Origin of the sequence: Ruegeria sediminis, from assembly GCF_005938215.1 — a bacterium.
GTDB lineage: Bacteria > Pseudomonadota > Alphaproteobacteria > Rhodobacterales > Rhodobacteraceae > Ruegeria > Ruegeria sediminis.
This window is the reverse complement of the sequence record NZ_VCPD01000003.1, coordinates 229,351-284,543: the sequence shown is the minus strand read 5'-3', so window position 1 is coordinate 284,543 and position 55,193 is coordinate 229,351. Positions and strand designations below refer to the sequence as shown.

At 63.4% G+C, this 55,193-nt stretch carries 55 protein-coding genes (2 of these 55 only partly in view); 25 read left to right on the top strand and 30 right to left on the bottom strand.

The features are described 5' to 3' along the window. Positions 1-839: the 5' portion of a LysR family transcriptional regulator gene (locus FGK63_RS09860; RefSeq protein WP_138841685.1), read on the bottom strand. The gene continues 67 nt to the left of window position 1, outside the view; the window shows 839 of its 906 coding nt (coding positions 1-839); it begins with the start codon at positions 837-839; its stop codon lies beyond the left edge, outside the window. Between the two features lie 97 nt (positions 840-936). Between FGK63_RS09860 and metF the strand changes: the two genes are divergently transcribed. Both metF and FGK63_RS09850 read left to right on the top strand, forming a co-directional pair. Next, positions 937-1,803, top strand: a complete 867-nt coding sequence (metF, locus tag FGK63_RS09855) for a methylenetetrahydrofolate reductase [NAD(P)H] (RefSeq protein WP_138841683.1) — start codon at positions 937-939, stop codon at positions 1,801-1,803. A gap of 60 nt (positions 1,804-1,863) precedes the next feature. Then, on the top strand, positions 1,864-2,349 hold the full coding sequence (locus tag FGK63_RS09850) for a PaaI family thioesterase (RefSeq protein WP_138841681.1): 486 nt from the start codon (positions 1,864-1,866) through the stop codon (positions 2,347-2,349). A gap of 4 nt (positions 2,350-2,353) precedes the next feature. Here FGK63_RS09850 and FGK63_RS09845 read toward each other — a convergent pair whose 3' ends face one another. Next, the gene (locus tag FGK63_RS09845) at positions 2,354-3,430 is read right to left on the bottom strand and encodes a DUF2235 domain-containing protein (protein WP_138841679.1); all 1,077 of its coding nucleotides are present in this window, start codon (positions 3,428-3,430) and stop codon (positions 2,354-2,356) included. 645 nt (positions 3,431-4,075) lie between these two features. Here FGK63_RS09845 and FGK63_RS09835 point away from each other — a divergent pair. Together FGK63_RS09835 and FGK63_RS09830 are read left to right on the top strand one after the other, a co-directional pair. Then, on the top strand, positions 4,076-7,165 hold the full coding sequence (locus FGK63_RS09835; RefSeq protein ID WP_138841675.1) for a valine--tRNA ligase: 3,090 nt from the start codon (positions 4,076-4,078) through the stop codon (positions 7,163-7,165). A gap of 73 nt (positions 7,166-7,238) precedes the next feature. Further along, complete coding sequence (locus FGK63_RS09830) at positions 7,239-8,492, top strand: benzoate/H(+) symporter BenE family transporter (RefSeq protein ID WP_342777324.1); 1,254 nt, start codon at positions 7,239-7,241, stop codon at positions 8,490-8,492. On the opposite strand, the gene FGK63_RS09825 is transcribed toward FGK63_RS09830, so the two are convergent. Both FGK63_RS09825 and FGK63_RS09820 read right to left on the bottom strand, forming a co-directional pair. Beyond that, positions 8,493-9,275 (bottom strand): crotonase/enoyl-CoA hydratase family protein, encoded by a 783-nt coding sequence (locus FGK63_RS09825; protein ID WP_138841671.1) that lies wholly within the window; start codon positions 9,273-9,275, stop codon positions 8,493-8,495. 73 nt (positions 9,276-9,348) lie between these two features. Beyond that, a complete protein-coding gene (locus FGK63_RS09820) occupies positions 9,349-10,419 on the bottom strand; it encodes an SMP-30/gluconolactonase/LRE family protein (RefSeq protein WP_138841669.1) in 1,071 nt (356 codons plus the stop codon). Positions 10,420-10,511: 92 nt separating this feature from the next. Between FGK63_RS09820 and FGK63_RS09815 the strand changes: the two genes are divergently transcribed. Together FGK63_RS09815 and FGK63_RS09810 are read left to right on the top strand one after the other, a co-directional pair. Continuing rightward, on the top strand, positions 10,512-11,618 hold the full coding sequence (locus FGK63_RS09815) for a pyridoxal phosphate-dependent aminotransferase (protein ID WP_138841667.1): 1,107 nt from the start codon (positions 10,512-10,514) through the stop codon (positions 11,616-11,618). A 73-nt stretch (positions 11,619-11,691) separates the two neighbouring features. Continuing rightward, a complete protein-coding gene (locus FGK63_RS09810) occupies positions 11,692-11,871 on the top strand; it encodes a hypothetical protein (protein ID WP_138841665.1) in 180 nt (59 codons plus the stop codon). A gap of 15 nt (positions 11,872-11,886) precedes the next feature. On the opposite strand, the gene FGK63_RS09805 is transcribed toward FGK63_RS09810, so the two are convergent. Then, positions 11,887-13,098, bottom strand: a complete 1,212-nt coding sequence (locus tag FGK63_RS09805) for a pyridoxal-phosphate-dependent aminotransferase family protein (protein WP_138841663.1) — start codon at positions 13,096-13,098, stop codon at positions 11,887-11,889. A gap of 289 nt (positions 13,099-13,387) precedes the next feature. Here FGK63_RS09805 and FGK63_RS09800 point away from each other — a divergent pair, with 289 nt between their 5' ends. Then, positions 13,388-15,253 carry an ABC transporter ATP-binding protein gene (locus FGK63_RS09800; RefSeq protein WP_171052614.1) on the top strand — a complete coding sequence of 622 codons (1,866 nt, stop codon included), beginning with the start codon at positions 13,388-13,390 and terminating at the stop codon, positions 15,251-15,253. 6 nt (positions 15,254-15,259) lie between these two features. Here FGK63_RS09800 and FGK63_RS09795 read toward each other — a convergent pair whose 3' ends face one another. The 5 genes from FGK63_RS09795 to FGK63_RS09775 all read right to left on the bottom strand — a co-directional run bounded on the left by FGK63_RS09795 (position 15,260) and on the right by FGK63_RS09775 (position 22,844). After that, positions 15,260-15,895: a bifunctional 4-hydroxy-2-oxoglutarate aldolase/2-dehydro-3-deoxy-phosphogluconate aldolase gene (locus tag FGK63_RS09795; RefSeq protein WP_138841661.1), complete on the bottom strand. Its 636-nt coding sequence runs from the start codon at positions 15,893-15,895 to the stop codon at positions 15,260-15,262. Between the two features lie 3 nt (positions 15,896-15,898). Continuing rightward, positions 15,899-17,704 (bottom strand): phosphogluconate dehydratase, encoded by a 1,806-nt coding sequence (gene edd, locus FGK63_RS09790; protein ID WP_138841659.1) that lies wholly within the window; start codon positions 17,702-17,704, stop codon positions 15,899-15,901. 1 nt (position 17,705) lies between these two features. After that, positions 17,706-19,151 carry a glucose-6-phosphate dehydrogenase gene (zwf, locus tag FGK63_RS09785; RefSeq protein WP_138841657.1) on the bottom strand — a complete coding sequence of 482 codons (1,446 nt, stop codon included), beginning with the start codon at positions 19,149-19,151 and terminating at the stop codon, positions 17,706-17,708. 164 nt (positions 19,152-19,315) lie between these two features. Next, entirely contained in the window at positions 19,316-21,559 is a 2,244-nt protein-coding gene (gene ptsP, locus FGK63_RS09780) for a phosphoenolpyruvate--protein phosphotransferase (protein ID WP_138841655.1), read from the bottom strand. Between the two features lie 49 nt (positions 21,560-21,608). Then, positions 21,609-22,844, bottom strand: coding sequence for an aspartate kinase (locus FGK63_RS09775; RefSeq protein ID WP_138841653.1), 1,236 nt, complete (start codon positions 22,842-22,844; stop codon positions 21,609-21,611). A 167-nt stretch (positions 22,845-23,011) separates the two neighbouring features. Here FGK63_RS09775 and FGK63_RS09770 point away from each other — a divergent pair, with 167 nt between their 5' ends. Further along, positions 23,012-23,368: a hypothetical protein gene (locus FGK63_RS09770; protein ID WP_138841651.1), complete on the top strand. Its 357-nt coding sequence runs from the start codon at positions 23,012-23,014 to the stop codon at positions 23,366-23,368. On the opposite strand, the gene FGK63_RS09765 is transcribed toward FGK63_RS09770, so the two are convergent. From FGK63_RS09765 to FGK63_RS09745, 5 genes are all read right to left on the bottom strand, one after another. Beyond that, on the bottom strand, positions 23,362-24,000 hold the full coding sequence (locus tag FGK63_RS09765; protein ID WP_138841649.1) for an SDR family oxidoreductase: 639 nt from the start codon (positions 23,998-24,000) through the stop codon (positions 23,362-23,364). The two genes, FGK63_RS09770 and FGK63_RS09765, sit on opposite strands and share 7 nt — an antisense overlap. A 3-nt stretch (positions 24,001-24,003) precedes the next feature. Further along, entirely contained in the window at positions 24,004-24,459 is a 456-nt protein-coding gene (locus FGK63_RS09760) for a DUF1178 family protein (RefSeq protein ID WP_138841647.1), read from the bottom strand. Between the two features lie 70 nt (positions 24,460-24,529). After that, on the bottom strand, positions 24,530-24,994 hold the full coding sequence (locus FGK63_RS09755; protein WP_138841646.1) for an NUDIX hydrolase: 465 nt from the start codon (positions 24,992-24,994) through the stop codon (positions 24,530-24,532). A 132-nt stretch (positions 24,995-25,126) separates the two neighbouring features. Beyond that, positions 25,127-25,885, bottom strand: a complete 759-nt coding sequence (locus FGK63_RS09750; protein WP_138842307.1) for an EcsC family protein — start codon at positions 25,883-25,885, stop codon at positions 25,127-25,129. A gap of 55 nt (positions 25,886-25,940) precedes the next feature. Continuing rightward, the gene (locus FGK63_RS09745) at positions 25,941-26,435 is read right to left on the bottom strand and encodes a GNAT family N-acetyltransferase (RefSeq protein ID WP_138841644.1); all 495 of its coding nucleotides are present in this window, start codon (positions 26,433-26,435) and stop codon (positions 25,941-25,943) included. A 73-nt stretch (positions 26,436-26,508) separates the two neighbouring features. Here FGK63_RS09745 and FGK63_RS09740 point away from each other — a divergent pair, with 73 nt between their 5' ends. Beyond that, complete coding sequence (locus tag FGK63_RS09740; protein WP_138841642.1) at positions 26,509-27,114, top strand: flavin reductase family protein; 606 nt, start codon at positions 26,509-26,511, stop codon at positions 27,112-27,114. Further along, positions 27,114-27,770 (top strand): CatB-related O-acetyltransferase, encoded by a 657-nt coding sequence (locus tag FGK63_RS09735; protein WP_138841640.1) that lies wholly within the window; start codon positions 27,114-27,116, stop codon positions 27,768-27,770. Before FGK63_RS09740 ends, FGK63_RS09735 begins: the two co-directional genes overlap by 1 nt. A 10-nt stretch (positions 27,771-27,780) precedes the next feature. Here FGK63_RS09735 and FGK63_RS09730 read toward each other — a convergent pair whose 3' ends face one another. Next, the gene (locus FGK63_RS09730) at positions 27,781-29,409 is read right to left on the bottom strand and encodes a SulP family inorganic anion transporter (RefSeq protein ID WP_138841638.1); all 1,629 of its coding nucleotides are present in this window, start codon (positions 29,407-29,409) and stop codon (positions 27,781-27,783) included. A gap of 170 nt (positions 29,410-29,579) precedes the next feature. On the opposite strand from FGK63_RS09730, the gene FGK63_RS09725 reads away from it, so the two are divergent. The 3 genes from FGK63_RS09725 to FGK63_RS09715 all read left to right on the top strand — a co-directional run bounded on the left by FGK63_RS09725 (position 29,580) and on the right by FGK63_RS09715 (position 31,789). Continuing rightward, positions 29,580-30,140 carry an invasion associated locus B family protein gene (locus tag FGK63_RS09725; RefSeq protein ID WP_138841636.1) on the top strand — a complete coding sequence of 187 codons (561 nt, stop codon included), beginning with the start codon at positions 29,580-29,582 and terminating at the stop codon, positions 30,138-30,140. Positions 30,141-30,214: 74 nt separating this feature from the next. Beyond that, complete coding sequence (locus FGK63_RS09720) at positions 30,215-31,087, top strand: S-methyl-5'-thioadenosine phosphorylase (RefSeq protein WP_138841634.1); 873 nt, start codon at positions 30,215-30,217, stop codon at positions 31,085-31,087. A 72-nt stretch (positions 31,088-31,159) separates the two neighbouring features. Continuing rightward, positions 31,160-31,789, top strand: coding sequence for a LysE family translocator (locus tag FGK63_RS09715; protein WP_138841632.1), 630 nt, complete (start codon positions 31,160-31,162; stop codon positions 31,787-31,789). Positions 31,790-31,796: 7 nt separating this feature from the next. Here FGK63_RS09715 and FGK63_RS21120 read toward each other — a convergent pair whose 3' ends face one another. After that, a complete protein-coding gene (locus FGK63_RS21120; RefSeq protein ID WP_281282113.1) occupies positions 31,797-31,919 on the bottom strand; it encodes a hypothetical protein in 123 nt (40 codons plus the stop codon). Between the two features lie 127 nt (positions 31,920-32,046). Between FGK63_RS21120 and FGK63_RS20965 the strand changes: the two genes are divergently transcribed. Together FGK63_RS20965 and FGK63_RS09705 are read left to right on the top strand one after the other, a co-directional pair. Continuing rightward, on the top strand, positions 32,047-32,211 hold the full coding sequence (locus FGK63_RS20965; RefSeq protein ID WP_218961127.1) for a hypothetical protein: 165 nt from the start codon (positions 32,047-32,049) through the stop codon (positions 32,209-32,211). Positions 32,212-32,281: 70 nt separating this feature from the next. Next, positions 32,282-32,821 carry an adenine phosphoribosyltransferase gene (locus tag FGK63_RS09705; protein ID WP_138841628.1) on the top strand — a complete coding sequence of 180 codons (540 nt, stop codon included), beginning with the start codon at positions 32,282-32,284 and terminating at the stop codon, positions 32,819-32,821. 22 nt (positions 32,822-32,843) lie between these two features. Here FGK63_RS09705 and FGK63_RS09700 read toward each other — a convergent pair whose 3' ends face one another. From FGK63_RS09700 to coxB, 11 genes are all read right to left on the bottom strand, one after another. Then, a complete protein-coding gene (locus FGK63_RS09700) occupies positions 32,844-34,268 on the bottom strand; it encodes an FAD-binding oxidoreductase (protein WP_138841626.1) in 1,425 nt (474 codons plus the stop codon). A 37-nt stretch (positions 34,269-34,305) separates the two neighbouring features. Next, entirely contained in the window at positions 34,306-35,124 is an 819-nt protein-coding gene (locus tag FGK63_RS09695) for an MBL fold metallo-hydrolase (protein WP_138841624.1), read from the bottom strand. 105 nt (positions 35,125-35,229) lie between these two features. Next, a complete protein-coding gene (locus FGK63_RS09690) occupies positions 35,230-35,814 on the bottom strand; it encodes a GNAT family N-acetyltransferase (protein ID WP_138842304.1) in 585 nt (194 codons plus the stop codon). Continuing rightward, complete coding sequence (locus tag FGK63_RS09685) at positions 35,814-37,076, bottom strand: M16 family metallopeptidase (protein WP_138841622.1); 1,263 nt, start codon at positions 37,074-37,076, stop codon at positions 35,814-35,816. The genes FGK63_RS09690 and FGK63_RS09685 overlap by 1 nt, the downstream gene beginning before the upstream one ends. Then, positions 37,073-38,461, bottom strand: a complete 1,389-nt coding sequence (gene thrC, locus FGK63_RS09680) for a threonine synthase (RefSeq protein ID WP_138841620.1) — start codon at positions 38,459-38,461, stop codon at positions 37,073-37,075. Before thrC ends, FGK63_RS09685 begins: the two co-directional genes overlap by 4 nt. Further along, entirely contained in the window at positions 38,458-39,135 is a 678-nt protein-coding gene (locus FGK63_RS09675; RefSeq protein WP_138841619.1) for an SURF1 family protein, read from the bottom strand. The genes thrC and FGK63_RS09675 overlap by 4 nt, the downstream gene beginning before the upstream one ends. A gap of 199 nt (positions 39,136-39,334) precedes the next feature. After that, entirely contained in the window at positions 39,335-40,153 is an 819-nt protein-coding gene (locus FGK63_RS09670) for a cytochrome c oxidase subunit 3 (RefSeq protein WP_138841617.1), read from the bottom strand. Positions 40,154-40,175: 22 nt separating this feature from the next. Beyond that, positions 40,176-40,751: a cytochrome c oxidase assembly protein gene (locus tag FGK63_RS09665; protein ID WP_138841616.1), complete on the bottom strand. Its 576-nt coding sequence runs from the start codon at positions 40,749-40,751 to the stop codon at positions 40,176-40,178. Continuing rightward, positions 40,751-40,912 (bottom strand): hypothetical protein, encoded by a 162-nt coding sequence (locus tag FGK63_RS20715; RefSeq protein WP_171052613.1) that lies wholly within the window; start codon positions 40,910-40,912, stop codon positions 40,751-40,753. Before FGK63_RS20715 ends, FGK63_RS09665 begins: the two co-directional genes overlap by 1 nt. Then, complete coding sequence (gene cyoE, locus FGK63_RS09660; protein ID WP_138841614.1) at positions 40,909-41,853, bottom strand: heme o synthase; 945 nt, start codon at positions 41,851-41,853, stop codon at positions 40,909-40,911. The genes FGK63_RS20715 and cyoE overlap by 4 nt, the downstream gene beginning before the upstream one ends. Before the next feature lie 93 nt (positions 41,854-41,946). Next, entirely contained in the window at positions 41,947-42,783 is an 837-nt protein-coding gene (coxB, locus tag FGK63_RS09655) for a cytochrome c oxidase subunit II (RefSeq protein WP_138841612.1), read from the bottom strand. Positions 42,784-42,959: 176 nt separating this feature from the next. Between coxB and tldD the strand changes: the two genes are divergently transcribed. The 3 genes from tldD to topA all read left to right on the top strand — a co-directional run bounded on the left by tldD (position 42,960) and on the right by topA (position 48,612). Then, on the top strand, positions 42,960-44,381 hold the full coding sequence (tldD, locus tag FGK63_RS09650; RefSeq protein WP_138841610.1) for a metalloprotease TldD: 1,422 nt from the start codon (positions 42,960-42,962) through the stop codon (positions 44,379-44,381). A 243-nt stretch (positions 44,382-44,624) separates the two neighbouring features. Continuing rightward, positions 44,625-45,779, top strand: a complete 1,155-nt coding sequence (gene dprA / locus FGK63_RS09645) for a DNA-processing protein DprA (RefSeq protein ID WP_138841608.1) — start codon at positions 44,625-44,627, stop codon at positions 45,777-45,779. A gap of 244 nt (positions 45,780-46,023) precedes the next feature. Continuing rightward, a complete protein-coding gene (topA, locus tag FGK63_RS09640) occupies positions 46,024-48,612 on the top strand; it encodes a type I DNA topoisomerase (protein ID WP_138841606.1) in 2,589 nt (862 codons plus the stop codon). Here the strand turns inward: topA and FGK63_RS09635 are convergent. Then, positions 48,609-49,142: a TetR/AcrR family transcriptional regulator gene (locus FGK63_RS09635; RefSeq protein WP_246043996.1), complete on the bottom strand. Its 534-nt coding sequence runs from the start codon at positions 49,140-49,142 to the stop codon at positions 48,609-48,611. The genes topA and FGK63_RS09635 overlap by 4 nt on opposite strands. Before the next feature lie 113 nt (positions 49,143-49,255). On the opposite strand from FGK63_RS09635, the gene FGK63_RS09630 reads away from it, so the two are divergent. The 3 genes from FGK63_RS09630 (at position 49,256) to FGK63_RS09620 (ending at position 51,142) form a co-directional block, all read left to right on the top strand. Then, entirely contained in the window at positions 49,256-49,681 is a 426-nt protein-coding gene (locus FGK63_RS09630; RefSeq protein ID WP_138841602.1) for a VOC family protein, read from the top strand. Positions 49,682-49,807: 126 nt separating this feature from the next. Further along, positions 49,808-50,512 carry a CoA transferase subunit A gene (locus FGK63_RS09625; protein WP_138841600.1) on the top strand — a complete coding sequence of 235 codons (705 nt, stop codon included), beginning with the start codon at positions 49,808-49,810 and terminating at the stop codon, positions 50,510-50,512. A 3-nt stretch (positions 50,513-50,515) separates the two neighbouring features. Beyond that, positions 50,516-51,142, top strand: coding sequence for a 3-oxoacid CoA-transferase subunit B (locus tag FGK63_RS09620; RefSeq protein WP_138841599.1), 627 nt, complete (start codon positions 50,516-50,518; stop codon positions 51,140-51,142). 48 nt (positions 51,143-51,190) lie between these two features. On the opposite strand, the gene FGK63_RS09615 is transcribed toward FGK63_RS09620, so the two are convergent. Continuing rightward, positions 51,191-52,057 (bottom strand): lytic transglycosylase domain-containing protein, encoded by an 867-nt coding sequence (locus tag FGK63_RS09615; RefSeq protein ID WP_138841597.1) that lies wholly within the window; start codon positions 52,055-52,057, stop codon positions 51,191-51,193. Between the two features lie 348 nt (positions 52,058-52,405). Here FGK63_RS09615 and FGK63_RS09610 point away from each other — a divergent pair, with 348 nt between their 5' ends. The 4 genes from FGK63_RS09610 to FGK63_RS09595 all read left to right on the top strand — a co-directional run. Continuing rightward, positions 52,406-52,624: a Flp family type IVb pilin gene (locus FGK63_RS09610; RefSeq protein ID WP_138841595.1), complete on the top strand. Its 219-nt coding sequence runs from the start codon at positions 52,406-52,408 to the stop codon at positions 52,622-52,624. A gap of 106 nt (positions 52,625-52,730) precedes the next feature. After that, positions 52,731-52,928: a hypothetical protein gene (locus tag FGK63_RS09605; protein WP_138841593.1), complete on the top strand. Its 198-nt coding sequence runs from the start codon at positions 52,731-52,733 to the stop codon at positions 52,926-52,928. Between the two features lie 160 nt (positions 52,929-53,088). Beyond that, the gene (gene cpaB / locus FGK63_RS09600) at positions 53,089-53,946 is read left to right on the top strand and encodes a Flp pilus assembly protein CpaB (RefSeq protein ID WP_138841591.1); all 858 of its coding nucleotides are present in this window, start codon (positions 53,089-53,091) and stop codon (positions 53,944-53,946) included. A gap of 195 nt (positions 53,947-54,141) precedes the next feature. Then, positions 54,142-55,193: the 5' portion of a type II and III secretion system protein family protein gene (locus FGK63_RS09595; RefSeq protein ID WP_138841589.1), read on the top strand. The gene runs 355 nt beyond the window's last position; the window shows 1,052 of its 1,407 coding nt (coding positions 1-1,052); the start codon lies at positions 54,142-54,144; its stop codon lies beyond the right edge, outside the window.

The window sequence follows — 55,193 nt, the reverse complement described above, 5'->3', positions numbered from 1 at the left end:
TCCAGATCCTCGGCCCGCACCGCGGCGTAGAGCCGCCGGGTGATCCCTTCTTTCGTCAATGGCCGCGTCACGTAGTCCGAGTTGTACTTGACCTCGCGCACGACCCAGTCCGGCAGCACCGACACCCCCCGGTTCGACGCGACCAGCAGCAGGATCACCGCCGTCAACTCCACTTGCCGGATCGCCGCCGGCTCCACCCGGGCCGGGATCAGCAACTGGCTGAACACGTCCAGCCGCGTGCGTTCGACCGGATAGGTGATCAGGGTCTGGCCCCGGAAATCCTCGGCCTCGACATAGGGCTTTTCCGCCAGCGGATGCGTCGCGGCGGCCACGAAGACGGGGTTGTAGTCGAACAGTTCCACGAACTCGACGCCCGGCAGGTCCTCGGGGTCCGACGACACCACCAGGTCCACCTCCTCCTTCTGCAGCGCCGGCAGCGCGTCGAAGGCCAGCCCGGGGCGGATATCGACATCCACATCCGGCCAGGACTTGCGGAACGCCTCAAGCACCGGGAACAGCCACTCGAAACAGGCGTGGCACTCGATGGCGATATGCATCCGACCCGCCCGCCCGTCGCGCAGCGACGAGAACTCGGCCTGCATCGCCTCGACCTGCGGCAGGATCTGCTCGGCCAGCCGCAGCAGGCGCAGGCCCGCCGCCGACAGTTTCATCGGCTTCGACCGGCGCAGGAACAGCTCGACCCCGGCCTGATCCTCCAACCCCTTGATCTGATGGCTCAAAGCCGACTGGGTGATGTTCAGCTGATCCGCCGCGCGGGCCAGACCGCCGCAATCATGGATCGCCTTGATCGTGCGAAGATGACGAAATTCGATGTGCATCCCTAAGTGTAACTCATGTTGTTGTTGAGCAATATGAGTTTGTCTCACAACTTGGATTGTGCGACAAGAGATCAAATCCAACGAGGTGAGAGACAAAATGACCGCGCCCGAAATTTCCTTCGAGTTCTTTCCGCCTCAGTCGCTCGAGGCTTCGTTCCGCCTGTGGGACACGGTGCACGCCCTCGCGCCGCTGGGCCCGCGGTTCGTCTCGGTCACCTACGGCGCCGGCGGCACCACCCGCGAACTGACGCGCGAGGCGGTGGCCACCCTGCACAAGCATTCCGGCCTCAACGTGGCGGCGCACCTGACCTGCGTGCGCGCCACCAGGGAAGAAACCCTCGACATCGCGGACCAGTTCGCCGAGGCCGGCGTCACCGACATCGTCGCCCTGCGCGGCGACCCGCCCAAGGGCGAAGGCCGGTTCCAGCAGCATCCCGGCGGTTTCGCCAATTCCGTCGAACTGATCGAGGCGCTGGCCGGTACCGGCAAGTTCACCATCCGCGTCGCCGCCTATCCCGACATCCACCCCGAGGCGTCCAGCTTCGCCGCCGACGTGGACTGGCTCAAGGCCAAGCTCGACGCGGGCGCGGACGAGGCGCTGACGCAGTTCTTCTTCGAGGCCGAGACCTTCTTCCGGTTCCGCGACGCCTGCGCCAAGGCGGGGATCGACAAGCCGATCACCCCCGGCATCCTGCCGATCGAGAACTGGAAAGGCGCCCGCAACTTCGCCCGGCGCTGCGGCACGCGCATTCCGGCCTGGGTGGAACATGCCTTCGAACGGGCCGCCCGCGACGGCCGCGAAGACCTGCTGGCGACCGTTCTGTGCACCGAGCTGTGCACCGACCTGATCGAGGGCGGCGTGGACAAGCTGCATTTCTACACGCTCAACCGCCCCGAACTGACCCGCGACGTGTGCCACGCCTTGGGCGTCGCGCCGAAAGTCGCGCTGCAGAACGTCGCGTAAAACTTGCCCGGAAATTCCCGGCTGATAGCGTTCCCCGAAAAATCACGGGGAACGCGCCTGATGCATTACGCCAAGGGAATCGACGAACTTTTGGGCCCGGCCGACTTGGCCAGCATGTCGGGGCTCGAGTTCATGCAGGGCATTCTGGACGGGCGCGTGCCCGCGCCGCCGATCTCCGAAACCCTGGGCTACCACCTGCACTCGGTGGAAGAAGGGCGGGTGGCGTTCCGCGGCAGCCCGACCTTTTCGGTCTGCAACCCCCTCGGGGCGGTGCATGGCGGCTGGTACGGCACGCTGCTGGACAGCGCGATGGCCTGCGCGGTCCAGACCCGCGTGCCCAGCGGCGCCGCCTACACGACGCTGGAATACAAGATCAACATCATCCGCGGCATCCCGCTGGGAACCGAAATCGAATGCGTGGGCGAGGCCGATCACGTCGGCCGCTCGACCGGCGTGGCGCATGGCGAGATCCGCGGGGTCGAGGACGGGCGCCTCTACGCCACCGGATCCACGACCTGCATCGTCCTGAACCTGCCGCGCGGCTGACCCCTCACTGGGCCGGGTGCGATTGCGGCTCCGGCGCCGGCACCCATTCCGGCAGCGTCTCGGGCGTCACGGATTCGTGCAGCCGCTCCGAGCGGTCGCGCCCGACATGGCGGTGCCCCCTTAGCAGAAAGATCTTGCCCCAGCCCCGCCAGGTGCCGACGGAGGGCGCGGCCGGATCGACCGGGAACCTGCCGCGCCAGTCGGCCGGCAGCGGCAGCCCCAGCCGTTCCGCCTGATCCAGCATCCAGACCAGCGACACGTTGGCCAGCGGGCGGGCCTCTTCGTACCCGCAAAGCTGGCCGCCCACATCGCCATGCGTGCCGCGGAACCAGACCTGTTCGATATGGCCGTTGAACTCCGGCGCGCAGTCCCACAGCACCGGCGAGAACACCTCGCGCGTCTCGTCCAGCGCCAGCGCGTGATAGCCGTGGCGGACGCTGGGACCAAGCTGGTGGTTGTGAAAGGCGTGGCGCTGCTCGGCCAGGCGCCACAGCAGCGGCAGCCGCAGGCCCAGCGCCTTGACGGTGTCCCACACGCCCACCATCTCGATCGGCACCTCGTCGTGGCAGAACTGCTTGCGGAACTCGGCGGCATGTTCGCCGTCCGGATTGCATTCGTAATGCCGGTAGGCCTGCTTGATGTTGCGCTCGGTGGCATGTTCGGCCTTCAGCAACCCGACCATGTCGATGACTCCGGCCAGGCTGCGCACCCCGAACGCGCCGCGCGAATAGCCGATCAGGAAGATCCTGTCGCCGGGCTTGTAGCGCGAGGCGAGATAGCCGTAGGCCCGGCGGATCTGGCGGTTGATCCCCCGCCCCATGATAACGTCCGGCGTGGTCCGCCAGTCCTTCCACTGGACCCCGGCCTCGTAGAACACCGACGCCTGCGCGCCCATCTCGCAGAGCAGCCGGTAGGTCCGGCCCGCATGGGTCTCGAACCCGGGTTCGAGCGTGGACATCGTCCCGTCCAGGATGATCACATGCGACAGCGGCTCGCGGTGCCTGGATTCCGCGGAATGCTCGGACCGCAACGGCCGCCCAAGCCATCCCAGAATTTTCCTACTCAGCCTCGACAGTACCATTTTTCAGCCTTCAGACCCTTCGGGACATGCAGGACCAACCGGCCATTGCACCCCGTACTCACATCTCGTCCCCGGACACCATCCCGCGCCGCGACCGCAGCCGCGATGCCGGCACCGAGGTTACATGAATCATGTGTACGCCCGCGTCGCCGCGCAAGATCACCGCCCCAAACATCGGCGTGATCAGGCATCCATCCCCGTCCTGCATCACCCGCCGGGTCGATCCGCGCCCCGCGCCGCGCGCGCCCTGAATTCCCTTGTCCCTCGGTTGAGACCGGGCTGCCCAGAATACCAAAACCACCGCTTTTTGTATAGCCGCCGCGACGGCCCGAGCGGGCGCCGAACCGCATCACGAATCCGGCATCCGGGTCCGGCGCCGGGCGATCCCGGCCCGGCGGCGACGGCGCGCGGCCCCGCCGCGGCGCGCGAAAAGTCTCGTGGTCAAAGCTCACGTCGCTCTCCTCGACACCCATCCTACCAGCAAGATATGGCGTGAATGCGGCGGCCATGCCGCCCGGCGCCGCCGCGGGCCGAACCGGGCGTTGCGGACGCGATCCCCAAGAAAACGCGCAAAGCCTTCCCCTTCGCGCGCCCTTTCGCTATTGCAGGCCTCGACTTCGAAAACGAACACGCAGGATTAGCCTCATGGCGATGGAAAAGACGTTCAACGCGGCCGAAGCCGAAGCCCGCATCTACAAGGCCTGGGAAGAGGCCGGAGCCTTCAAGGCGGGCGCGAACAAATCGCGCGACGAAACCTTCACCATCATGATCCCGCCGCCGAACGTGACCGGGGCGCTGCATGTGGGCCACGCCTTCAACAACACCCTGCAGGACATCCTGATCCGCTGGCACCGGATGCGCGGCTTCGACACGCTCTGGCAGCCCGGCCAGGACCATGCCGGCATCGCCACCCAGCTGCAGGTCGAAAAGATGCTGGCCGCGACCCAGCAGCCCGGCCGCCGCGAGCTGGGCCGCGAGGCGTTCCTGGAAAAGGTGTGGGAATGGAAAGGCCAGTACGGCGGCACCATCATCGAACAGCTCAAGCGCCTCGGCGCGTCCTGCGACTGGTCGCGCAACGCCTTCACCATGGCGGGCGCGCCCGGCGACCCGCGCACAGGGCATGAAAACAGCCCCAACTTCCACGACGCCGTCATCAGGGTCTTCGTGGACATGTACGAAAAGGGCTACATCTACCGCGGCAAGCGGCTGGTGAACTGGGACCCGCATTTTGAAACCGCCATCTCGGATCTCGAGGTCGAGAATATCGAGGTCGCGGGCCACATGTGGCACTTCAAGTACCCGCTGGCCGGGGGCGAGACCTATACCTATGTCGAAAAGGACGAAGACGGGAACGTCATCCTCGAAGAGGAACGCGACTACATCTCCATCGCCACCACCCGCCCCGAGACCATGCTGGGCGACGGCGCGGTGGCGGTGCATCCCTCGGACGAGCGCTATGCGCCGATCGTCGGCAAGCTCTGCGAAATCCCGGTCGGGCCGAAGGAACACCGCCGCCTGATCCCGATCATCACCGACGACTACCCGGACCCGGATTTCGGCTCGGGCGCGGTCAAGATCACCGGCGCGCATGATTTCAACGACTATGCCGTCGCCAAGCGCGGCAACATCCCCTGCTACCGCCTGATGGACACGCGCGGCCACATGCGCGACGACGGCGCGCCCTATGCGGCCGAGGCCGCCAAGGCGCAGGATCTGGTGGGCCGCACCGACTTCACCGAAGGCCAGGTTGACGCGATCAACCTGGTCCCGGACGAATACCGCGGCATGGGCCGTTTCGAATGCCGCAAGAAGGTCGTCGCCGACATCGACGCCGAGGGCCTGATGATCGAGGTCGAGGACAAGCCGATCATGCAGCCCTTCGGAGACCGTTCCAAGGTGGTGATCGAACCGATGCTGACCGACCAGTGGTTCGTCGATGCCGAACAGGTCGTCGGCCCCGCGCTCGCGGCCGTGCGCTCGGGCGAGGTCAGGATCATCCCCGAGTCGGGCGAAAAGACCTATTACCACTGGCTGGAAAACATCGAGCCCTGGTGCATCTCGCGCCAGCTCTGGTGGGGGCACCAGATCCCGGTCTGGTACGGGCTCGACCTGTCCGCCGACGAGTTCCGCGACGACGAGAACGACGGCGACCTGGACCTGGTCGAACTGGGCCGCCTGCTGAACGAGGGCGGCATGTTGCATCGCGGCCACGTGCTGCATTGCGCCGCGTCCTTCGACGAGGTCGTCGAGCGGTTCATGGACGACAACGCCGACATCCCCAGCCCCCTCAGCCACGCCACCGTCATCGAGGTGGCGGACAAGCACGAGGCCATCCACCAGTTCGCCGAAAGCCTCGCCCATTACGCGGTCGATCAGGACCCGACCAAACTGGTCTACCCGGTCTGGCGCGACCCCGACGTGCTCGACACCTGGTTCTCGTCGGGCCTCTGGCCGATCGGCACGCTGGGCTGGCCGGACCAGACCGAAGAGCTTGAGAAATACTTCCCCACCGATGTCCTGGTCACCGGCTTCGACATCCTGTTCTTCTGGGTCGCCCGGATGATGATGATGCAGCTTGCGGTCGTGAACGACATCCCGTTCCACACCGTCTACCTGCACCAGCTCGTCCGCGACGAGAAGGGCAAGAAGATGTCCAAGACCACCGGCAACGTCATCGACCCGCTGGAAATCGTGGACGAGTTCGGCGCCGACGCGCTGCGCTTCACCAACGCATCGATGGCGGCGATCGGCGGCGTGCTGAAACTGTCGAAGGAGCGCATCACCGGCTACCGCAACTTCGGCACCAAGCTTTGGAACGCGGTCCGTTTTGCCGAAATGAACGGCGTCTACGATGGTACAAACCGGACACCGGCCGATCTGGAACATGTACAAAACGCACAAAACGCCGTGAATCGCTGGATCATCGGCGAAACCGCCCGCGTCCGCGAAGAGGTGGACGCGGCACTAGAAAGCTACCGCTTCAACGACGCCGCCAACGCGTTGTACGCCTTCGTCTGGGGCAAGGTCTGCGACTGGTACGTGGAGCTATCGAAGCCGCTCCTGCAGGGTGAAGACGTTGATTCCAAAGACGAAACTCAGGCCACCATGCGCTGGGTGATGGACCAGTGCCTGGTCCTGCTGCACCCATTCATGCCGTTTGTCACCGAGGAACTCTGGGGCCTGACCGGCGACCGCGCCAAGATGCTGGTCCACGCCGACTGGCCCGGCTACAAGGCCGCCGACCTGATCGATTCCGAGGCCGACCGCGAGATGAACTGGGTCATTTCGGTGATCGAAAACACCCGCTCGGCGCGTGCCCAGATGCGGGTGCCCGCCGGCCTCTATGTGCCTATGATCGTTACGGAAATCGACGCTCACGGCCAGGCCGCGTGGGACCGGAACGAGGCGCTGATCAAGCGTCTGGCGCGGATCGACAGCCTGTCCAAGGCCGCGTCCCTGCCCAAGGGCACCATCTCGATTTCAGCGCCTGGAGCCGCCTTCGGCCTGCCGCTGGCGGACATCATCGACATCGGCGCCGAGAAGGACCGCCTTGAAAAGGCCAAGGGCAAGCTGGCCAAGGAACTCGGCGGCCTGCGCGGACGTCTCAACAATCCCAAATTCGTGGAATCCGCACCGGAGGACGTGGTCGAAGAAGCCAAGGCCAACCTCGCCGCCCGCGAGGAGGAAGAAGCGCGGATCGACGAGGCGCTCGCCCGTCTGGCCGAGATCGCCTGATCCGCTCTCGCGCTCTCTAAAACTCGAAACCCCGCCGGGCGACCGGCGGGGTTTTCCGTTTTATTGCAGATGCTTGCCCCAATCCTCTGTTCCTCGCCCGCCCCGCTTGATAGCTTGCGCACAGACCGCAAGCGAGGACCTGATGAGCCGCCTTCTTCCGCCCATGCAAACCGTTTCAACCGGCTTGGTCGTCGCCGTCGTCGGCTTTTTCAGCTCCTTCCCGATCGTCCTTCAGGGACTTGCCGGCATCGGCGCGTCCGCTGACGAAGCCGCGTCCGGGCTGATGGCGGCGGCAGTTTCGATGGGGATCACCGGCGTTCTTCTCAGCCTTTGGTACCGCGCGCCGATCAGCGTTGCATGGTCAACTCCGGGCGCTGCCTTGCTGGCCGTCTCCGCCACCCCCGCCGAGGGGTTCTCGGGCGCCATCGGGGCCTTCCTTTGCGCCGGCGCCTTGACCGTTCTCGCCGGCCTGTGGAAGCCCTTGGCCCGGCTGGCTGCCTCGATTCCGACGTCGCTGGCCCAGGCCATGCTGGCAGGCGTCCTGCTGCCCTTGTGCATCACGCCTTTCCGGGCCGCTGCCGAACTGCCGCTGCAGACCCTGCCCGTCATCCTGACCTGGTTCATCGCGGGGCGGATCAGCCGGGCTTTCGCTGTGCCCGCCGCGGTGCTGGCCGCGATGTTGATGGTCATCCTGAATGCGGGCGGCCAGTCGGTGATCCCCGATCAGATCCTGACCAAGCCGGTGCTGACCGCGCCGAGTTTTTCGCTTGCCACGGCCATAGGCATCGGAATTCCATTGTTCATCGTCACGATGGCGACCCAGAACATCCCCGGAATCGCGGTCCTGCGCAGCTATGGCTATACTCCGCCGGCCGGCCCGCTGTTGTCGTCGGCCGGAGGAGCCAGCCTGCTTTTCGCGCCTTTCGGGGCGCCCGCAACCTGCCTTGCCGCCATTACCGCCGCTATGTGCTCGAACGAGGACAGCCATCCCGATCCGACGCTACGCTACTGGTCGGCGGTGATGGCGGGGGTGTTCTATTGCCTTTTCGGGGTCTTCGCTGCCGCGATCACGGGTTTTGCGGCGCACGCGCATCCGCTGCTGATGGGCACGCTGACCGGCATCGCCCTGATCGGTGTATTCGCCAACGCGACCTTCGCTGCACTTGAAGTTCAGGCCGAGCGAGAAGCGGCGATCCTGACCTTCGCCATCACGGCCTCGGGCGTTACCGTCTTCGGCATCGGTGCCGCCGTCTGGGGTCTGCTGGCAGGCAGCGCGGCCTTCTGGATCACGCGGCGGACGAGGCCAGAGAACATTGCACGGCGCTGATCACTTGAACGCAGGCTTGCGGCCCTGCATCTGCGCCGCAACGACCTCCATCTGGTCCGGCTTGCCGATCAGTTGCACCTGTTCGCTGGATTCCGCCATCAACACTTCTTCGCGGTCCTTGCTTTCGGCGACTTCGATCAGCCGTTTGGCGGCCCGGATGCCCGAAGGGCTCTTGCCCGCGATTTCCTCGGCCAGCGCGATCGCCTCGTTCAGCGGATCCTCCGCAACCTGCGTCACAAGCCCCCATTCGGCCGCCTGATGCGCATTGATGGGCCGCGCCGTGTAGGTGAGCAGGCGCAGCACGTCCGAGCGCACCAGTTTCGGCAACAGCACCATGCCGCCCAGATCGGGCACGATGCCCCATTTCATCTCCATCACCGACCATTTGGAGTCCGGGTGCGCGATGCGGATATCCGCGCCCAGCGCCAGCTGCAGACCGCCGCCATAGGCCACGCCCTGAACCGCGCAGATGACCGGCACCGGCACGCGGCGCCAGATCATCACCAGTTCCTGCATTTCATTGGTGTCCCCATGGGACCGCGACAGCAGCCAGTCGCTGGGGTCGATCTGACCCATCTTCGCGAAACTGGCCAGGTCCAGCCCGGCGCAAAAGCTCTTGCCCTCGCCCGACAGCACCACTGCGCGCGCATCCGAAGCGGCGACCTCCTGACCCGCGGCGATGATCGCCTTGACCATCGCGTCATCCAGCGCGTTCAACTTGTCCCCACGGGTCAATGTGACGTGTGCGATGTGATCCTTGTATTCGACAGATACGCGCGCCATGCGGGCCTCCCAGCTTCGTTTCGGCGATTTTGCCCGGAACGCCCGCGAGCTTCCACCACAACGTGGGGGCAGTTCACTGCAGATCCGAAACCGGCATCCTGCCGAACCAGGGCGAGTCGAGCGTCATGACGTAGAACCGGTCGCCGACGATCTTGCCGCCGGTCGTGATGCCCAGCCGCCCGTCGGGGTCCTGCAGCGTGCGCAGAATGCGACCTTCACCGTCGAAATGCACCATCATGCCGCGATGGATCGGGGCGGGGCGCACCAACGGTCCCAACCGCCAGACCACCTTTCGCAGGAACGGATAGGGCATCAGCTTTTCCGCCGGCACGCGCGGGCTGGCGAACGCCATCCAGTAGGTTCCGTTGCCCTGCGCCTCGAGATTGTCGGGATAGCCGGGCAGATTGTCGAGGAACACCTCCATTTCGCCGGTATTTTCGCCTTTCAGCCACAGCCGGTGGACACGTGCCCGGCCCGTCTCGGCGATCAGCAGGAAATCCTCGTCCGGCGAAAGCGCCACACCGTTGGTGTAGACGAACCCCTCGACCAGCTTTTCGACCGTACCGTCGGGATTGCGGCGAGCGACATAGCCGCTGTCCGACTGCTCCCATATCGTCAGGACCGATGTCGGCTTGGTCCCGCCCATCGTTTCCGGATCGAACCGGTCCGAGGAATTGGAGAAATAGACGGTTCCGTCGCGCGCCACGTCCAGTTGGTTGGCGTAGATCACCGGGGCTCCGTCGATCTCGGAAACCAGCGTCTCCAGCGTTCCCGGCCCGTCCCACCGCATCAGCCCGCGGTAACTGTCCGCGATGTAGAGCGCGCCATCCGGCCCGGCCTTGAGGCCCAGCGGACGCCCGCCCAGCCGGTCCACTTCGACGGGCTGGTCCTCGTCAATCCGGTAGAGCACACCCGACAGGCTCGTCGTGTAAACCGTCCCGTCGGGCATCACTGCCAGATCCTCGGGGCCGGTATCTTCGCCCGGCAGCGAGATCAGCGCCGCCTTGTCGAGGCCCCGGTTCTCGGCAAAGTCGCCGGAAAAGCCCAGCGAGACTGGCGGATGATAGGCCACAGGCTCGACCGGCACGGGCCAGAACAGAAGGTAGCCAGTCCCGGCCAGCAACAGGATCAGTAGAAAGCGCATGCAGTCCTCCGGCAACACAAGGCGCACCCTGCGTTCGTTCCCCGCATTACGCAAGCCTTGCCGAGGCCGGCGTCATTCGCTTATCTGCCGGCATGAGTGCTCCGCGATACACCCCGCTTGTCCAGTCCCTGCCCGCCACCGTGCCCTTCGTTGGCCCGGAAACGCACGAGCGTCAGCGCGGCGCGCCTTTCGTAGCGCGGTTGGGCGCCAACGAAAGCGTGTTCGGCCCCTCGCCGCGCGCGGCCGAGGCGATGGCCAAGGCGTCCGGCGAGATCTGGAAATACGGCGACGCGGAAAGCCATGACCTGAGACACGCTCTGGCCGAACACCACGGCGTGCAGCCCGAGAATATCATCGTCGGCGAGGGCATAGACGGGTTGCTGGGCTATCTCGTGCGCCTGATGGTTGGGCCCGGAGATACGGTTGTCACCTCGGAGGGCGCCTATCCGACGTTCAATTACCACGTGGCGGGATACGGGGGCGCGATTCACAAGGTGCCCTATTCCGACGACCGAGAGGATCCTGCGGCACTGTTCGCAAAGGCGGCCGAAGTGGATGCCAAGCTGGTCTACCTTGCCAACCCGGACAACCCGATGGGAAGCTGGCACAGGGGGGCCGAGGTCGTCGCCGCGATGGACGGGCTTCCCGAAGGAACGCTTCTGGTTCTGGACGAGGCTTATGTGGAATGCGCCCCCGAAGGAACCTCTGCGCCCGTCAGCGCCGATGATCCGCGCGTGATCCGGATGCGGACCTTTTCCAAGGTCTATGGCATGGCCGGCGCAAGGGTCGGATATGCCATCGGCGCGCCGGGTCTGATCGCGGCCTTCAACAAGGTCCGAAACCATTTCGGCATGAACCGCGCTGCCCAGGCCGGGGCGCTCGCCGCCTTGCAGGACAAGGACTGGTTGACCGAGGTGCAGACCCGGATCAAGGACGCGCGCCACCGGATCGGCGAAATCGCGGCGGAAAACGGGCTGATCCCGCTGCCCTCTGCGACCAACTTCGTCGCGATCGATTGCGGCCGGGATGGCGCCTTTGCCAAGGCGGTGCTCGATTCTCTGGTCGAACAGGGCGTTTTCGTTCGCATGCCTTTCGTCGCGCCCCAGAACCGTTGCATCCGGGTGAGTTGCGGTACCGAAGCGGATTTGAACGCATTCGCCAGGGCGCTGCCCCTGGCCCTGGCGGCGGCCCGCGGCTGATCGCGGCGGATTTACCTGACAAACGGGTAAAAGGCGCTAGGATGACTCCTGTCAGACAGGTCGGGAGGCAATCATGCGTGACCGAAATATTGGAAGGGCGCCGGATTACACGGTTGCCGCTCTGACAATGCTGGGCGTGAATCTTCTGTGGATCTTCTTCACGGTTTGGGCGCTCTGGGGGTTTCTGGCGGCGCTCGCACTGGCCTGGGCGTTGAACTATGGCATCACCCTGCTCTCGCGGCGCCCGCGCTGACGCAGGCTTCGCGCCTTATGCCTGACCGGATATCACGGCGGCCGCGGCCTCCAAGGCGCCTTCTCCACGCGGAACGTTCAGCGCGCGCAGGCCCGCATCGATACCGCCCAACACTCCCATGACCATGTGGCCGTTGAGGTGCCCCATGTGACCCAACCGGAAATAGTCGTCGCGGCCGGTCCCATCCGGTGCGGCCATGCCCAGGCCGATGCCAAGGGTCAGGCCGAGATTGGCCTCGGTCCACGTGCGCAATGCGGTCGCCTTCCCCTCGGGCAGCCGCAGCGCCGTCACCGCATGACTTCGGCAGACCCGGTCGGCGACGTTCAACTGCAATGCGCCGCCGCGCGACCAGATTTCGCAAGCCGTCCAGATCGCCTGTGCCAGCCGTTCATGCCGCGCCCAGACGTTCTCGATCCCTTCTTCGTGGATCATGCCCAACGCAGTCCGAAGCCCAAAAAGGTGATGTGTCGGCGCGGTGCCTCCGAAATACTCGTAGAAGAATTCCGGATTTGCGCGCGGCGCCCAATCCCAATATTTCGACACGCGCGGCATCGCGGCCCGTTTGGCCTGCGCCCTGTCGTTGAAGAACACGAAGCCCATGCCCGGCGGCACCATCAGCCCCTTCTGGCTGGCAGTGACGGTGACGTCGACGCCCCAGGTGTCCATCTCGAACCGGTCGCATCCCAGCGAGGCGATGCAATCGGCCATCAGCAGGGCCGGATGGTCCAGTTCGTCCAGCAGGGCCCGAAGCGCCGGAATGTCGTTGCGGATCGAACTGGACGTATCCACATGCACCGCCAGAACCGCCTTGATCCGGCGGGCGGTGTCCGCGCGAAGAGCCTCGGCGATCCGGTCCATGTCCCACGGCGAGGACTTGCCGAAATCGATCACTTCGGCCTCGGCTCCGATCCCGCGTGCCATCTCGGCCCACCCGTGAGTAAAACGTCCCGAGGCGGGTGCCAGCACGGATTCACCGGGGGCGATCACGTTCGACAGCGCGGCTTCCCAGGCCCCGTGCCCGTTCGCGATGTAGATGGCGACGTCGTGGCTGGTCCGCGCCACGCGGCGCAGGTCCTGGGTCAGCGCGGGCATCATGTCGACCAACTCGCCTGCATAGATGTTTGGCGCCGCGCGATGCATGGCCTGAAGCACCGCTTCCGGCATGACCGACGGCCCGGGTATCGCCAGATAGCCGCGCCCCTGAGCGAGAGAGAGTTTGTTCTTCATGACGCCTGCCTGAGTTTTGGCTCACACTAGCGGCGGCGCGGGTCCCGTCAATCCGCCATTGCCGCCGTAATACAAAGCAGACCATATCCCGCGACCGTCTGAAACTGCTCCGTTTCGTCCTGGCTACCCCATCTTCCTGATCCGTCCGCCTTCGCCACCCGGACGAGATGCCCGCAATGATCAAGCCGGTTCAACGGGCGCCCAAGCTTGCGCCGACCGGATGGCGCGCTTAAATGTGGCGGTCATGACCAGCGGCCAACAGCAATTCCCTGACAGGAAAGAAAAAACGATGCGCGCCAAACCGATGTCATCGGCCGAGTTGCTCGGTTGGCTCTGGACCGACTACCTGCGCAGCCGAATGTGGCTGCTGGGGGTCGCGATGATCTTCATGATCCTCGAAGGTTCGATGGTCGGCGCGCTCAGCTACATGATGCAGCCGATGTTCGACGAGATCTTCGTCAACGGCAATTCCGGGGCGCTCGGCTGGGTCAGCGCGGTGTTTTTCCTCATCTTCGTTGTCCGGGGCCTGTCGGGGGTCGTCCAGAAGACCCTTCTGACGCAGATTTCGCTGCAGACCGGAGCGCATATCCGGACGGACATGCTGAACCGTCTGATCCGGCAGGACACGTCGTTTCACCAGACCCATCCCCCCGGATACCTGATGCAGCGGGTCAATGCGGACGTGGGCGCCATCAACATGGTGTGGCGGGCGATCATCACCGGGGCAGGCAAGGACATGGTATCGCTCGTCGTGCTGCTTGGCGTCGCCATCAACGTCGATCTTGTCTGGACCGCCATCATGATGGTTGGCATTCCGCTGGTCCTGCTGCCGATTGCCGTCGCGCAAAGGTATGTGCGCAAGAAAGCCGCCAGCGCCCGCGACCTTGGGGCAGTGCTTTCGACCCGCCTGGACGAGATCTTTCACGGCATCGTGCCCATCAAGCTCAACATTCTGGAGGAATACCAGGTCCATCGCTACACCTCGCAGCAAAAGGGCTTCGTTCGCTCGGAAACTCGGGCGGCTCTGGGAACCGCCTCGATCACCGGGCTCATCGACATCATGGCGGGCCTGGGTTTCATGGGCGTCCTTCTCTACGGCGGCTCCGAGATCATCGCCGGCGAAAAGACCGTCGGCCAGTTCATGAGCTTCTTCACCGCCATCGGACTTGCCTTTGATCCGATGCGGCGGCTGGCCTCGGTCTCGGGCACCTGGCAGACGGCGGCGGCCTCGATGGAGAGGGTCAAGGAGTTGCTCGACGCGCCGATCCTGCTGCTGTCGCCAAAGAACCCGGTCGCAGCACCGACCGGGTTGCCGGACATCCGAGTTCGGGACGTGAAACTCAGTTACGGCAGCGCGCAGATCCTGCGCGGCCTGAGCCTGACGGCAGAGGCCGGCAAGACGACGGCGCTCATCGGCGCGTCTGGTGCGGGCAAATCGACCGTCTTCAACCTGCTGACACGGCTCGTAGACCCTCAGGCGGGAACGATCGAGGTCGGAGGCGTGGCCGTGAACCGGATGGCCCTGAACGACCTGAGAAACCTCTATTCGGTGGTCACGCAGGACGCGCTGCTGTTCGACGACACGCTGCGGGAAAACATTGTCCTGGGGCGCACGGATGTCTCCGCCGAGGAGTTGCAAGGCGTTCTGGATGCAGCCCATGTCTCGGACTTCCTGCCCAAACTCGAGAACGGGCTCGACACGCTCGTAGGCTTGCGGGGATCCGCACTGTCAGGCGGGCAGAGGCAACGCGTGGTGATCGCCCGCGCACTGTTGCGGAACACACCGATCCTGCTCTTGGACGAGGCCACCTCGGCGCTTGACGCCCAGTCGGAAAAGGTGGTTCAGGCGGCGCTGGATCAACTGTCCGAAGGGCGCACGACCATCGTCATTGCCCACCGCCTTTCCACCATTCGCAACGCCGACAAGATCGTCGTCATGGATCGCGGTCAGGTCGTCGATGAGGGCACGCATGAAGAACTGCTGGCGCGCGGCGGCCTCTATGCCGATCTCTACCGGCTGCAATTCGAGGACGGTCTGACCGTGGTCGACCCTGACGGAGTGGCGGCTCTGCGCCCGACAGCGGCGGAAAACGAGGCGCCGCCGCAAAACTGGCTGCAGAAATTCGTTTCGCGCATGTTGGGAAACAATTCCTGACGCAATTCAGCGGGCAAGCGCCGAGGCCTCTTTCGCCAACGCCTCGATACCGGCCCAATCGCCGGCTTGGACCATGTGCTTGGGCGCGACCCAGCTGCCGCCAGCGCACACGACGTTCGGCAGGGACAGATATTGCGCCGCGTTCGAGGGCGACACGCCGCCGGTGGGACAGAACCTGATCTGCGGCAAGGGCGCGCCGATGGCGCCGAGCGCCGAGGCACCGCCCGATGCTTCGGCCGGAAAGAACTTCAGCATGTCGTAACCGCGCTCAAGCAGGCGCATTGCCTCGGACGCCGTGGCCGCACCCGGCAGGAGCGGCAGGCCCTCGGCCTCGCAGGCTGCGATCAGCGTGTCGGTCGCCCCGGGCGAGACACCGAACTGCGCGCCGGCCGCCTTGGCGGCGCGCACGTCCTCGGGCGTCACAAGTGTTCCGGCCCCGACGACACCGCCCGGCACTTTGGCCATCGCCCGGATCGCGTCCAGCGCCGCCGGGGTGCGCAGCGTGACCTCCAGCGCAGGCAGACCGCCGGCGACGAGGGCCTCGGCCAAAGGTCCGGCCTGCGCCGCGTCCTCGACCACCAGGACCGGCACGATCGGCGCGAGTGAGCAGATTTCAAAGGTACGGGACGACTTCGACGACATGTGTCAACCTCCAAACACGCTTGCACCGGCATCCGCCGATCCGACCGCCGACCTGAAATTGGCGAAAAGTTCGCGCCCGACGCCGAAGTGATTTGCCGTCAGGTCCGCGCGGGCGGGCGCCCGGTCCATAACGCCATCGGTGAGTATCATCAATTCCCCGGCCACCGCATCGACGCGGACAAGATCACCGTCGCGCAGATAGGCGATGGGTCCGCGATCCAGCGCCTCGGGGCAGACGTGGATCGCCGCCGGCACCTTGCCGGACGCGCCGGACATGCGCCCGTCAGTGACCAGCGCCACCTTCTGCCTGCGACCTTGCAGGATGGACAGGATCGGGGTCAGCGAGTGCAATTCGGGCATTCCGTTCGCCTTGGGACCCTGGAACCGGACGACGACGACCATGTCCCCGGTCAGTTCACCGGCCTTGAACGCTTCTTTCACCGCGTCCTGATCGTGGAACACCCGGACCGGTGCTTCGACGACGTGATGCTCCGGCGCGACCGCCGAGACCTTCATGACCGCCGTTCCCAGAGTGCCGGTCAGCCGCGACAGACCGCCGGTCGGCTGGAACGGGTCAGAGGCAGGGCGAAGAATCTTGTCGTTGAGACTGTGTTCCGTACCGTTTTGCCAGACCAGCTCACCGCCGATCAGCTTGGGCTCCTGCGTGTAGCGGTGCAGCCCCTGTCCCGCCACGGTCAGAGTGTCCGGATGCAGCAGCCCCTCTTGCAGCAACGTGGCGATGGTGAAGCCCAGCCCTCCTGCCGCGTGGTAGTGGTTCACATCGGCAAGGCCGTTGGGATAGACCCGGGCGACGAGCGGCACCACGGCCGATACGTCGGAAAAATCCTGCCAATCCAACAAGATGCCGCCGGCGCGGGCCATGGCGATCAGATGGATCAGCAGATTGGTGGAGCCCCCTGTCGCCATCAGCCCCACGATTCCGTTGACAAAGGCGCGCTCGTCCAGGATCTGGCACACCGGCGTGTAGTTGTTGCCCAGCGCACTGAGCGACAGGGCCCGTCGGGCGCCTTCTGCAGTCAGAGCGTCGCGCAGGGGGGTGTTCGGATTGATGAAGCTTGCCCCCGGCAGGTGCAGACCCATGAACTCCATCAGCATCTGGTTGGTATTGGCGGTGCCGTAGAAGGTGCAGGTTCCCGGCCCGTGATAGGCCGCCATCTCGGCGGCCATCAACTCGTCCCGACCACATTCCCCGGCGGCGAATTTCTGACGGACCTTGGCCTTTTCGTCGTTCGGCAGACCGCTGGTCATCGGGCCGGCCGGAATGAAAACCGCGGGCAGATGCCCAAAGGCCTGCGCGGCGATCACCAGCCCGGGCACGATCTTGTCGCAAACTCCCAGGAACACGGCAGCGTCGAAGGTGTTGTGGCTGAGCGCCACCGCCGAGGCCAGCGCGATCACGTCGCGCGAGAACAGCGACAATTCCATTCCCGCCGCGCCTTGCGTGACGCCGTCGCACATCGCGGGAACTCCGCCCGCGACCTGAGCGGTTCCCCCGGCGGACCGCACCGCCTGCCGGATCAGTTCCGGGTACCGCTCGAAGGGCTGATGCGCCGAGAGCATGTCATTGTAACTGGTCACGATTCCCAGGTTTCCGGCCTGGCCGGTGGCCAGGGACTGCTGGTCCGGACCGGCCCCCGCATAGGCATGGGCCTGTCCGCTGCAGGACAGATGCGCCCGCGCGGGGCCTGCCGAACGCGCCTGTTCCATGCGCTCCAGGTGAGGACCACGCAGCGGTGCGCTGCGGTCGATGATCCTTTGGGTTACGTCGGAAATCACGGAATGCACCATCTCAACCTCCGATCTGGCGCCAGCGCCGGCCGTCGCGATGCATCAGCATCAGCGCCTCTTCCGGGCCGGAACTGCCCTGATCATAGGGCGAAGGCCGGTCGCGGCCGTCTTCCCACCCCTTGATCACCGGATCGACCCAGGCCCAGGCCGCCTCGACTTCGTCGCCGCGCATGAACAGGGTCTGGTCGCCGCGAATGACATCCATGACAAGACGTTCATAGGCGTCCTGCGCGCGGGCATCGGCGCCCAGCGCCTCGGCAAAGCTCATGTCCAGCGACACATCCGCCAGACGAAAGCCGCCCGGCCCCGGATCCTTGATCGTCGTGCTGAGCGTGATCCCCTCGTCCGGCTGCAGGCGGATCACCAGGATGTTGCCGCGCAGATGGCCGACGTTGGGAAAGATCGTGTGCGGCGGATCGCGAAAGACCACCGCGATCTCGGATTCCCGGGCGCGCAGCCGCTTGCCGGTGCGCAGGTAGAACGGCACCCCGGCCCAGCGCCAGTTGGCGACCCGCACCTTGAGCGCGATGAAACTCTCGGTGCGGCTGTCAGGATTGCCCACGTGGTCCAGATACCCGTCGTCGCCCCTTTCCGGGCGATACTGCCCCCGCGCGATGTCGCCCGGTTCGACAGGGTCCAGCGCCTCGATCACCTTGACCTTCTCGTCACGGACGGCGTTCGGCGCGAATTTCGAAGGCGGCTCCATCGCGATCAGGCACAAAAGCTGCACCAGATGGTTCTGCACCATGTCACGCATGGCGCCGGACTGATCGTAATATGCCTCGCGCCCCTCGATGCCGACGGTTTCGGCAACGGTGATCTGCACGTGGTCGATATGCGTGGCGTTCCACAACGGTTCGAACAGGGAATTGGCGAAACGCAGCGCCATCAGGTTCTGCACCGTCTCTTTCCCCAGGTAGTGGTCGATCCGGTAGATCTGGTGTTCCTCGAAACTGGTGCGAAGCCCTTCGTTCAGGGCCCGGGCAGAGGCCAGATCGTGACCAAAGGGTTTTTCTACCACGATCCGGCTGTCGGGGGTCGCCAGCCCGTGATCGTGAAGCCGCTGCGCGATCCCCTGAAACAGGCTGGGGCCCACCGACAGGTAAAAGGCGCGCACGACGTCCGGACGCAGCGAGCCGGCCAGTCGGCACCAGCCGTAATCGCCCCTTGCGTCGACGGCCACGTATTCGACCCGTTCCAGGAACCGGCCCAGAACCTCGGCCTTCACCTCGGGCGCGAACTCCTTCATGGCCGAACGAACGTGATCACGGAACGTGGCGTCATCCATTTCCCGGCGGCCCGTGGCGACGATCCGGGCCTCTTCCGGCATCTGGCCGACCTCGAAACGGTGATACAGCCCGGGCAGGATCTTGCGCTGCGCCAGATCGCCAGTGGCGCCGAACAACACCAGATCGAACGGGTCAACCGGTATCACGCGTGAAACCATGCAAGGCTCCTTTCGAGGTTCACCCGGCCATCATAGCATGGCTGTCGGGCCTGCCGCCTGAAGATCGCCGTTATCGCTAACAGCAGCGAGCCACTTCTGGAGCAAAACCAACGAAAAGGCAAGGGTAGCAAGGCAAACCCAGGAACGAGCGGTCCAGGCGCCGCTCAGCCGTTGTCGCGCAGCCACTCCATCACCGCAGGGCGCACACTCTGCTCGCCGCGGTGGCGGACATCCGAGATGATCTTGCGGATCTCTTGAAGGTCGGACCGCCGAAGCAGGCTCTTGACCGGGCCGATGGACGCGGGGCGCATGGACAGGCAGCGGATCCCCATGGCCGCAAGGCAGAGCGCCTCGATCGGGCGTCCGGCATCCTCGCCGCAGAAGCTCAGCGGCGTGTTCGAGACGCTGCACCGTTCGACGATGCGCTCGATGAAGGTCAGGAAGCTGACGTTCAGAGTGTCATACCTGCGCCGCACCAGTTCGTTCTCGCGGTCGGCGGCAAAGAAGAACTGCTTAAGGTCGTTGCCGCCTACCGAGATGAAATCCACCTCTTCAAAGAATTTCTGGGGCGCAAAGGCGAGAGAGGGCGTTTCCAGCATCGCGCCGACTTCGAGCGTTTCGGGCAGGACGTGGCCCAGCCGCTTTTCGCGGGCGATGGTCTTTTCGATCTCCGCCCGCGCCTCGCGGAATTCTTCGGCCTGTGCGACGAAGGGGAACATGATGGTCAGGGGCCGGCCCTTGGCGGCGCGGAGCAGCGCCTGCAACTGCATCCGCATGACGCCGCGCTTGTCCAGCCCGACCCGGATCGCGCGCCAGCCCAATGCCGGGTTCGGCTCGGCCACGTGCTTCATGTAGGGCAGCACCTTGTCCGAACCGATATCGAGCGTTCGGAACACGACCCGCTTGCCCTTCGCCGCGTCCAGCACCCGTTCGTATTGCGCCACCAGTTCCGACCGCTTCGGCATCTTGTTGCGGATCAGGAACTGCAACTCGGTCCGGAACAACCCGACGCCTTCGGCGCCCGAGCTTGGCAGAGACGGCAGATCGGCCATCAGGCCCGCATTCATGACCAGATCGATCTTGTGCCCATCCAACGTGACCGCCGGTTTTTCGCGGATCGAGGCGTAGCGTTCCTGCGCCTCGGCCTGCATCGCCATCTTGTCGCGGAAAGCGCCGACGACGTTCTCTTCGGGGCGCAGATGCACGACGCCCTGATCGCCGTCCACCAGGATGTGATCGCCGTTCAGCGCCTCGGTGGTGATGCGTTGAGTGTGCACGACCAGGGGAATGGCAAGGGCCCGCGCCACGATGGTCGCGTGGCTGCCGACCGATCCCTCCTCGAGAACGATGCCTTTCAGTGAACGTCCGTATTCCAGAAGGTCTCCCGGGCCGATATTGCGCGCGACCAGGATGGGATCGGCAGGCAACTCCAAGCCCGCCTTGTTCGTCTGCCCGGTTAGGATGCGCAGCAGCCGGTTGCTGAGATCGTCCAGATCGGCAAGGCGTTCGCGCAGGTATGGGTCAGTGACCTGGCTCATCCGCGCGCGGGCCTGGGACTGTTCCTTCTCGACAGCGGCTTCGGCGCTCAGGCCGCGGGCGATGTCCTCTTCCATGCGGCGCATCCAGCCCTTGGAGTTGGCGAACATCCGGTAGGCTTCGAGAACCTGCAGTTGCTCCTTGTCGCCGCCCTGCGAAATCTCGAGCATCTTGTCGACGCCGATCCGCAATTCCTCGACGGCTTCATTGAGCCGTTCCAATTCGCGGTGCGGATCGTCGGCGATCGGGTTGGTCACGACCACCCGCGGCTCGTGCAGCCAGACATGGCCTTCGGCCGATCCCTCCTGCGCCGGGCCGCCAGTCAGCACAACGGATTGCTGGTGCAACGGCGACAGGGCCGCGCCCTCGCCGATGAACGCGCCCAGTTCGGCCATTTCGGCAAGGACCATGGCGACGACTTCCAGCGCGTAGACTTCGTCGGCGGAAAACTCCCGCGCATTGCGGGATTGAACGACCAAAACGCCCAGCTTTTCGCCTAGCCTCTGAACCGGCACCCCGAGAAATGAGGAGAACCGTTCCTCGCCCGTTTCAGGCATGTAACGGAAGCCCTTGGCCGAGGGCGCATCGGGCGTATTGATGACCTGGCCGTACTTGGCGACCCGCCCGACCAGGCCTTCGCCCATCCGCATCCGGGTCTGGTGCACGGCCTCTGGCGCAAGGCCCTCGGTTGCGCAAAGCTCCAGCGTTTCCTCGTCGCGGAACAGATAGATGGAGCACACTTCGCAGCGCATGCTGTCCGCGATCAGATGGGTGATCCGGTCCAGCCGTTCCTGGCCAGCGGCTTCGCTGGCCATTTCTTCGCGCAACCGCTTGAGCAGCTTGCGGGATTCCGTTTCGGTGCCCTCAGCCATGGCCCCCATACACTTGTTTTGGCGTCAGGCGGACCCTAGTCCCAGATACTCAGGCTGCCTTGTCCAGTCCAAACGCATCATGCAGCGCCTGAACGGCAAGTTCCATGTATTTTCGGTCAATCAGTACGGAAATTTTTATCTCGGAGGTTGTAATGACCTTGATGTTGATCCCCTCATCCGAGAGCACCTTGAACATCTTGGCCGCCACGCCGGACTGCGACCGCATGCCGATGCCGACGACCGACACCTTGGCGACATCCGGTTCGATCTGCAGAGTGTCATAGTTCAGCGACACGCCCTTGATGTCGTTCATGGCCTTCTCGGCGCGTTTCACCTGGTCGACGGGCAGGCTGAAGGTCATGTTGGTACGCCCCTCTTCCGAGACGTCCTGCACGATCATGTCGACGTTTACGCCCGCATCCGACAGGGCGCCAAAGATCGTGGCGGCGATGCCCGGACGGTCGGCGACCGACAGCAGCGTCATCTGGGCTTCGTCGCGCGAATAGGCGACGCCGGAGACAACATTGGATTCCATGATTTCCTCCTCATCGCAGACGAGCGTGCCCGCCTCGTCGGATTGTTCCTCGAAGCTCGAGAGAACACGCAGTTTCACCTTGTAGCGCATCGCCAGTTCCACCGAACGGGTCTGCAGCACCTTGGCCCCGAGCGAGGCCAGCTCGAGCATTTCCTCGAACGAGATCTTGTCCAGTTTCCGCGCCTTGCCGCAGATGCGAGGGTCGGTCGTGTAGACGCCGTCAACGTCGGTGTAGATGTCGCACCGCTCGGCTTCGAATGCGGCGGCAAAGGCAACGGCGGTGGTGTCCGACCCGCCGCGGCCCAGCGTGGTGATCCGCCCCTCGGGTGAGATGCCCTGAAAGCCGGCCACGACGGCAACCTTCATTCCTTCGGCGAATTTCTGGTTGATGTTCTTGGTCGGGATCTCTTCGATGCGGGCCGCCGAATGGGCGCTAGTCGTGATCAGCGGCACCTGCCAGCCTTGCCAGCTGCGGGCGGGAACGTCCATTTCCTGAAGGGTCAGAGCCATCAGGCCGGCGGTCACGTTCTCGCCCGAGGATACGACGGCATCGTATTCCCGCGCGTCATAGAGCGGTGAGATTTCGTCGACCCAACCCACCAGTTCGTTGGTCTTTCCCGACATTGCCGAGACTATGACGATGACGTCATAGCCTTTGGCCACTTCGACACCGACCCGTTTGGCCGCGCGACGAATGCGGTCGAGATTGGCTACCGATGTGCCACCAAATTTCATCACGAGTACGGGCATGGGGCCAAGTGTCTCCGCGCCTTGGAATTCCGGTCCCGTGCCTCATATGCGAGGGGGCATCCAAGGGCAAGTGGACAAAGACGCCGCAATCACGGGTCGGCAAAGCTTTACTTTGGATTTTTGCAGTGCAAGCCTAGTGCGAGTTTTTCCATTTCGAGAGGTTGCGGATGCGCCGTTTCATCATTGCCCTTGCCCTGCTTTCCACACCGGCCGCAGCCCAGGTGCCCACGGTCTCGGGCACGGACGGTCAGAACTCGCTGGGTACGGTGCCTTGCGCCGCGGTTGAGGGCCAACCGATCGAAAGCTGCCCGGCGGAGTTGCGGCACAAGGATGACGGCACCACGACGCTGGCCGTGCAGCTCAAGACAGGAGAGGTGCGGCGGATCTATTTCGAAGGCGGCGAAGCGACGGCGTCCAGTTCGACCTCGAAGATGACCACCGAAACCCGCGGTGACATGCTGGTGATCTTCATTGCGCCCGGAGAGGTCTACGAGATCCCGAAGGCCGCGGTAGCCGCTCAGTAAGGGATCGGCTGGCCGTCCCATCCCTCGAAACAGCCGGTTGTTCCAAGCGACAGCGCGTCGAAACGGGCGCGCAGCCCGGGAACGGCCGCCTCTACCGTGATATCGGCTGCCGCTCCGCCCATGTCGGTCTTCACCCATCCGGGGTGGTAGATGCCCACGGCGATGCCCTCCGATCGGAGGTCCGTGGCCAAGTTGCGCCCCAGGTTCAGCACGGCCGCCTTGGAGGCCCGGTAGATGTAGCTGCCGCCGGGCGCGAGCGTATCCGACGCCATCACCGAGGACATGATCGCAACTTTTCCCCTTGCCTGTAGCAGGTTGGGCAAAAGCGTCTGAACGGTCAGGAAGACACCGGTGACATTGGCCGCAAAGGTCTGGGCCCACATCTCGACCGGGTAGCCGTCAATCCCCTGCCCCTTGTCCAGATAAACCCCCGCATTGCAGATCAGCAGATCGACCGGTTTGTACCTGAGCGTCTCCGCCATGGCCGCCTGCTGCATCGGATCCGTCACGTCCAGCGTGATATCCGCGTTCCCGTCCCTTGCGGTTCCCGTAACCTCATGTCCGTCCCGCCGGTAATGCACCGCCAAGGCGTGTCCGATCCCGCGGTTGACCCCGGTGATCACGACATGCATGGGTCAGTTTGTCTTTCGGTTGGGAATGAAGGGAAGCAGGGCCACCGGAACGCCTTCTTCGGCCAGCGCCTTGGCTTCGTCCGCCCGGGCCTCGCCGTATATCGACCGTTCGGGCGCTTCGCCAAGATGGATCCTGCGCGCCTCGTCCGCGAAATTCCTGCCCACGTAATCCGAATTTTCTTCGATCCTGCGCCGCAACTCGGCCAAGGCCTGCTCCGCGGCCGACGCCGGCATGGACAACTTCCTGGATTCTGGCGGCGGTTTGGCGGGAAGGGGAACCGCGGCCGCGTCTCGCGCCGGACGCACGCGCGGCGTCATGACCGCCTTTTCGACATCACTGCCGCCGCAGACTGCGCAACACACCATTCCGGCAGCGGCGAGCTTGTCATAAGCCTCGGCCGACTGAAACCAGCTGTCAAAGCTGTGACCTTCGCTGCATTTCAGGGCGTATTGAATCATCGCACACTCAAAAAGTCGGGTCCTCGGATAGATATCCACCGGCCCGATAAGATCAAGCCTTCTTCACGGCTTAGTTCAACAATCGTGGGCTGAATTCACGCAAAATTTCAACCAGCCCGGGTTCCGCCACCCTCTGCGCCGCCTTTTTGACGGAGAACCATTTGCGGCGTCTTTGCCCGCTTTCGGGGAAATCGCTTACAAGCTTGCGGACGCGCAGCGGGTAGACCTTGACCAAGCATAAGACATTGCCCTTGCTAGGTCTCACCTTGGTGTAAGAAAAGCTGCCGACGCTCTTGGATTTGCAAGACCCGACGACCCCGGCCTCTTCCCAGGCTTCGTGCGCCGCTGTTTCCGATGGTTCGGTGTCGTCGATCGGCCATCCCTTTGGAATGACCCATCGACCGGTCTCGCGCGAAGTAACAAGCAAAACCTGCAGCTTGCCGTCGTCTAACCGGTAGCACAACGCGCCGTATTGCAGATGAACCGGACTGCTGCCGGCGTCACGCTGCAAGTTGGTGGACAATTTCGCGTTCATCTGTTCCCTCCGGCTCCAGCATAACCGGAAATCGGGCAGATGTCAGGCATCACGATGATGAAACATGGCGTATCTTGCCGCAATCAGCAATCATGACACAATATATGGAGGGTACGAACGGGGCGATCTGGTCTATGACAGCCTTTCGCTCATCCTCGTGGCCAGCCGGTCGACCAGTTCTTCGTGGGGAATGTCGGAATTGATCGCCAGTTTGCGCAGACCGAATTGCACCCGCGCCATTTGCTGGTAGTAGCGCGCATAGACGAAATTCGTGCCGCCGCCGGCGACCGCCCCCAGAACCGGCACGGACTGCGCCGCAAGCTTTTGCCCCAGAGCGCTGGCAAGGCGCGGCGCGACGCTGGCGATCAGGCGTTGCGCCGTGCTGCCGGTCAACGTCAGGCGAACCGAGAAGAAACCGAGGTCGGCCCCGTCGTCCTGCGCCAGCGGGCCCGCTGCCGCCAGAACCCGGACGCAGTCGAACATCACGTTTTCCGCCCCGGGATCAAAGCCTTCTTCGGCCGCCGCGCCCTGGATCGCCCTCAGCAGCATCGTCGTGGTGGCAGGCAATTCCACCAGGGCCGTCGGCAATCCTCCGAAACCGCCCGCAGCGCCCATCGCGGTCGTAACGGCGGTGTTGACCCAGGGTTTCTGGTCGGGCACCGCGCGACGGGATCCCTGCGCGGCGCGAATGGCAATCCAAAGTGCCCGCTCGGTGGCTTCGTATAGCCCGTCGCGCACGGGCGGCGGCAATTGCGCCAGCAAGGCTTCTGCTTTGCCGCCGAACCGGTTCAAAAGCCTAATGCCCGCCCCGCCCGCGGCATTGTAGATTGCCGCAAGCCGTTCCAACTCCGTATCTGGATCCACCTTTTCAACCAGAACCACGTCCTGCATCGGCAAACCCTCCTTCCACAAAGAGATCGGCACCCAAGGGACGAGTTTCAATGGGCTATTTCCGCCAACGGGTCACCGCCCCCCGCACGTTCTCCCAGCCACCGGGCGTCAGATCCATGCCCAGGACCCGCTCGGGGTTGGTGGGCGGCGGCATCTCCACGCCGTGGAGACGCGAAAAACCGAAGCGTGAATAATAAGGCGCGTCCCCGACCAGCATCACCCGTTGCCAGCCCATTTCCCGTCCGGCGACAATTCCTTCGCGGATCAGAAAAGCGCCCAGCCCCTCGCCCTGATGGGTCGGATGAACCGCAACCGGTCCAAGCAGCAGCGCATCCGACGCGCCGACATGCACGGGCCAGAACCGGATCGCACCCGCCAGGATTTCTTCGGCGTCGCGCACGACCATCGACAGGCCAGATACCGGCGGCACGTCATCCCGAAGACGGTAGGACGACAGCGCCTCGCGACCGGGCGCAAAGCACAGGTCGTAGAGGGCCTCGACTTCCCACCAATCTCCCGGCTCTTCCGGCCTGATTCGGAACTGCTGCACTCCGGCCCTCTTTTCATGTGTGGCATTCCGCCTAACACTTCGCTACGCCTTGGGCAAACGCTTGGAGACCGGAATGTTCTATCGCCCCGAAGACGGCCACGGCCTGCCCCACAACCCGTTCAACGCGATCATCACGCCCAGACCGATCGGATGGATATCGTCACGTGATGCGGACGGGATCAACAATCTGGCGCCCTATTCCTTTTTCAATGGCGTCGCCTATACGCCGCCGCAGGTGATGTTCGCCTCGACCGGCGCCAAGCCGGACCAGAACGGCACCAAGGACAGCGTGGCCAATATCGAGGCAACCGGTGTCTTCTGCGTCAACATCGTCGAATACGCGCGGCGCGACGCAATGAACGCAAGTTCGGCAACGCTGCCCAAGGGCACCGACGAATTCGTCCAGGCCGGGCTGACACCGGTGCAGTGCGAAACAATCGACTGCGCCCGGATCGAAGGCGCTCCGGCCTCTCTGGAATGCAAGCTGACGCAGATCGTCACCTTGCCGGGAGAAGCCAACCGCGTTGTGTTCGGCGAAGTCACTGGCATCCACCTTCGCGACGACTGTCTGCGCGACGGCATGTTCGACGTGACGACGTTCCAGCCGCTGGCCCGGCTGGGATATCGGGACTACTCGGTGGTGCGCGAACTTTTCAGCCTGAAGCGGCCGGACGACTGATGCCTCTGCCCGACCCGAACCGCCGCTATCCGATAACCCTGCCTGACGGATCGGACCACGAGGGCACGGTGTTTCTATCGCAGGCCATCGATCACCCGCGCTTTCAGGCCGGGGCCTACAGCTATGCCTCGGATTTCGATGCGCCCGAGGACTGGGCGGCGCGGCTTGCGCCATATCTCTTCCCATTTTCCGAAGAAAACCTTGTTCTCGGCAAGTTCTGTCAGATCGCACACGGGGTCCGCTTCATCACCTCGTCCGCAAACCACGCCATGTCGGGGCTGAGCTGTTTTCCCTTCCCGGTCTTCGATCCGGACCACATGACGGGTTTTCAGCCCGATGTGCGCGACACGGTGATCGGAAACGATGTCTGGATCGGTTATGGGGCCTTGATCCTTCCCGGCGCGCGGGTCGGCAACGGTGCGGTGATCGGCGCGGGCGCGGTCGTTCGCGGATCCGTCCCGCCCTACGCCATTGTCACCGGAAACCCGGCGGAAGTCCGCAAATTCCGCTTTGGACAAGACGTCATCGACCGCCTCGAGGCGTTGCAATGGTGGGATTGGCCCGCCGAAGTGATCGCGCAAGCCGAGGCGCCGCTGATGTCGGGCGACATCGCGGCGCTTGAAAGCTTGGCACCTGGCAGGAAAAGTCCGACCTGAACTTTTTGCTTCAGTGACCGCCCAGAATCCCGGTGCGGACGGAATAGTTCACCGCCAGCCCGTAATCCGGGTCGTCGTCGCTGTCGACCATCAGATGACCGGCCTTGTTCAGTAGCTGGTGGCAGTCGCGGCTCAGGTGGCGCAACTGGATCTGCTTGCCCTCGGCCTCGTATTTTGCAGCGACGGCTTCGATCGCCTGCAGGGCGGACTGATCGACGACGCGGCTGCCCGCAAAATCGACGATCACGCGCTCGGGATCGGCCTGCGGGTCGAAAAGTTCGACAAACCCGTCCGACGACCCAAAGAACAGCGGCCCCATGACGCGATAGATCTTGGCCCCGTCCTCGCCGGTCTCGGTTTCGGCATAGATGCGCTTGGCGTTGTTCCAGGCATAGGCCAGCGCCGAGACGATCACGCCGACGACCACCGCAACGGCGAGATCCTCCATCACGGTCACGACGGTGACCAGCACGATCACGAAGGCGTCCATCAACGGTACCTTGCGCAGGATGTTGAACGAGTTCCAGGCAAAGGTCCCGATGACCACCATGAACATCACGCCCACCAGCGCGGCGAGGGGAATCTGTTCGATCAGGGGCGAACCGACGAGAATGAACAAAAGCAGGAACAGCGCCGCCGCGATCGCGGCCACGCGGGTCCGACCGCCGGATTTGACGTTGATCATCGACTGGCCGATCATCGCGCAGCCGCCCATGCCGCCAAAGAACCCGGTGACCACGTTCGCGGTGCCTTGCGCGATGCATTCCTGGCTTGCGCCGCCGCGCTTGCCGGTGATTTCTCCGACCAGGTTCAGGGTCAGCAGGGATTCAATCAGGCCGATTGCGGCCAGGATCACTGAATAGGGCAGGATGATCTGCAGGGTTTCCCTGTTCAACGGCACCATGGGGATGTGGAATTGCGGCAAGCCGCCCTCGATCGAGGCCAGGTCGCCCACGCGCGGCACATCCAGGCCGAATCCGATCACCAAGGCCGCGACGACCACGATTCCGGCCAGCGGGGCGGGAACGACGCGGGTAACGCGCGGCATGACCCAGATTACCGCCATGGTCAGCGCGACAAGGCCCAGCATGGTATAAAGTTGCAGGCCCGACAGCCATTCGCCGCCGCTCATGCCATGGCCCGAATTCACCATCGAACCCGGCACCTTGAACTGGCCCATCTGCGCCAGAAAGATCACGATGGCGAGGCCATTGACGAAGCCCAGCATCACCGGATGCGGCACCAGCCGGATAAACCGGCCCCAATGCATGGCTCCGGCGATGATCTGGAGAATTCCCATCAGAACTACGGTCGCGAACAGGTATTCGACCCCGTGCTGCGCTACCAAGGCGACCATCACGACGGCCAATGCGCCGGTCGCACCCGAAATCATGCCCGGCCGGCCGCCGATCAGCGCGGTAATCAACCCGACCAGAAAGGCTGCATATAGGCCCACAAGCGGATGCACGCCCGCAACAAAGGCAAAGGCAACCGCCTCGGGCACCAACGCCAGCGCAACCGTCAAGCCGGACAGCAATTCGATCCGCAGCCGCGATGGGGTCAACCCTTCGTCGGGCATCCAGCGCAGATCGGGTATGGCTAGGCGATTGGCAAAACTTGCCAGCAAGGCTCGGGACATTGGACGGTCCTGTCGGTAAGGTCGGTTTTCGCGCGAAGGGGCCTTGTACCCTCTGCGGTCCCCTTGAGCCACCGCACCATGCGGGATACTGCCATGCGCTGTGCGCATAACAAACAACCTCTCGGCAACGTGATTTGAACGGAGGCAGGACGGTCGGCATCTCTTTCGGCATGCGCTGGATTCTTGTTTTCCTTTTCTTAGTCTCGCCCGCCCTGGCACAGGACATGCAAGGCAACGACACTCCCGGCAACTGGCGTGTGACGCATCACCAGATCTTCGGCATCTGGAATTCCATGTGCGACGAACGCGAAGAGAGCGGCGCGTTGAGGCAGAGATGCTACATCCGCCGGGTAGACGTCTTTTCGCCGCGCCCGAATTTCGCTGCTCAATTCCTTTTCATCACGCCGGAACCTTCCGGCTTCAAGGTCGCGTTCGGAATGGAGCCGGGCACGTTGTTTTCGCCCAATGGCTTCCGGATCGAGGCGGCTGGCGACACGCGCTGGCGCACCCGCCGCCCCGGATGCCTGACCGGGCTTGGCTGCGAGTTCGACGGGGAACAGGCGCAGGAGCTGATCGCCGCGATGCAAGACGGCGGCGCCTACCGTTTCACGTTCCGCGACCGCAACGGGCAGGCTCAAGACCTGACCTGGCCGCTTGGCGAGTTCGGCGAAGCCTGGGCAGATTTCCTGGACCAATCCCGTGCCCGCGGCCTCGTCAGGCAGGGCGGATAAGCCTTTGCCCTTGCCAATTCCGGCTCCGGTCCGCAGAAATTCCACAGGAAAAAGGCTCAGCAGGGAGTAATCGCGTGACCCGTACGAAAATCGCCGTCATCGGCGGATCCGGCATCTATGACATCGACGGGCTCGAGAACGCCGAATGGGTGACGGTCGATACCCCTTGGGGGACGCCCTCGGACCAGATCCTGACCGGCGCGCTTGGCGGCGTCGAGATGGCGTTTCTGCCGCGCCACGGTCGCGGCCATGTCCATTCTCCGACCGATGTCCCCTACCGCGCCAACATCGACGCGCTGAAACGCCTTGGCGTGACGGATGTGATCTCGGCTTCGGCCTGTGGTTCGTTCCGGGAACATATGGCGCCGGGCGATTTCGTGATCGTGGATCAGTTCATCGACCGCACCTTCGCCCGGGACAAAAGCTTTTTCGGCACAGGTTGCGTCGCCCATGTCAGCTTGGCCGAGCCGACCTGCCCGCGGCTTTCCGACGCCTGCGAGACCGCGGGCCGGGCCGCAGGCATCACGATCCATCGCGGTGGCACCTACCTTGCGATGGAAGGCCCGCAATTCTCGACGCTGGCGGAATCCCGTATGTACCGCGAGCATTGGGGCGCCGACGTGATCGGCATGACCAACATGCCCGAAGCCAAGCTCGCCCGCGAAGCCGAGCTTTGCTATGCCTCGATAGCCATGGTCACCGACTATGACAGCTGGCACCCCGATCACGGCGAAGTCGATGTGGCCGCCATCATCGCGACCCTGACCGGCAATGCCGAGAAGGGCCGCGCCCTGGTCAAGGGGCTGCCCGCCCTGCTGGGGCCCGAGCGCACGCCCTGCCCGCATGGCTGCGACCGCGCGCTGGACTTCGCGATGCTGACGGCGCCGGAAAAACGCGACCCGCAGGTTTTGGCAAGACTGGACGCCGTCGCGGGCCGGGTCTTGTAGGCGCAATCACGCCCGGCTTGACAGGCTGCTGCGCGAGCGGCCAGTTTTCGGCAGCTGCCACAGGATGGACCCATGCCACTGGAACTCTGGCTCGCCTTCGTGGCCGCCTCGACCGCCTTGCTGCTGATACCCGGGCCGACGGTTCTGCTGGTTCTCAGCTATGCGCTGTCCAAGGGTCGCAGCGTCGCCGTCGCCTCGGCTTCGGGCGTGGCCTTGGGAGACCTCGTCGCCATGACGGCCTCTCTATTGGGGCTAGGTGCGCTGGTTCTTGCGTCGGCTACGCTGTTTTCCGTGCTGAAGTGGGTCGGCGCGGCATATCTGGTCTGGTTGGGTATCAAGTTGCTGCGCAGCGCGCCCACGAGCGGGTTGAGAACGGTCAAGAAAAAACGCGATGTCACACCGCACAGCGTCTTCTATCACGCTGCCGCAGTTACCGCACTGAATCCCAAGTCCATCGCCTTCTTCATTGCCTTCGTGCCGCAATTCCTGCGGCCGGCAGAGCCGCTGATGCCTCAATTTGCCATTCTCATCGCCACATTCGTCGGCCTCGCATGGATCAACGCGCTGGCCTATGCGTTTCTGGCGGACCGGCTGCGCCTGGTGATCGGGCGCGCAAATGTCGTAAACGGCCTGACCCGGCTTGGCGGGGTCGCACTGATCGGGATGGGAGTTGCGACGGCGGTTCTGCGTCGGCCCGCCTGAACCCGGATCAATCCTTGGAATGTTCCTTCATGAAGCCGCGAATGAAACGCCGGATCTCGCGCGCCGCCGACGTGTCCAGTTGCTTGCAAAGTTCGACAAAGGCATCGCGTTCACCTTTGTCCAAACGCAAGATCAACTGGCTGTTTTTCTTGGTCGAAGCCTTCCCGTCCTTGTGTCCCACGCTTTCGCGCCCCATCCATGGCTTGAACTAGTCCGGCACCTTTGTATATACATGGTATATAGATTGTAAATACTAGATGCTCATCTACGGCAAGAAGGATACGGCAATGAATCTTCATGCTGCACAGGCAATTCTATTACGGGACCAGCGCAACTGGCGTAGGCCACATCTGTCGTGGTTGCCGGATGGGCTGTACAGCTATTTCAGCCTGCCCAACATGGTCGCCAAGCGCCGCAAATAGGCAACCCCTTGCATGACGGGCCACGTTGGGTCAAACACCGACCGGTAATCCGACACATCAGGGGGTGTGCATGCCCAGCAACAAAACGGTCCGGGACTATATCCGCACCATCGTCGATTTTCCTCATGAAGGAATAATGTTTCGCGATGTGACGACCTTGTTCGCCGACGCGCGGGGTTTCCGCATGGCGATCGACCAGATGCTGCATCCCTATGCCGGAGAGCGGATCGACAAGGTCGTCGGCCTTGAAGCCCGCGGATTCATCCTGGGCGGAGCGATCGCCCACCAGCTCAGTGTCGGTTTCGTGCCGATCCGCAAGAAGGGCAAACTGCCGGGAACCACGATCAGCCAGGACTACAAGCTGGAATACGGCGAGGCGATCGTCGAGATCCACGACGACGCCATCCAGCCCGGTGAAAAGATACTGGTCGTGGACGACCTCATCGCCACCGGCGGAACTGCGGCGGCGGGCATCAAGCTGATCCAGCGCTTGCGCGGCGAGATCGTCTCCTGCGCCTTCATCGTCGATCTGCCCGAGCTTGGCGGGCGCAAGGTGCTGGAAGACATGGGCATGGACGTCCATGTCCTGTGCGAATTCGAAGGCGCGTGACGCGCCTGCCCCTTCGTTTTGGTCAGGTGTCAGAAACGCGCAGCACCGCGCCCGGATTCATGATCCCCGCCGGATCGAGAGCGGCTTTGATGGCCCGCATGGCAGCCAGCCGGGCCGGGTCGCCATAACGTTCCAGATCCTCGACCTTCATCCTGCCGATGCCGTGTTCCGCGCTGACCGACCCGCCCAGTTCATGGACTAGGTCATGCACGGCGCGTTTCACCGCATCACGCCGGTTTTCGTGCCGATCGCGGCTGCCGCCCTTCTCGGGAAACACGTTGAAGTGCAGATTGCCATCTCCGACATGGCCGAAGCAATTGATGCGGAACGGCCCGATGGCCGCCACGGCCTCAGCACCGCGGCGAATGAACTCCGGAATGGCGGTTATCGGGACCGAAATGTCGTGGCTGGAAATCGATCCGATCAGGCGGTTTGCTTCAGGAATGTGTTCGCGGACCGACCAGAGTTCCTGCCGCTGCGCCTGCGATTGGGCGATCACCCCGTCCCGCACCAGATCCTTCGCGGCCGCGTCCTCGAACACGCTCTCGAGTACGGCCATAGGGTCAAGGCCGGCAGGCAACCCCAACTCGGCCAGAACGCACCACTCGGGCCGTTCGGCGAACGGCTGTCGCACGGTCGGCAGCACCTCGGCCAGGAATTCAAGGCCCTGCCGATGGATCAACTCAAAGGCGCTGACACCCTCTCCGACCCTGTCGCGCGTCAATGCCAGCAAGTCCAGCGCGGCCTCCGGCGAGGGCACCACGAAGACCGCCGTGCCGATCCTCGCGGGCACCGGATACAGCTTGAGCGCAGCGGCGGTGATGATGCCCAGCGTTCCCTCGGCTCCGATCAGCAGGTTCCGCAAGTCGTAGCCGGTGTTGTCCTTCCTCAGCCGGGTCAGACCGTGCCAGATCTCTCCGTTCGGCAGAACCGCTTCCAGCCCAAGGCACAAATCCCGTGCATTGCCATAGCGCAGCACGTTGACGCCACCGGCGTTGGTCGAAAGATTGCCGCCGATCCGGCAGGAACCTTCGGCGGCCAGCGACAAGGGAAACAACCTGTTCACTTCCCGCGCAGCGGCCTGCACGTCCGCCAGAACGGCGCCGGCTTCGGCCACCAGCACGTTTTCAGCCGGATGCACGCTGCGGATCGCGGCCATGCGTTCCAGCGAAATCACCAGAGGCGCTGGACTTGACGGCATTACCTGCCCGCCCACCAGGCCGGTGCCGCCCCCGTAGGGCACCACCGGCACCCTTGCCTCGGCAGCGGCGCCAACCAGTACGGCGACCTCCTCGACCCGCCGGGGCAAGGCCAACACACCGGCCTGTCCGGAATACCGGCCACGGGGTTCTTCCAGATACCGCGCATCGACCGGGCGCAGAACGTCCTGCGGAAGACGCTCCAGCAGACGCGCGGCAAATTTCTCATCGGCGGGGTTCAGATCCATGTCCCTTCCTTGCCCAAGCGCATGCGCCCGGCAAGCCTTAATCCTGCTCGATGAGAAAACGCGGCTCCAGCACGACCACCGTGGGCCGGTCCGGCAGGCTGCGCAGCGAGACCTCGATGTGGGAAACTCCGTCGCGGCGGATTGCGAAATCGTTGCGGACACCGGACAGGAAGCGCTGCAGGGAATAGCCCGAGAACCAGTGCATCGGAATGATCACCGAACTTTTCAGGCGCTGGAGCACCGCGATCATCTCCGGCAGCGGCATGGTCGTGCCGCCATCCACTGCGGCCATCACCACGTCCAGCCTGCCCAGCGCCGCGAACTGTTCGTCGCTCGGGATATGGTGCAGATGCCCCAGGTGACCGATGCAGAGCCCCTCGACCTCGAAGACAAAGATGGAGTTTCCGCGCGCCTCGACGCCGCCATAGATCGAACGGATGTCGGTGGACACGTTCCGGATCAGCATCTCTCCGAGATCCAGATGGTGCTCTATGCCCTCGCCGAACGGCCCCCATCCTTGCAGCACATGCGGTATCGCCGGATCGGGATGCGCGGTCCAATGGGTTTCGTGCGCGTGGTTCATGGTCACCACGTCAGGGATAAGGGCGGCACTGCCGATGAAACCGGTGAAGTCCGTGACTGCGTTCAGCCCGCCACGCGTCTGGATCAGAAACGAGGCATGAGCGACGTAGCTGATCCGCACCGAGAATTCGGGCACCGGATCCTGCCAGCCCGCCTTGTGAAGATATTCGATCCCCGGTGCGGCGTCGGCAATGGCGATGCAGTGGCTCGGCCGCCGCTCCTGCGCCGCCGCGCCGCTCGAGGCCAGTACCATTGCCAACAGAAGCCGCCACATGACCCGAGTTTAGCGCGACAACGGGCCAAGTCACGTCCCCTTGTTCATCTGGCCGGAAATACCCCGGGGTTCGGGGCAGCGCCCTGATGGCCCGGCCGGAGCCACCTAACCCACATCCGTCTTGCCGCGGCGGTCGGATCGCAAGCTGGCATATAGCACATGCGTCCTCCAGCGTCCGTTGATCTGCAGGTAGGACTGCGCCACGCCCTCGTACTTGAACCCGGAGCTTTCCAGCAGCCCGCGCGAAGCCAGGTTCTCGGGCAGGCAGGCGGCCTCGATCCGGCTCAGGTCCAGGCGGGTGAAGGCATGGTGGACCAAGGCCCCGATCGCCTCGCGCATGTAACCCTGCCGGGCAAAGGATTCGCCGGTCCAGTATCCAAGCGTTCCGGCCTGCGCCGGGCCGCGCCGGATATTGTCCAGCGTAATCGCGCCGACCAGCACGTCATCCTCGCGCCGGAACAGGAACAGCGGAATGGCCGAACCGTTCGCCACCGACCGTTGCGCCCAGTAGACCCGGTTGGTGAAGGCCTTGCGGCTTAGATGGTCATTGGCCCAGCTGGGCTCCCAAGGCGTCAGGAAACCCTGGGACGCGCGCCGCAGCGCCGCCCAGTCCTGGAAGTCGGAGTGGACGGGCGGGCGCAGGCTAAGCCGTTCGGTTTCGAGTTTCAGCTTACGCCGGCCCAGAAGCATCACGCCGCACGCCTCTCCTGCAACTCTGCGAGCGTCGGTGCGGTCGAGACCGGCCCGTAGAGCGCCAGTGCAGCCGGCGCCTTGACGGCCATCTCTTCGGCGAAATCGCGCACCTGGCCCGTGGTTACCGCGTCGATCCGCGCGATGGTCTCCTCGAGCGAGGGCACCTTGCCCCAGATCTGCACCAGGCGCGCCAGGCGCTCGGCCCGGTTCGAGGGGCTTTCCAGCCCCATCAGCATCCCGGCCTTCATCTGGGCGCGGGCGCGGGCGACCTCTTCGGGGGTCATGTCCTCGGCAGCGCGCTTCATCTCGTCGATGGTTATGCCGGCCAGTTCCGCGACCTGGCCCGCCGAGGTTCCCGCGTAGATGGTCGTGGTGCCGGTATCTGCATAGGCGCCGGTCTGCGCGAAGATCGTGTAGCAGAGGCCGCGCACTTCGCGCACTTCCTGGAACAGGCGCGAGGACATGCCGCCGCCGAGGGCCGAGGAATAAATCTGCGCCGTGTAAATCGCGTCGTCACGGTAACCGGGGCTTTCCAGGGCCAGCGCGAAATGCGCCTGCTCCAGCGCCTTCTCGTGCCGCGCTTCACCGCCGGTAAAGCGGGCGGGCTCCGCGATCAGCCCCTTGCGGGGCTTCAGGTGCCCGAACATCTCTTCGGACAGCTTCACGAGCATGTCGTGGTCGACGGCTCCCGCTGCCGACAGGATCATCTGTTCGGGTCCGTAGTGTTCGGCCACGAAAGCCGACAGGTCGTCGCGCGAAAAGGCGCTGACACGCTCGGTCGGCCCCAGGATGGTCCGGCCCAACGGCTGGTCGCGATAGCTTTCTTCCTGCAGCCAGTCGAAGATCACGTCGTCGGGCGTGTCATGCGCCTGCCCGATCTCCTGCAGGATCACGCCGCGCTCGACCTCGATCTCGCGCGGATCGAAAACCGGGTTCAGCACGATGTCGCCGATCACGTCCAGCGCCAGCGCCACGTCGTCCTGCAACACGCGGGCGTAGTAGGCGGTCACCTCGCGCGAAGTATAGGCGTTGATGTAGCCGCCCACGTCCTCGATCGCCTCGGCGATCTCCAGGGCCGAGCGACGCGCGGTGCCCTTGAACGCCATGTGTTCGAGAAAATGGGCGATCCCGTTCTGTTCGATACGCTCATGACGGCCGCCGGCGGTCACCCAGATGCCGATGGCGGCCGATTGCAGGCCCGGCATGTTTTCACTGACGATGCGAAAGCCGTTGGCCAGTTGGTCTTGTCTTACAGTCACGCAGAGATATGCCCTTTGATGTGTTCCTGAATTGCGCCCAGATCGTTGGCGATGCGGGTCACCCGTTCCGACCGTTCATACAGGTCCGACATGCGCGGGGGAAGAGGCGGATGCACGCCGCTCGCCTGTTCGACCGCGGCCGGGAACTTTGCCGGATGCGCGGTGGCAAGCGTGATCATGGGGGTTTCGGCCGAACGGTGTTCCTCGGCCACCTTGATGCCGACGGCGGTGTGCGGGCAAACCAGTTCGGCGCTGCGGGCCAGCGTGGATTTGATCGTCGCGAGCGTTTCCTCTTCGGACGCGCGGCCCGAGTCGAAGACTTCGCGCAGGGCTTCCATCGCCCCCTGGCTTACGTCGAATCCGCCGGATTTCAGCTCGTCCATCAACTGCGCCACGGCGCGCCCTTCCTCGCCATAGGCGTAGTAGAGCGCGCGTTCAAAATTTGAACTGACCTGAATGTCCATCGACGGGCTGACCGAAGGGATGGTCTCGCCCTTGTAGTACCCGTCGCCGGAAAGACACCGGTGCAGGATGTCGTTCTGGTTGGTCGCCACCACAAGCCGTTCGATCGGCAGCCCCATGCGTTTGGCTATGTAGCCGGCGAAGATGTCGCCGAAATTGCCGGTCGGCACCGTGAAGCTGACCTTGCGATGCGGTGCGCCGAGGCTGACGGCCGACGAGAAGTAATAAACCACCTGCGCCAGTACGCGGGCAAAGTTGATCGAGTTGACACCCGCAAGCCGGACGCCGTCGCGAAAATCGAAATCGTTGAACATGTCCTTCACGGCCGCCTGGCAATCGTCGAAATCCCCATCCACCGCCAAGGCGTGCACGTTGCCATCCGCCGGCGTCGTCATCTGGCGGCGCTGAACCTCGGACACGCGGCCGTGCGGGAAGAGGATGAACACGTCCACGGCGTCCAGTCCCCGGAAGGCCTCGATCGCCGCCGAACCGGTATCGCCGCTGGTGGCGCCGACAATGGTCACCCGGTCGCCGCGCCGCTGCAGCGCAACCTGGAACAGCTGGCCGATCAGCTGCATGGCGAAATCCTTGAAGGCCAACGTCGGACCGTGGAAAAGCTCCAGCAGGAAGTGGTTCTCGTTGAGCTGCTTCAGCGGAGCACGGGCGGCGTGGTCGAAACCCTCGTAGGCGCGCGCGATGATGCCCTTGAATTCGTCCTCGGCAAAGGAGCCGCTGACAAAGGGCCACATCACCCGAAAGGCGATTTCCTCGTAAGGCAGTCCGGCAAGCGCCGCGATCTCGTCATTCGACAACACTGGGATTTCCGCAGGCAGATAAAGCCCGCCATCGCGGGCCAGGCCGGTCAGCATGGCCTCTTCGAAGGAAAGTTCGGGCGCCTGCCCGCGGGTCGAGATGTATTTCATGTCGTTCTGCCTTCTGGTGGGGCGCGGCTGCGCCACAGGAAATAGGCGGTCATGGCGGCCCAGACGAGGGCGAGCCCGAACCAGGTGATCGCATATTGCAGGTGATCGTTGGGAATTCCGACGGTGTCCACCGGCAGCGGCGTCACGTTCGGATCGGTCCGGCTGCGCGCGATCAGCAACACGGGCTCGGTCCCAAGTTCCTGCGCCAGCGCGGTGACGTCCCGGGCGAACCAGATGTTTTCTGCCAGGTCGGCGTCGGGCGTATAGCTGTCGATCTCGTCCGGCCAGTGAAGGTTGCCTGTGACCTCCATCTGACCGATCTGCCGCTCGGCCCGTTTTGCCTCGGTCGGGATGAAGCCGCGATCCACGAGGAGGGTTCGGTCTCCGGTTCTGAACGGTGCGATGATCCTGTATCCGGGCCCGACCTGCTTGACCGAGACCAGCACGCGAACCTCGCCGGCAAGAATCTCGCCCTGGACGGTGACGGGCAGGTATCTGTCTGCCTCGGGACGGGGGTTTTCCGGAAGATTGACGGGGTCGCCCGAGATGCGGGCGTCAATCTCGGACAGCAGCGCCTCTTTCCAAGCCAGGCGCCGGACCTGCCAGGTTCCCAGCGCCAGCAGCACCGCCAGCCCGGCCAGACCGAAGATCAGCAGAAACAGAATACGGCGCATGTCAGGTCCAGAAATTCTCAAACGCGGCGCTCCGCGAACCGGTGCCTTGTTATGGTCGGATCGGCATGTATTGCAACCGCGCAATTGTATGGGTTGCAATGTCGCCGCCTCACCGCCAACGAAAAAGCCGCCAAGCGGCGGCTTTTCCTGATCCTGTTGGGCCGACGTTTCCGCCCGCCCGATCCGGGATCTTGCATGGTCAGTGGTAAAGCGGCCACTGTCCCCAAATGTAGACGGCGAAGAACAGGAACAGCCACACGACGTCGACGAAGTGCCAGTACCAGGCGGCCGCCTCGAACCCGATGTGTTTGTCGGGGGTGAAATCGCCCCGCAGCGCGCGCAGCAGGCAGACCGTCAGGAAGATCGTTCCGATGATCACATGCGCGCCGTGGAAACCAGTGGCCATGAAGAAGTTCGAATAGAACTGGTCGCCGCCGAATTCCCAGCCCTCATGTGCCAGAAGCTCGAAATACTCGAACGCCTGCAGGCCGGTGAAGGCGATCCCCAGAACGATCCCGATTGCCAGACCGTTCACCAGCGCCTTGCGGTTATTCTCGTGCACCAGCGCGTGGTGTGCCCAGGTGACTGCGCAGCCCGACAGCAGCAGGACCAGCGTGTTGATCAGCGGCAGGTGGAACGGGTCGACCGCATGGATTTCCGGCGCGATGTATTCGGTGCCGGGGTAGTCCTGCATCGGGTACATGCGATGCTTGAAGAAGGACCAGAACCAGGCAAAGAAGAACATCACCTCGGACATGATGAACAGGATGAAGCCATAGCGCAGGCCGATCCGCACGACGGGCGTGTGATCGCCGACGCGGCTTTCGGCCACCACATCGGACCACCAGGCGAACATGGTGTAGAGAACCGCCACCAGTCCGGCCCAGAACATGAACGGAGTTATGCCGTGCATCCACAGAACGGCTCCGAACAGCATCACAAAGCCGCCGATCGCACCGATCAGCGGCCAGATCGACGGGCTCAGAATGTGGTAGTCATGGTTTTTTGCGTGTGCCATCAGCGTCCCTCACCTACAGGCATTAATTCGTTTTTGTTTCCGCCTGCGGATCAAGGGCGGCTTGGCCCTCGGGCAGGTCGATTTCGTAGAATGTATACGACAGGGTTATCGTATGCACATACTTCGCTTCGGGGTCCTCGACGATTTCGGGATCAACAAAGAAGGTTACGGGCATCTGCACCCGCTCGCCCGGCTCCAACACCTGTTCTTCGAAGCAGAAGCAGGCGATCTTGGCGAAATAGCCGCCGGCCGCATAGGGCGTCACGTTGTAGGACGCCTGCCCTGCCACAGGTTTGTCGGTCGGGTTGTAGGCCTCGTAGAAGGCAAGTCCGGTTTCGCCGATGCGGATTTCCATTTCGCGCTCGACCGGGATGAACTCCCAAGGCATGCCACGCTCTTTCGAGGCGTCGAAACGCACCGTGATGGTCTTGTCCAGAACGGTATCGGATTCCTGCTGCGCGACACCGGTGGTGCCGCCGAACCCGGTGACGCGGCAGAACCAGTCGTAGAACGGCACCGCCGCCCAGGCCAGCGCACCCATCACGACGACGACGCCAACCAGTTGCAAGACGGTTTTCTGCGGGCCACCGAGCGCCATCAGTTCTGCACCTCTCCGCGCGGCGGCTCGAAATCGCCCCGGGTGACCTTGACCACCGTCAGGCCGAAGATGATGACGATGAAAGCCGCCAGCGTCAGCGCAACTCCGATGTTGCGCCCGAACCGGCGCTGGTGCAACTCGTGCGTCTTGCGCAGGCTCATCCCCAGCCTCCCAGCCCATAGGGCTTCAGCAGGGCTTCGGCCAGGATCGCGCCGAAATGCAGGAAGAGGTAGAGCAGAGAGAGTTTGAAGAAATTCCGCTCGACCCTGAAATTGTCGGCCTCCGAAGCGTCTTCGTTGCGGCGCGAGATCTTCCATGCGCCGCGCAGGAACAGGAAGTTCATGATCAGGGCAACGGTCAGGTAGACCGGACCGCCGATGTCCGAGAAGGCGGTGCCGACGGCCAGGAGCGCAAGCAACGCGGTGTAGACGAGAATGTGAACACGGGTGGCGCGGCGTCCATGCGTCACAGTCAGCATGGGCACGCCCGCGTCGTCATAGTCGGACCGCATGAACAAAGCCAGCGCCCAGAAATGCGGCGGCGTCCACATGAAAGTCAGCGCGAACATCAGCCAGGGTTCCACAGACATGGATCCGGTCGCCGCGATCCAGCCGATGACCGGCGGGAACGCCCCGGCGGCACCGCCGATCACGATGTTCTGCGGCGTCGAGCGCTTCAGCCACATGGTGTAGACGACCACGTAGAAGAAGATCGTGAAGGCAAGGAACGCTCCGGCGAAGACGTTCGTGGCCAGTCCCAACATGATCACGGACAGGCCCGACAGTGCGAGGCCAAAGGCCATCGCCTCGCCTTCCTGGATCTTGCCGGTCGGAATCGGACGGCCCTTGGTGCGTTTCATGACCCGGTCGATGTCGGCGTCCCACCACATGTTCAGCGCCCCCGAGGCGCCGCCTCCGATGGCGATGAAAAGGATGGCGCAGAAGCCGATCACGGGGTGAACGGGGACCGGGGCTGCCAGCAGACCGACCAGAGCCGTGAACACGACAAGCGACATCACGCGCGGCTTCAGCAGGGCGAAATAATCGCCAAAGCTGGCCTCGTCCTCGCGGACTGTACTGGCGTTGATGCTTGCGTCGCTCATCTTTGGTTCCTTGGCGTGAAAGGCGCGTGGACCCCACGCACCCTACATCACGATAGTTCGCAGCAGGATGATGTCACCCTGCCGCCGGGCTCGTCACTTCGATGCGACCTCGAAGGTTTGCGGAATGCCCGCATACTCTTCCTTGGCGCTCGCCAGCCACTCGGCATAAGCCTCTTCGCTGACCACTTTCACGGTGATCGGCATGTAGGCGTGATCCTTGCCGCAAAGCTCGGAGCACTGGCCGAAATAGATGCCTTCCTTCTCGGCCTTGAACCACAGTTCGGCCAGGCGGCCCGGAACCGCGTCCTGCTTCACGCCGAAGGCCGGGATGGTCCAGGCATGGATCACGTCCGCGCCGGTCACCTGCATCACGACGATCTTGTTGACAGGCACGACGACCGCAGTGTCGGTGGCCAGAAGATACTCATCCTCGGAATAGCCGTACTCGGCCAGTTGGTCCTTTTCGAGCTTGAAGCTTTCAAAGCCGAAGCCTTCGTCGATGTATTCATAGCCCCAATACCACTGGTAGCCGATCACCTTGATGGTGATGTCACCTTCGGGAATCTCCTGCTGCTTGAACAGGACGGGCAGCGAGAACGCGCCGATGAAGACGAGAATCAGGATCGGACCGATGGTCCATGCGATCTCGACGGGCGTATAGTGCGAGAACTTGGCAGGGTTCGGGTTGGCGCGCTGGTTGAAGCGTACGATGCAGTACAGCAGAAGAGCGCCGACCAGCACACAGACTGCCGTGATGATGACCAAAATCATGTAGTCCAGCGATTGCAGGTCGCGGGCAAGTTCCGTCGCCGCAGGTTGGAAGCCCACGCCCCGGTCGACGGGCTTGCCAATGGATTCCAGTTCCTGAGCCATGGCGGGAAGGCTTGAAAGGGCTGCAAAAAGCCCCGAAAGCGTCAAAGCATTCTTCATTTTCTGTCCTGATCGTTTGATCTTTGCGTCCCTGAAGGGGGCCGTGAATCAGGTCACACCCCTCCCGTTGTCTTTGGCTGCGTTAAAAACCATATTCCGGAGACTAGATAAAGCAAAATGCTTGCGTCAAACGGACGCTATTTTTGATCTGGATCAAATCGGAAAGGTCCCGCCCCATGCCCCAAGACCCGTTTCGCCCCTTCGAAGCCGCGCTGCCGCGCGACGAGGCCCTTGCCGTTCTGCAAAAGGCGACCGCCGGGGCCGAGGATGGCGAACTGTTCGTCGAACGGCGGAAGTCCGAAGCGCTGGTGTTTGACGACGGACGCCTGCGCAGCGCGTCCTACGACGCGTCCGAGGGGTTCGGACTGCGCGCCGTGCAGGGCGAGGTGGCGGGATACGCACATTCGACCGAAGTTTCTGTCCCGGCGCTGAAGCGCGCGTCGGAAACCGCGCGTTTGGCGGTTGGGGATGGCGGCGGCACGCTGGCCGAGGCGCCGCGGGCGACCAACACACGACTCTACGGCGACGATGATCCGATCGAGTCCGCCGCCTTTCCGGTAAAGATCGAAACCTTGCGCGAAATCGACGCCTTCGCCCGCGACCTGGACCCGCGCGTCGTGCAGGTCAGCGCGACGCTGGCCGCATCGCTGCAGGAAGTGGAAATCCTGCGCCCCGACGGGGTCCTTGTCCGCGACGTGCGTCCGATGACACGCCTGAACGTCTCGGTCATCGTCGAACAAAATGGCCGCCGCGAAAGCGGAACGGCGGGCGGCGGAGGGCGCGTCGGGCTGGATGGCCTGATCGATCCGGCGGACTGGCAAGCAAAGGCAAAGGAAGCACTACGCATCGCTCTGGTGAACCTCGAGGCGGTGCCGGCCCCGGCAGGCGTCATGGAGGTCGCGCTCGGCCCCGGCTGGCCCGGCATCCTGCTGCACGAAGCGATCGGCCATGGGCTGGAGGGCGATTTCAACCGCAAGAAAAGCTCGGCCTTCGCGGGCTTGATGGGACAGAGGATCGCATCCAGGGGGGTGACGGTGCTGGACGACGGCACTCTCCCGGATCGGCGCGGCTCGATCACCGTGGACGACGAGGGTACTCCGAGTTCACGCACCGTCCTGATCGAGGACGGCATCCTGACCGGCTTCATGCAGGACCGCCAGAATGCCCGCCTGATGGGTACCGTTTCAACTGGCAACGGACGCCGCCAGAGCTTTGCGCACAAACCCATGCCGCGCATGACCAACACGGTGATGCTGGGCGGCGACGCAGATCCGGCCGAGTTGGTGGCCGAGATCAAGGACGGCATCTGGGCCGTCGGTTTCGGCGGCGGGCAGGTGGACATCACCAACGGGAAATTCGTCTTTTCCTGCACCGAAGCCTACCGGGTTCAGAACGGCAAGATCGGCGCGCCGGTCAAGGGGGCCACGCTGATCGGCGACGGCCCTTCGGCGTTGATGCGGATTCGCGGCCTGGGCAACGACATGGCGCTGGATCCCGGAATGGGCAATTGCGGCAAGAACGGGCAGTGGGTTCCCGTCGGCGTCGGGCAACCGACTGTGCTGATGGACGGGCTGACGGTCGGAGGCTCGGCTGCTTGAGTCGCCACCTTTGGCGCCCGGTCACCAAGGGCCGGGCAAACCCGGTCATGGCGCTGATTCCTGCGCCATGGGCTTGTATCAGTTCGGCTTCCGCGGGCCCGCGACGGAAAATTTCTAAAGCATTTCAAAGTCTTTTGACGCATGCCGACCAGTTTCCAAGGAATCTGCGCCAAATTTTCAGCGATTCACGCGCTGTTAACCCTGCCTTGCGTAAACCGGACGTGCAATCAGGCGGAGCGACGGATGACCGAGGAACGACTTTCTTCCAATCACCCCACACTCCCACCCACCACGGAAGAAGACCGGTTTTCGTGGCTCCGTCTGTTGCGCTCGCGCAAGGTTGGCCCCGCAACGTTCCGGCGCCTGCTGCAAGAGCATGGCTCAGCGCAGAACGCGCTGGCCGCGCTGCCGGAAATGGCGCGTGCTGCCGGGATCGAAGGCTATGAAACGTGCCCGCCCGGCGTCGTCGAGGCAGAGTTCAAGGCCGCAAGAGCCGTGCGCGCACGGCTCTTGTGCCTTGGCGACAAGGAATACCCGCGCTCGCTATTGGATCTTCAGGACGCGCCGCCTGCATTGTGGGCGATGGGCGATCCCGCCCTGCTCGCCCGCCCGATGGTCGCCCTCGTGGGCGCGCGCAATTGCTCATCGCTTGGCGCGCGCATGGCGCGGGCTTTGGCGCATGATCTGGGTGCGCTCGGATATGTGGTGGTGTCGGGTCTGGCCCGTGGAATAGACACCGCGGCTCATCAGGCTACGCTGCAAACCGGAACCGTCGCGGTTCTGGCCGGCGGTGTGGACACCGTGTATCCCGCCGAGAACACAGAACTGGCTGCAAGGATCGAAAAGCAGGGTCTGCGGTTGTCCGAGCAACCGCTGAAGACTGTCCCGCAGGCCCGCCATTTTCCGCGCCGGAACCGCATCATCTCGGGGCTTGCGCAGGCGGTGGTGGTGGTTGAAGCCGCGGCGCGATCCGGAAGCCTCATCACCGCGCGTGACGCGTTGGACCAGGGGCGCGAGGTTCTGGCCGTTCCGGGGCACCCGTTCGACGCCCGCGCGGCAGGGTGCAATCTGCTGATACGCGACGGCGCGCACCTGGTGCGCAATGCGCAGGACGTTATCGACGCATTGCCGATGCAAAACGCGGAAGCGCCCCGCAATTCGGCGACGGACGTAAAAACAGAGCCGCAATCGAAACCTCCAGAGAACCAAATCCGGACGGAACACGGCACGCTGCACATGAAAATCCTTGATCGTCTTGGCCCCTCGCCCCTGGCGGAAGACCAGCTGATCCGCGACCTGTCCGCCAGCGCCGGAGAGATCGGGCCCGCTCTGGTGGATCTGGAGCTTGACGGCAAGATACACCGGCAGGCCGGCGGATTGCTGTCGCGGGCGGGGTGAAGACGGATCCGAGCATGGTCACGGCGCGGTCACGGTACCGGCAAGAGTTGCGAAATCGGTCGCTGTTGTCGCCACTCCGACCGCCGCGCGACCTGCTCCTCCACGCCGAGAACGGAACGGACTTGGCCCTGTTTCCGGCACTGCTTTGGGCGTGAAATACAACGGATTGACAATCCACCCTTGTGCTCCACATGTTGCACGGCCATAGAAAGCGCCAAATCCGTTGCACGAGGTTTTTCACTAAATGCCTGTAGTCGTTGTAGAATCCCCTGCCAAGGCAAAAACGATCAACAAGTACCTTGGTTCCGACTACACCGTTCTGGCGTCGTATGGCCACGTCCGGGACCTGCCTGCCAAGGACGGATCGGTTGATCCGGACCACGATTTCTCCATGACCTGGGAAGTGGCCGCCGATAGCCGCAAACACGTCAAAGCGATCGCCGATGCGCTCAAGGACGACAACGCCCTGATCCTCGCCACCGACCCCGACCGCGAGGGCGAGGCGATAAGCTGGCACCTGCAGGAGGCGCTGACCAAACGGCGCTCGATCAAGAAGGACACTGAAGTCAGCCGGGTCACCTTCAACGCGATCACCAAGGACGCCGTCACCGAGGCGATGAAGAAGCCGCGCCAGGTGGACATGCCGCTGGTCGAAGCCTATCTGGCGCGCCGCGCATTGGACTATCTTGTGGGCTTCAACCTGAGCCCAGTCCTGTGGCGCAAACTGCCGGGCGCGAAATCGGCCGGCCGGGTGCAGTCGGTTTGCCTGCGCCTCATCGTCGAGCGGGAAATGGAGATCGAGGCCTTCAAGCCGGTCGAATACTGGTCGGTCAAGGCGCTGTTCGAAACTCCGCGCGGGCAGACCTACGAGGCGCGCCTGACCACACTGGCGGGCAAGAAGCTCGACAAGCACGACATCGCCAACGCTACCCAGGCGGAACTGGCGATGCAGGCCGTCATCAGCCGCGCCCTGACCGTGACCGCAGTCGAGGCGAAACCCGCCGCGCGCAACCCGAGTGCGCCCTTCATGACCTCGACACTTCAGCAGGAAGCGAGCCGGAAATTCGGCATGGGCGCGCGCCAGACCATGAGCGCCGCCCAGCGGCTCTACGAGGCCGGGCATATCACTTACATGCGAACCGACGGCATCGACATGGCGCCAGAAGCGGTCATGGCGACCCGCGACGCCATCAAGGACCGCTTTGGCGCGGAATACGTCCCCGACAGCCCGCGCATGTACAAGAACAAGGCAAAGAACGCGCAAGAAGCACATGAATGCATCCGGCCGACGGACATGACGCGCGATGCCGCCAAACTGAAACTCACCGATGACGACCAGCGCAAGCTTTACGATCTGATCTGGAAACGCACCATCGCCTGTCAGATGGCGGCCGCCCGGCTGGAGCGGACCACTGTCGAAATCGGCAGCGCGGACAACCAGGTCGGGCTGCGGGCCACCGGGCAAGTCGTCCTGTTCGACGGGTTCATGCGCGTCTACGAAGAAGGCCGCGATGACGTGGCCGACGAGGATGAAAAGCGCCTGCCGCAGATCATGGCTGGCGACAAGGCGGTCTTCGCCAAGGAATCGCTCAAGGAGCAAGCCGACAAGGCCAAGGCAAATGACAGCGGCGCGGTCCTTTCGGAGAACGAGGCGGTTCTGGCGCTCCAACACCATACCCAGCCGCCGCCGCGCTATACCGAGGCGACGCTGGTCAAGCGGATGGAAGAACTGGGGATCGGCCGGCCATCGACCTATGCCTCGATCGTGACCACGATCCAGGATCGCGGCTATGTGCGCAAGGACAAAAACCGCCTGATTCCCGAAGAGAAAGGCCGGATCGTCACCATCTTTCTGCTGAATTTTTTCCGCCAGTACGTGGGGTACGAATTCACCGCCAACCTGGAAGAGCAGCTGGACGACGTCAGCGCCGGCGACCGCGATTACAAGGACCTGCTGGGCCGGTTCTGGCGCGACTTTTCGGCGGCCATCTCCGAAACATCCGAATTGAGGATCTCGGAGGTGCTGGAAAAGCTGGACGAGGCCCTGGCGCCGCAGCTTTACCCCCCGCGCGAGGATGGCTCGGACCCGCGCATCTGCCCGAAATGCGGGGTCGGACGGTTGCACCTGAAAACCTCGCGCACCGGTGGTTTCGTCGGATGCGGCAACTATCCTGAATGCCGGTACACTCGCCCGCTGAGCGGCGATCCCGACGACGCCGGCGACAGGGTTTTGGGCGAGGACAAAGGTGAAGAGATCAGCCTGAAGAAGGGACGGTTCGGCCCATACGTCCAGCGTGGCGAGGCGACCGAGGACAACAAGAAGCCGCCCCGCGCTAGCCTTCCGCGCGGCTGGTCGGCCGAGGACATGGACCTCGACAAGGCGCTGATGCTGCTCAACCTGCCGCGAGAGGTTGGCCCTCATCCCGACGACGGCGAAATGATCGAAGCCGACATTGGCAGGTACGGTCCCTTCGTGAAGCACGGCAAGCTCTATGCCAATCTCAAGGACGTGGACGAAGTCTTCACGATCGGAATGAACCGGGCCGTCGAAGTGCTGGCCCAAAAGGCCGCCGGCCGCGGCGGACGCGGAAGCACGGCGAAACCGCTGAAGGAGCTGGGCGAGCATCCCGATGGCGGCGCGGTCAACGTCATGGACGGGCGCTATGGGCCTTACGTGAAGTGGGAAAAGATCAACGCCACCCTGCCCAAAGGGGTCGAACCCGCAGACGTCACCATGGAGATGGCGGTTGAGCTGATTGCCGAGAAAGCGGCCAAGAAAGGCGGCAAGAAAAAGGCCCCCGCCAAGAAAAAGGCAGCGTCGAAAAGCGGCTAGCCCGACTTCAGCGATCCGATCAGCCGCGACATGGCCCGGACATAGGGATCCGGATCGTGGCCTTCGGCGATGGCAAGTGCCGCGCGGTCGTAGGCCGCCGACAACGCGTCGGCCAATGCGTCAAGTTCGGCCGGTTCCAACCCCGAAGCGGCGCTCGACAAACCGTCGCGCAGGGTGCGACGACCGCCGCCTGCATCGATCCGCGCCATTTCCTGCGTTCCCAGAACCGCGGGACCGTCAATCAGCAGCAGCCGCGCGCGGCCCGGCTTGGACATGGCTTGGAAGAAGGCCAGGCTGCCAGCCGACATCGCGTCCTGACCGGCAGCCAGCGCTTCTTTCTCTACGGACTTCGCCAGAGCCTCGGCCTCGGCCGTGACCACCGCACAGAACAGGTCCTGCTTGTCCTTGAAATGATGATACAGCGCACCGCGCGTCACCTTGGCCTCGCGAACGATCTCGGGCGTCGATGTCTCGGCATAGCCGTTCGCGACGAACAGCTTGCGCGCGCAGGCGATCAGGCGGGACCGCATGGCCGCACTTCGGTCGGCATTGGGTACGGGTGTATTTTTTCCTTGCATACATACAACCTGCATGTTTATTGATACATACATTCATCCTGTATGTTACTCGGAGGAAGTGCAAGATGCGACCGACGCAATATTACCCAGTCATTCAAACCGCCGATGTTTCGGGCACTGCCGCCTTCTATCAGGCGAACTTCGGGTTCCGGCCTGCATTTGCAGCCGACTGGTACGTTCACCTCCAATCCGAAAGTGATCCTGCGGTGAACCTAGCGATATTGGCGGCAGAACACGAAACCATACCGGCCGAGGCGCGCGGCGCGGCTCGGGGCATCATCCTGAATTTCGAAGTGGCCGATGCCGCCGCGGAATATCATCGACTGAAAGCGGCTGGGCTGCCGATCCTCAAACCTCTCTGCGACGAAGATTTCGGACAGCGCCATTTCATCACGAAGGATCCCAACGGCGTCCTGATCGACGTGATCACCCCGATCCCGCCGAGCGCCGAGTTTGCGGCCCAGTACAGCGCCGACGCTCTTCCGGTCTGAAATCGGGCGGAGCGGCGGCAAGCCGCTCCTAACCGTAGAAATACTTGCCCGCCAAGGGTTACATTGACTTCACCGTGACGTGACGGCACAACCAGCGCAATCACCAAGTCATTGGGGGAGTTTTCAATGAAAAAAGTCTATGGCAATGCCGCCGAGGCGCTCGACGGGCTGTTGTTCGACGGCATGTTCATCGCGGCCGGCGGCTTCGGCCTGTGCGGCATTCCCGAACTGCTGCTGCAAGCGATCAAGGAAGCGGGCACCAAGGATCTGACCTTTGCTTCGAACAACGCCGGTGTCGACGATTTCGGCATCGGCATCCTGCTGCAGACCCGGCAGGTCAAGAAGATGATCAGCTCTTACGTGGGCGAGAACGCCGAATTCATGCGCCAGTACCTGAGCGGCGAACTGGAGCTGGAATTCAACCCGCAAGGCACCCTGGCCGAGCGCATGCGCGCCGGCGGCGCCGGCATCCCCGGGTTCTACACCAAGACCGGCGTTGGTACCGTGATCGCCGAGGGTAAGGAGCACAAGGATTTCGACGGCGAGACCTATATCCTTGAAAAGGGCATCTTCGCCGATCTGGCCATCGTCAAGGCCTGGAAGGCCGACGACACCGGCAACCTGATCTTCCGCAAGACTGCGCGCAACTTCAACGTGCCCGCTGCGACCTGCGGCAAGATCTGCGTGGCCGAAGTCGAGGAAATCGTGCCGCGCGGTTCGCTGGATCCCGACTGCATCCACCTGCCCGGCATCTACGTGCACCGCATCATTCAGGGCGCGCACGAAAAGCGTATCGAACAGCGCACCACCCGCAAACGTGAGGAGGCTTAATCCATGCCCTGGGACCGCAATCAGATGGCCGCGCGCGCGGCGGATGAGCTTGAAGACGGCATGTACGTGAACCTAGGCATCGGTATCCCGACGCTGGTGGCGAACTATGTGGGCGACAAGGACATCACCCTGCAATCCGAGAATGGCATGCTCGGCATGGGCCCCTTTCCTTTTGAGGGAGAAGAAGACCCCGACCTGATCAATGCCGGCAAGCAGACGATCACCGAACTGGCCCGGACGGCCTATTTCGACAGCGCAACATCCTTCGCCATGATCCGAGGCGGCAAGATCGCGGCGGCGATCCTGGGCGCGATGGAAGTGGCCGAGAATGGCGACCTTGCGAACTGGATGATCCCCGGCAAGCTGGTAAAGGGGATGGGCGGCGCCATGGACCTGGTGGCCGGCGTCGGCCGTGTGGTTGTCGTGATGGATCACACCAACAAGCACGGCGAGTCCAAGGTACTCAAGGAATGCACCCTGCCGCTGACCGGCAAGGGCGTTGTCGACCGCATCATTACGAACCTGGGTGTTCTCGACGTGGTCGAAGGCGGGCTGGCGATCGTCGAACTGGCCGACGGCGTCACCGAGGACGAATTGCGCGCCGCGACCGAGGCGACCATCGTCAACTGAGTTGGTCAAAAACCGCTGAACCGGCCCGCCCCGAAACGGCGGGCCTTTTCATTGCATGGTCTGGAACACGCAGCCGTCCGAGATCAGTTCGGGCGGCGTGGCGCACAGGGCCCGCGCAACCTGGAAGGCGGCAAGGACCTTTGGCACGTAGTCGCGCGTTTCGGCATAGGGCGGCACGCCCCTGTGCTGCCGCACGGCCCCCTCGCCCGCGTTGTACCCGGCAAGCACGAGGATCGGGTCGCGGTCGAATTCCTTCATCAGCCAGTCCAGATACTTGACCCCGCCCGCGATGTTCTGCCCCGGTGACAGGCTGTCCTTGACGCCAAAGCGCTTGGCGGTTGCCGGCATCAACTGCATCAGCCCTTGGGCGCCCGCCTTGCTGACCGCCTCGGGCCGTCCCGAGGATTCGACGGAGATCACCGCCAGGACCAGCGCAGGCGAAACGCTTGTCCCGATCGTCGAACGGAGAATGTCGATCCCGCGCTCCCTGGCGATTTCCTGCAGCCGCTGCAAACGCGGCGCGGCGACGCCGGTGCTGGTCAGTGCTCGTATCGCCTCATCCAACCGCCCGGCGCCGGCCTGTGCGAGTTCCGGGGAGACCTTGGTCCAGAAATCGCCGTAGCGGCCTGCCTGCGTTGACGGGCGCGCGATGGACCCGTCAGGTTGCGCTTTTATTGCGGGGAGGACGGCGACCTCGGGACGTTCGATCTTGGTCCCGGTGCTTGGCGCGAACGGCCTTGCCGCATGTTCGTCCGGAGTGATCTGCACCGTCACTTTCGGACGCGAACCGGGCTGCGGCGCCTTGATCCTCTTGTAGCCCCCGCCCGATGTAGGCTCCACCGCATGGGCCGGACCTTGCCCAGTTACCAGAAACGCCAGCGCGCCGGCACATAGCAATGCGCTCCGGAGGTTCATCTGCTCGCCTCATCATTGTGTTTTGTAGGGATTTGTCCGGGATTTCGCCCCGCAACACCAGAAAAACACTGAGAATTGGGGCAGTTTTGCCGCATTTGATACCGAATTGCATCGCCCGCAGACAGAAAGGCATCAAATCGCAAACTTTTTATCATTCTATTTCAATACCTTACCTAATTTCTTTCCGAGAAGTTAAGCAGGAGAAGAAAAATTCGTGTTTTGGCCCAAATCCTGCCACGGGCGGCAGGCAATCATACTCCCATACCGCGACGGCAAGAACCGAAGTGAGAGATGGTTCTGAACGACGCCGGGGTAGACTGCATTCTGGATCCTTAGGAGGGACATATCATGATGAAGATTTTCAAGCGTTTCCGCAAAGACGAAAGCGGCGCCGTTACGGTTGACTGGGTCGTTCTGACCGCAGCCGTGGTTGCCCTGGCAGCTGTTGCCTACAACCAGATCTCGACCGGCACCAGCGCCATCTCGGGCAACGTCTCGTCCGCGCTGTCGGGCACGACCGTTTCGACCGGCCTTGGCGGCGGCACGACACCCGCACCGAGCCCGTAATACGACGGCTGAAAGCAAACTTAAAGCTGCGTAATCTGGTGGGGCCGCGTCTTTGGATAGAAGATGCGGCCCTCCGTTTGTTCCAAGTTTAACAGGAGGTGGCACGATGCGTGACTGCCAAAGAAACTTTCTCGACGATGAATCCGGTGCGGTGACCGTGGACTGGGTTGTTCTGACAGCCGCCGTTGTCGGTCTTGCCGGAATAACATACCACGCAATCAACGGGCCAACAGGAAATGTGGCGACATCAGTCAGCAATTCCATCTCGGGCACATCGGTCAGCACCAATTTGAACTCGAATTGATCGAGACCATCCTGGCGGACAGCAATCCGCATACAGGCAATTAGGACTTTTACCGAATTTGTCCCTGATTTGGACACAATTTCCATTTACTCTTGGCTGGCAACTGGAATTGTTTCGGCTGAATACACATCACCGACCAAAGTGAACATGAGGTACTGAAATGCGGGCGGTCTTTGGACTTGTATTGCTTGTGGGGGTCGCGCTGGCGGGCGGCGCCGTGATGATGGCGCGGAACTACATCGCAGAGTACCAAGCGGAACTGGCCCGCGAGCGGCAGGCACGCGATTTGATCGTTCCCACCAAGGAAGTTTATGTCTCAAATCGGGCCTTGCGTTATGGCGAGCGGCTTGATCAGGAAGACGTGCGTTTGGTCAAATGGCCCGAGAATGCCATTCCCGAAGGCACGTTCCTGGCCGAATCCGACCTGTTCCCGCAAGACAAAGAAGACAATCGCTTCATCCTGCGCGCCATGGAAAAGGACGAGGCGATCATGGCGGTCAAGGTCACTTTACCCGGAGAACCGGCAGGTCTGACGTCGCAACTTGAACGCGGAATGCGCGCATTCGCGATTCGCGTCGATGTCGCATCCGGCGTTTCCGGCTTCCTGCGCCCCGGCGATCTCGTTGACGTCTATTGGACCGGAGGCATCGGCGACGCGATCGAAGGCGCCCGCGGGGAAATTACCCGTCTGATCGAATCCAACATCGAACTGATCGCGGTGGACCAAATCGCTGGCAGCGACCTGACCGGTGCAACCATCGCACGGACGGTGACGGTTGCTGCAAGCCCGGAGCAGATTGCCGCCCTGGCGCAGGCCCAGAACACCGGGACACTGTCCCTCGCCCTGGTCGGCGCACAGGACGACACCGTCGTCTCCGCCATCGAAGTCAACCAGCGCAAACTGCTTGGATTGGGCGAAATAGAAGCGGCGCCCGTGGCCGAGCAGGAGAAAGTTTGCACGATCCGCACCCGCCGGGGAGCCGAGGTGGCGATCATTCCGATCCCTTGTACAAACTGACGGGTTTTCAGAAAGTTACGCCAGCAGGGCCACGCGTTTTGCGTGGCCCTGTCGTTTTTGGTTGTTGCCAATTGTCCACATAAGGATCTTTCCGGAAACCATTGATTATTGCAAAAAAACCGGAAGTCGCGCAGTGTTTCACATCATAGGGCGGAAGACCCGGAAAAACGAGGCGTGATCGGAAAGGCAGGTCACATGACAATTAATTCTTGGATTAGGTCAGCCCTGCTGGGGTTGGCTGTTGTTTTTGGACCGGTCGGCGAAGCCGCCTGGGCCGAAAATATCAGCGTGGTCAAGAAGGGGACGGCCGAAACACTGGAAGTCCCGATGAACCGCGCGGTGGTGGTCGAAAGCGACGAACCTTTTGCGGAACTCAGCATCGCGAATGCCGGCATCGCCGACATTTCTTCGCTTTCCGACCGTACGATCTATGTTCTGGGCAAATCGCCCGGTTTGACGACCCTGACGCTTTTCGACGGGGGTGGCAATCTGATCGCAAACGTCAAGGTCCGCGTCGCTCCGGACGTCACCGAATTCAAGGAGCGTCTGCGTCAGATCCTGCCGAACGAAAAGATCGAGGTTCGGACCGCCAATGACGGGATCGTGCTCTCGGGCACTGTTTCCAGTTCGGCCCGCCTTGACCGCGCGCTGGAACTGGCGGAACGCTACGCGCCTGAGCGTGTTTCCAACCTGCTGTCCGTAGGCGGTGTCCAGCAAGTGATGCTGAAGGTGCGCTTTGCCGAGATGCAACGCACGGCGCGCAAGGCTCTCAGCGCTTCGCTCGGCTTCGGCGGCAACGATGTGAATGGTGGCTACAACACCCTTAATACCCAAGGTGCCCTGACCGGTGCGCTGAACAACTTCATCCCGTTCACCAACACCAATACCGGAGCGATCCTGTTCGGGTTTGGCGCCGGTTCGACGCAGGTCCGCCTGTTGCTGGAAGCCTTGGAGCAAAAGGGCATGGTCCGCACGCTGGCGGAACCCAACCTGTCGGCCTTGTCCGGACAGGAAGCGAACTTCCTGGCTGGTGGTGAATACCCAATTCCTGTGCAGCAGGAAGAGGGCGTGACCACGATTGAATACAAGCCATTCGGTGTGGAGATGAAGTTCGTACCGCGCGTCGTAGATGGCGACCTCATCAACCTTGAGATGATCGCGGCTGTCTCGGCTCTCGACTCGACGAACCAGGTCGTGATCTCCGGTTTCTCCATCGACTCGTTCATCCGGCGCGAAGCTTCCACGAC

Excerpts from the sequence above, each read along its gene's own strand:
- FGK63_RS09725 (WP_138841636.1), top strand. The coding sequence starts at position 29,580 with ATGCGCTGGATTCTTGTTTTCCTTTTCTTAGTCTCGCCCGCCCTGGCA.
- FGK63_RS09795 (WP_138841661.1), bottom strand. The coding sequence starts at position 15,895 with ATGTCGTCGAAGTCGTCCCGTACCTTTGAAATCTGCTCACTCGCGCCG.
- metF (WP_138841683.1), top strand. The coding sequence starts at position 937 with ATGACCGCGCCCGAAATTTCCTTCGAGTTCTTTCCGCCTCAGTCGCTC.
- FGK63_RS09700 (WP_138841626.1), bottom strand. The coding sequence starts at position 34,268 with ATGGATCTGAACCCCGCCGATGAGAAATTTGCCGCGCGTCTGCTGGAG.
- FGK63_RS09775 (WP_138841653.1), bottom strand. The coding sequence starts at position 22,844 with ATGCCCGTACTCGTGATGAAATTTGGTGGCACATCGGTAGCCAATCTC.
- FGK63_RS09705 (WP_138841628.1), top strand. The coding sequence starts at position 32,282 with ATGCCCAGCAACAAAACGGTCCGGGACTATATCCGCACCATCGTCGAT.
- edd (WP_138841659.1), bottom strand. The coding sequence starts at position 17,704 with ATGGTGCATTCCGTGATTTCCGACGTAACCCAAAGGATCATCGACCGC.
- cyoE (WP_138841614.1), bottom strand. The coding sequence starts at position 41,853 with ATGAGCGACGCAAGCATCAACGCCAGTACAGTCCGCGAGGACGAGGCC.
- FGK63_RS09665 (WP_138841616.1), bottom strand. The coding sequence starts at position 40,751 with ATGGCGCTCGGTGGCCCGCAGAAAACCGTCTTGCAACTGGTTGGCGTC.
- tldD (WP_138841610.1), top strand. The coding sequence starts at position 42,960 with ATGCCCCAAGACCCGTTTCGCCCCTTCGAAGCCGCGCTGCCGCGCGAC.
- FGK63_RS09740 (WP_138841642.1), top strand. The coding sequence starts at position 26,509 with ATGTTCTATCGCCCCGAAGACGGCCACGGCCTGCCCCACAACCCGTTC.
- thrC (WP_138841620.1), bottom strand. The coding sequence starts at position 38,461 with ATGAAATACATCTCGACCCGCGGGCAGGCGCCCGAACTTTCCTTCGAA.
- FGK63_RS09620 (WP_138841599.1), top strand. The coding sequence starts at position 50,516 with ATGCCCTGGGACCGCAATCAGATGGCCGCGCGCGCGGCGGATGAGCTT.
- FGK63_RS09835 (WP_138841675.1), top strand. The coding sequence starts at position 4,076 with ATGGCGATGGAAAAGACGTTCAACGCGGCCGAAGCCGAAGCCCGCATC.
- FGK63_RS09625 (WP_138841600.1), top strand. The coding sequence starts at position 49,808 with ATGAAAAAAGTCTATGGCAATGCCGCCGAGGCGCTCGACGGGCTGTTG.
- FGK63_RS09750 (WP_138842307.1), bottom strand. The coding sequence starts at position 25,885 with ATGCAGGACGTGGTTCTGGTTGAAAAGGTGGATCCAGATACGGAGTTG.
- FGK63_RS09755 (WP_138841646.1), bottom strand. The coding sequence starts at position 24,994 with ATGAACGCGAAATTGTCCACCAACTTGCAGCGTGACGCCGGCAGCAGT.
- FGK63_RS09630 (WP_138841602.1), top strand. The coding sequence starts at position 49,256 with ATGCGACCGACGCAATATTACCCAGTCATTCAAACCGCCGATGTTTCG.
- ptsP (WP_138841655.1), bottom strand. The coding sequence starts at position 21,559 with ATGGCTGAGGGCACCGAAACGGAATCCCGCAAGCTGCTCAAGCGGTTG.
- topA (WP_138841606.1), top strand. The coding sequence starts at position 46,024 with ATGCCTGTAGTCGTTGTAGAATCCCCTGCCAAGGCAAAAACGATCAAC.
- FGK63_RS09810 (WP_138841665.1), top strand. The coding sequence starts at position 11,692 with ATGCGTGACCGAAATATTGGAAGGGCGCCGGATTACACGGTTGCCGCT.
- coxB (WP_138841612.1), bottom strand. The coding sequence starts at position 42,783 with ATGAAGAATGCTTTGACGCTTTCGGGGCTTTTTGCAGCCCTTTCAAGC.
- FGK63_RS09820 (WP_138841669.1), bottom strand. The coding sequence starts at position 10,419 with ATGCGCTTTCTACTGATCCTGTTGCTGGCCGGGACTGGCTACCTTCTG.
- FGK63_RS09765 (WP_138841649.1), bottom strand. The coding sequence starts at position 24,000 with ATGCATGTCGTGATCACCGGGGTCAACCGCGGGATCGGACACGCCTTG.
- cpaB (WP_138841591.1), top strand. The coding sequence starts at position 53,089 with ATGCGGGCGGTCTTTGGACTTGTATTGCTTGTGGGGGTCGCGCTGGCG.
- dprA (WP_138841608.1), top strand. The coding sequence starts at position 44,625 with ATGACCGAGGAACGACTTTCTTCCAATCACCCCACACTCCCACCCACC.
- FGK63_RS09615 (WP_138841597.1), bottom strand. The coding sequence starts at position 52,057 with ATGAACCTCCGGAGCGCATTGCTATGTGCCGGCGCGCTGGCGTTTCTG.
- FGK63_RS09730 (WP_138841638.1), bottom strand. The coding sequence starts at position 29,409 with ATGTCCCGAGCCTTGCTGGCAAGTTTTGCCAATCGCCTAGCCATACCC.
- FGK63_RS09675 (WP_138841619.1), bottom strand. The coding sequence starts at position 39,135 with ATGCGCCGTATTCTGTTTCTGCTGATCTTCGGTCTGGCCGGGCTGGCG.
- FGK63_RS09695 (WP_138841624.1), bottom strand. The coding sequence starts at position 35,124 with ATGTGGCGGCTTCTGTTGGCAATGGTACTGGCCTCGAGCGGCGCGGCG.
- FGK63_RS09610 (WP_138841595.1), top strand. The coding sequence starts at position 52,406 with ATGATGAAGATTTTCAAGCGTTTCCGCAAAGACGAAAGCGGCGCCGTT.
- FGK63_RS20965 (WP_218961127.1), top strand. The coding sequence starts at position 32,047 with ATGCTCATCTACGGCAAGAAGGATACGGCAATGAATCTTCATGCTGCA.
- FGK63_RS09800 (WP_171052614.1), top strand. The coding sequence starts at position 13,388 with ATGCGCGCCAAACCGATGTCATCGGCCGAGTTGCTCGGTTGGCTCTGG.
- FGK63_RS09760 (WP_138841647.1), bottom strand. The coding sequence starts at position 24,459 with ATGATTCAATACGCCCTGAAATGCAGCGAAGGTCACAGCTTTGACAGC.
- zwf (WP_138841657.1), bottom strand. The coding sequence starts at position 19,151 with ATGGTTTCACGCGTGATACCGGTTGACCCGTTCGATCTGGTGTTGTTC.
- FGK63_RS09715 (WP_138841632.1), top strand. The coding sequence starts at position 31,160 with ATGCCACTGGAACTCTGGCTCGCCTTCGTGGCCGCCTCGACCGCCTTG.
- FGK63_RS09825 (WP_138841671.1), bottom strand. The coding sequence starts at position 9,275 with ATGGCGCGCGTATCTGTCGAATACAAGGATCACATCGCACACGTCACA.
- FGK63_RS09635 (WP_246043996.1), bottom strand. The coding sequence starts at position 49,142 with ATGCGGTCCCGCCTGATCGCCTGCGCGCGCAAGCTGTTCGTCGCGAAC.
- FGK63_RS09735 (WP_138841640.1), top strand. The coding sequence starts at position 27,114 with ATGCCTCTGCCCGACCCGAACCGCCGCTATCCGATAACCCTGCCTGAC.
- FGK63_RS09815 (WP_138841667.1), top strand. The coding sequence starts at position 10,512 with ATGAGTGCTCCGCGATACACCCCGCTTGTCCAGTCCCTGCCCGCCACC.
- FGK63_RS09605 (WP_138841593.1), top strand. The coding sequence starts at position 52,731 with ATGCGTGACTGCCAAAGAAACTTTCTCGACGATGAATCCGGTGCGGTG.
- FGK63_RS20715 (WP_171052613.1), bottom strand. The coding sequence starts at position 40,912 with ATGAGCCTGCGCAAGACGCACGAGTTGCACCAGCGCCGGTTCGGGCGC.
- FGK63_RS09670 (WP_138841617.1), bottom strand. The coding sequence starts at position 40,153 with ATGGCACACGCAAAAAACCATGACTACCACATTCTGAGCCCGTCGATC.
- FGK63_RS09845 (WP_138841679.1), bottom strand. The coding sequence starts at position 3,430 with ATGGTACTGTCGAGGCTGAGTAGGAAAATTCTGGGATGGCTTGGGCGG.
- FGK63_RS09850 (WP_138841681.1), top strand. The coding sequence starts at position 1,864 with ATGCATTACGCCAAGGGAATCGACGAACTTTTGGGCCCGGCCGACTTG.
- FGK63_RS09690 (WP_138842304.1), bottom strand. The coding sequence starts at position 35,814 with ATGCTTCTGGGCCGGCGTAAGCTGAAACTCGAAACCGAACGGCTTAGC.
- FGK63_RS09770 (WP_138841651.1), top strand. The coding sequence starts at position 23,012 with ATGCGCCGTTTCATCATTGCCCTTGCCCTGCTTTCCACACCGGCCGCA.
- FGK63_RS09805 (WP_138841663.1), bottom strand. The coding sequence starts at position 13,098 with ATGAAGAACAAACTCTCTCTCGCTCAGGGGCGCGGCTATCTGGCGATA.